This window comes from Streptomyces sp. WM6386 (assembly GCF_000972385.1).
GTDB lineage: Bacteria > Actinomycetota > Actinomycetes > Streptomycetales > Streptomycetaceae > Streptomyces.
The window spans coordinates 1-57,317 of sequence record NZ_JXTE01000039.1 but is presented as its reverse complement, the minus strand read 5'-3'; the positions used below and the strand labels follow the sequence as shown (position 1 = coordinate 57,317).

The following is a 57,317-nucleotide window of genomic DNA, read 5'->3' as shown; positions in this document are numbered from 1 at the left end:
GCCGAGTTCCGCACGGCTGGTGCGGATGCAGTCGTCGGCCATGACGAGCGACGCCTGTGCCTGTGCGTCGAGTTCACCGGCGGACGGTGTCCATGGGGCGACGAGGGTGCCGCCGGGAGTGGTGCGGGTCCGGGCCCGCCGCGTGCGCCGTACGTAGGTGTATCCCGCGACCGCACCCGCGGCGCCCGCCACGAGGAGGGGGAGGACGAGGTCGGCGGCCGAGGACTCGTCCTCCTGGGCCTGAACCTGCTGCGCGGCCCCCGCCCGGGCCCCCGCAACCGAGGCACCGTCGTCGAACGCCATCCCCGGCAACACCAGCCACACCACTCCGGCCAGCCCGCCCAGCAGGGTGTGCGCCACCCGCACGGATATGTGCGAGGTCGCGCGCCGCGGCCGGCCCCGGAACAAGGATGACATCACATTTCGGAGCGTATGAGCAGGAATGCGGCGGCGCGACCGGGGTGGGGCAGGGGTGGGGTGCCGTGAGAAAAACGGCGGCGGTCCGTCCCGCACGGCTGCGACGATCTGCCGGATGGCTGCGACCCGGAAGTTCCTCACGCGCGACGACGTCGCACCGCTCGCCCGCACCGCCCTGGGCCCCCACCGCGCCCTGGCCGCTGTGACCCGGCTGCGCGGCGGCTCAAAGAAGGGCGTCTACCGGCTCGCCCTCGACGACGGGAGCACGGCGGTCGCCTACGTCTGGTCGGCCGACGAGGACTACTGGGACTCCGGCCCCTCCGACCTGCGCGACCCCTTCTCTGCGGGCTCGAGCCTCGACGTGTTCACGGCCGCGCACGACCGCCTCGTCGCGGCCGGCGTCCGCACGCCCCGCCTCCTGCACGCCGACGCCACGCACACCCTCGTCCACGCGGACGTGGCGATCATGGAGGACATCACGGGCGGCAGCCTGGAGGAGGCCCTGGAGAGTGACCCGACCGCGGCCCGCGCCTCCCTGGAGCGGCTGGCCGGCGAACTCGCGCTCCTGCACGCGCACGAGGGCCCGGACTTCGGGAAGGTCGTGGTCGTCGACAACGGCGGTGCTGCGTCGACGAGTTCCTGCGCGCGGCGGATCACCGAGGGCGCGCTGCGCGACATCGCCGCCACCGCCGTACGAGATGCCCGGATCGCCGCCGTGGCGGACCGACTGGCCGCCAGGATCGAGGAGTTGGCCGCCGCCGTCCGCCCGCGCGCCCGCCACACCCTGATCCACGGTGAACTCGGCCCCGACCACGTCCTGCTGGACACCGACGGCCGGCCCGCCCTCATCGACATCGAGGGCCTCATGTACTTCGACGTGGAATGGGAGCACGTCTTCCTGCGGATCCGCTTCGGGCCGCGCTACGACGCGCTGCGCGTCCCCGGCCTGGACGAGGACCGGCTCGCGCTCTACCGTCTGGCGATGCACCTCGGCCTGGTGGCCGGACCGCTGCGGCTCCTCGACGGGGATTTCCCAAGGCCCGGCCCTATGAGGGCCATCGCCGAGTCAAATCTCTTGCGTGTGCTGGAGCTCGTGGAAGCATGATCGGTATGAACGAGGTACTGGGGATCGTGGGCGCCGTGGTGATCACGGCCGGCCTGGCGATCGGTACGGCCGCCGTCACCAAGGGCTGGCTGCTCCCGGGGCGGGGAAGCGCGAAGATACTCCGGCCCAGGGTGTGGGGATACGGCACGCTGCTGAATCAGGCCGGGACGGGCGCGTTCCTCTTCCTGGGCCCGCTCGACGCGTCGCGCCACCCCGGCTTCTTCCCGTACGCGCTGGCCGGCGTGACCGTGGCCGTGCTCGGCCTGTATGTGCAGCGTCGGGCCCAGTTCCCGGCGGGCACCGGCGCTACGAGGACCTCCTCCTGATCTTCGATCCCAGCCACACCAGCGGGTCGTACTTGCGGTCCACCGCCCGCTCCTTCAGCGGGATCAGCGCGTTGTCCGTGATCTTGATGCCCTCGGGGCAGACCTCCGTGCAGCACTTGGTGATGTTGCAGTAGCCGAGGCCGTGTTCGTCCTGGGCCGTCTTCTTGCGGTCCAGGCCGCTCTCGTCCGCCGCGTCCAGCGGATGCATGTCCAGCTCGGCGACCCGCATCAGGAAGCGGGGTCCGGCGAACGCCGGTTTGTTCTCCTCGTGGTCACGGACCACATGGCAGGTGTCCTGGCACAGGAAGCACTCGATGCACTTGCGGAACTCCTGTGAGCGGTCCACGTCCTCCTGCATCATGCGGTACTCGCCGGGACCCAGATCGGCCGGTGGCACGAAGGCCGGGACCTCGCGCGCCTTCTCGTAGTTGAAGCCGACGTCCGTGACCAGGTCGCGGACGACCGGGAAGGCACGCAGGGGAGTGACGGTGATCGTCTCCTCCCGGGTGAAGACCGACATCCGGGTCATGCACAGCAGTCGCGGCCGGCCGTTGATCTCCGCCGAGCACGAACCGCACTTGCCCGCCTTGCAGTTCCAGCGGACGGCGAGGTCGGGGGCCTGGGTGGCCTGGAGGCGGTGGATGATGTCCAGGACCACTTCGCCGTCGTTGACCTCGACCGCGAAGTCCTTGAGGCCGCCGCCCTTCACATCGCCGCGCCACACCTTGAAGCGGGCCTTGTAGCTGCTCACTCGTACAGCTCCTCTTCGGCGAGGTACTTGACCAGCTCCTCCTTGTCGAAGAGGGCGAGCAGGTCGGAACGGATGGGGTCGGTGGTCTCGCGGGTGAGCTCGATCTGGCCGCGGACCGGGTCCGTGGCCGCCAGTCCGCCGGTGGGATCGGTGAGTTGGCACAGCAGGTTGATACGGCGCCACTTGCGGTCCATCACCGGATGGTCCTCGCGGGTGTGGCCGCCGCGCGACTCCGTGCGCTCCAGCGCGGCCCGCGCCACGCATTCGCTGACCAGCAGCATGTTCCGGAGGTCCAGGGCGAGATGCCAGCCGGGGTTGAACTGGCGGTGGCCCTCGACGCCGGCCCGCCGGGCCCGTACCCGCAGCTCGGCGAGCTTCTCCAGGGCCTGCTTCATCTCGGGCTCGCGGCGGATGATGCCGACGAGGTCGTTCATGGCCTGCTGGAGCTCCTGGTGGAGGGTGTACGGGTTCTCCGGCGGACGCGCGTCCTGCGCGCCCGTCTCCGGGTACTCCGCCGAGTAGGGGCGCAGCGCCTCCGCGGCCGCCGCGTCGATCTGGATCTCGTCCACCGCGGGCCGTTCGAACGCCTGGGCCGCTGCGTACTCCGCCGCGTGCAGGCCCGCCCTGCGGCCGAACACCAGCAGATCGGACAGGGAGTTGCCGCCCAGCCGGTTCGAGCCGTGCATGCCGCCCGCGACCTCGCCGGCCGCGTACAGCCCCGGCACCCCGCGTGCGGCGGCCGTGTCGGAGTCGACCGCGATGCCGCCCATCACGTAGTGACAGGTGGGCCCGACCTCCATCGCCTCCGCGGTGATGTCGACGTCCGCCAGCTCCTTGAACTGGTGGTACATGGACGGCAGCCGGCGCTTGATGACCTCGGCGGGCATCCGCGTCGACACGTCCAGGAAGACCCCGCCGTGCGGGGAGCCGCGGCCCGCCTTCACCTCGGAGTTGATGGCCCTGGCGACCTCGTCGCGGGGGAGGAGTTCGGGGGGACGCCGGTTGTTGTCCGGGTCCTCGTACCAGCGGTCGCCCTCGGCCTCCGACTCGGCGTACTTCTCCTTGAACACGTCGGGGACGTAGTCGAACATGAACCGCTTGCCCTCGGAGTTGCGCAGCACGCCGCCGTCGCCGCGGACGGATTCCGTGACGAGGATGCCCTTCACCGACGGTGGCCAGACCATGCCCGTCGGGTGGAACTGCACGAACTCCATGTTCAGCAGGGGCGCGCCCGCCAGCAGCGCCAGCGCGTGGCCGTCGCCGGTGTACTCCCACGAGTTCGACGTCACCTTGAAGGACTTGCCGATACCGCCCGTCGCGATGACCACGGACGGGGCTTCCAGGACGAAGAAGCGGCCGGATTCCCGCTCGTAGGCGAAGACTCCGGAGATCCGGTTTCCGTCCTTGAGGACGCGGGTGACCGTGCACTCCTGGAAGACCTTCAGACGGGACTCGTAGTCGCCGGTCTCCTTCTTGTCCTGCTGCTGCAGTGAGACGATCTTCTGCTGGAGGGTCCGGATGAGTTCGAGCCCCGTGCGGTCGCCGACGTGGGCGAGGCGCGGGTACTCGTGGCCGCCGAAGTTGCGCTGGGATATCCGGCCGTCCTTGGTGCGGTCGAACAGGGCACCCCAGGTCTCCAGCTCCCACACCCGGTCCGGGGCCTCCTGCGCGTGCAGTTCGGCCATCCGCCACTGGTTGAGGAACTTGCCACCGCGCATGGTGTCGCGGAAGTGGACCTGCCAGCTGTCGTGCTCGTTGGCGTTGGCCATCGCCGCCGCGATGCCGCCCTCGGCCATCACCGTGTGCGCCTTGCCGAACAGCGACTTGCAGATCACGGCCGTACGGGCGCCGCGCTCGCGAGCCTCGATGGCGGCGCGGAGGCCCGCGCCCCCGGCGCCCACCACGACGACGTCCCACTCCTGGTGGTCGACCACGGACATCAGAACGCCCCATCCATTTAAAAGAACCTCGGATCGTCGAAGACACCGGACGCGACGAGATACACGTAGACGTCGGCGAGCGTCACGCTCGCAAGCGACGCCCAGGCCAGCTGCATGTGACGGGCGGTCAGCTTGCCCACCCACCGCCACATCCGGTAGCGCGCCGGGTGCTTGGAGAAGTGTTTGAGCTGGCCGCCGATGATGTGCCGGCAGGAGTGGCAGGAGATGGTGTACGCCCAGATCAGCACGATGTTGAGCAGGAACACGAGGGTGCCCAGACCCATGTGGCCCCACTCGTAGTGCTCGTCACGGAAGGCGAGCACGGTGTCGTACGTGAGGACGCCGGCGACCAGGAACGCGGCGTAGAAGAAGTACCGGTGGATGTTCTGCAGGATCAGCGGGAAGCGGGTCTCGCCGGTGTACTTCTTGTGCGGCTCGGCCACCGCGCAGGCCGGCGGGGACGCCCAGAAGCCCCGGTAGTAGGTCTTGCGGTAGTAGTAGCAGGTCAGGCGGAAGCCGAGCGGGAAGATCAGGATGAGGATCGCGGGGGACAGGCCCCACCAGCTGCCGAAGATCTCCCAGTTGGGGCCGCCGCGCATGGGCTCGCAGCGCTCCGCCAGACAGGGTGAGTAGAACGGCGAGACGTAGGGGGCCGCGTAGTAGTTCGTGTCGACGAAGGCCCGCCACGTCGTGTACACGATGAACGCGAGCAGCCCGGCGGTGGTGGTGGCGGGCGCCAGCCACCAGCGGTCGGTCCGCAGATGCGGGGCGTCGATCGCGGCGCGCGTACCCGTTCGTACACCGCCGCTGTTCGGATGGGGTTCCGTACCAGTGGCCAACGCATGACTCCGGTCGGGTTCAGGGGGCGTGGCGGTCGCGGGCGCCGAGTCCCTCGTCGTCCGAGTCCGTCCAGAGGGTGTTGTCGTACGGGGTGTCGGGGATGGAGACCAGATCGGGACGCTTGGCTTTCGCGAGCGCCGGGTCGGCGTCCTTCAGCAGTACGAGGCTCTCCCGGAGACGGTCGGCGTCCATGCGGACGCGGCGCATCTCGAGACCACCGCTGCCCAACTGCTGTTCCAGGCGTTTCACATACCGGAGCAGCTCGTCGAGACAGCGCTGGGCCGATGCCAGTTCATCGTGCAGGGCCATGACGTGACCTCACTTAGGGCGGCAACGTTCATGTGCGCCTGCGAGTGTTGCGCGTCACACCTGCCGATGTGAAGGGACGTGCACGGATTGGCGGATCGTGAGCCTCCGTGCGCGCCCCCGGTACGCCCTGGATTGCGCCGCATGGGTGGGCTTCGGCGCCGTCTTCGCCGTGTCGCCGCCCCCTGCCGAACCCTTTCCTCTTCAGTGGCCGCATACATCTGATCAACTCCATATACCGCCAAACGTGATCCAAACCGGCGGTGCACCCCCGGAGGTATGTGGCATGTCCCACGACGGCGTCGGCCTGCGCGCGGTCATGCGCTCGGTCGCCTTCCTCACCGCGGGTGCGCTGGCCGTGCCCGCGCTCGCCGGCTGCAGCGCGAAGGATCCGGCCGGAAAGCCCCTCGCCGAGCCGGACGTCGCGCCCGTCACCCGGGCGATGGTCGCCGACGGCGGCACTCTGAGCTGGGCCGTGGACTCGGTGCCGGAGACGCTGAACACGTTCCAGGCGGACGCCGACGGCACCACCACCCGGGTCGCCCAGGCCGTGCTGCCCTCGATGTACCGACTCGACGCCAACGGGCGTCCGCAGGTCAACCCCGACTACCTGGAGAAGGCCGAGGTCGTCGAGACCGAGCCCAAGCAGGTCGTGCTGTACAAGCTCAACCAGCAGGCGGTGTGGAGCGACGGCCGGGAGATCGGCGCCGCCGACTTCGCCGCGCAGTGGCGTGCCCTGTCCGGCAAGGACACCGCGTACTGGACGGCCCGCAACGCCGGCTACGACCGCATCGAGAGGATCGAGCGCGGGAAGAACGACCTGGAGGTCAAGGTCACCTTCGAGCGGCCCTACGCCGACTGGAAGTCGCTGTTCTCGCCGCTGTACCCGAAGGACGTCATGGGCACCCCGGACTCCTTCAACGACGGGGCACGCAAGAAGCTCAAGGTCAGCGCGGGGCCGTACCGGCTGAAGGAGGTCGACCGCAAGGACGACGAGGTCACCCTCGACCGCAACCCGCGCTGGTGGGGCCACCCCGCCAAGCTGGACGAGATCGTGCTGCGGGCCGTGCCGCGCGAAGAGCGCGCCGCCGCACTGGCCGAGGGCAAGCTCGACCTGGCCGAGATCGACCCGGAGTCCGTCAAGCGGATCACCGTCGCCGCCGGTCCCAGACGCGGCGCGAGCAGCACCCCGCTGATGGGCCCCGGCAGCGACCTCGGCGCCGCCGACTCCCTGCGCTCCTGGGCCGTCGCCAACGGCTCCGACGAGGAGGCCGCCGACGACGAGATCAGCGCCCGCGAGCAGCAGCGGAGGGCGGTCACGACATACGCCCGGCAGCAGCGGGCGCTGCGCGGATTCGAGGTACGCCGCTCCCTGGAGCCCGCCTACACCCAGCTCGCCCTCAACGGCGCCGACGGCCCGCTCGCCGACGAGCGGGTGCGCCGTGCCGTGGCCCGCGCCCTGGACCGGGAGGCCCTCGCCTCGGTGGTCCTCACGCCGCTCGGCCTGCCCGCCGAACCGGTCGGCAGCCATCTCGCGCTCTCCGGCCAGGCCGCGTACGCCGACAACAGCGGCGCGCTCGGCGGTCAGGACACCGCGGAGGCACAGGCCCTGCTCACGGACGCCGGATGGGTGCGGGGCGGTCCGCTCAAGGAGAAGAAGAAGGAGGAGAAGGCGGCCGGCGCCGAGGGCGAGAAGGCCGGGAAGAAGGCGAAGGACGGCGACGACGACACGTACATCGTCGGCGAGGACGACAAGGCGCGCCGCGAGGCCGACCGGGAGAAGAAGAAGGACCCCAAGCACCTCGCGCAGGACGGCAAGCAGTACGCCGACAAACTGAAGCAGGGCGGGGCGCCGGGCGCCTACGCCCCGCGGGGCACCGCCGCGCCGGCGGGCACCGCGGCGGGCGCGCTGGCCAAGGACGGCAAGCCGCTCACGCTCCGCTTCGTGCTGCCGTCGGGCCCGGGCTCGCAGACCCTGGGCACGGTGGCCGACCGGATCTCGGGGATGCTGCGCAAGGTCGGTATCCGCACCGAGATCTCCAAGGTCGAGGACGAGAGCTACTTCAAGGACCACATCGCGTCGGGCCAGTACGACCTCGCGCTGTACTCCTGGCCCGCCTCCGCCTTCCCCGCCACCGACGGCCGCCCGATCTACGCCAAGCCGGTGCCGGCGGCCGACGGCTCCCTGAACGTCGAGCAGAACTACACGCGGGTCGGCACCGACCAGGTGGACCAGCTCTTCGACCAGGCGATGGCGACGCTGGACGAGCGCGAGAGCCGGGGCCTGATCCGCAAGGCCGACTCCCGCATCTGGGCGGCGGCGGGGTCCATCCCGCTGTACCAGCGGCCCCAGCTGACGGCCGCGAGGAAGAACGTGGTGAACGCGGGGGCCTTCGGCTTCCGGACTCCGCTCTACGAGGACATGGGCTTCCTGAAGAAGGGCGCGAGGCCGGTGGCGAGCCCCACGGCGAAGTAGGGGATCATTCCCTTCAGCACACGATCGGCCGCCACCTCGCAACGAGCGGGGTGGCGGCCGTCGTACGGCCAGGGAGAGGGACGACGGGGATGCGTACGTGGGTGGTGGGGGCGACGCTGGTGGCCCTCGGGGCGGGGCTGACGGGCTGCAGCGGTGACACGGAGGACCGGGCCGGAGACTGTGCGGACGGGACGTACACGTGGTCGGGTGTCACCCGCACGGAGAAGCTGATCCGGCTGGCCGACCCCATCGTGATCAAGAAGAGGACGGCGTCCTACAAGGCTCGGCTCAAGTCCTACGACACCCTGAGGTACGAGCCCACGGTGAGTCCCGTGCCGGACGGTACGAACGCCGGGGCGGTGATCCTCGCGCTGGGCGCACACCTGAAGGTCCAGGAGCCGCTCGCCGACCCCTCCGACGACGAGGACACACGGTACGACAGCTACTACGACGTGGAGACGGAACTCACGAAGGGCACGTACTACTCCTGGGACGCCCTCAAAATGGTCGACGCCGACTTCACGTACGCCTGCGACCACGGCGAGCCGGTCAAAGGGCACGTACGCAGCTGGGACACCCTCGGCATCGGCTTCCTCTCCTGCGCCGACGACCCCCGCGAGGACACCGCGGCGCACGAGGCCGCGGTGCGGAGCTGCCCGCCCGGATCCCGGGCCGTCGGGGAGGCCTGAGCCCCTGCGGAGGCCGTCCCCGTCAACGCCACGTACCATGGGGTGAGGCCGTGGCATGTACAGCCCGGCAGGGTCCGCGTAACACCAGACGTACGCGACGCCCCTTCCTAAGACTCCGGGAGTACGCCGCAATATGGCCACGCGCCACGACATTCGCAATGTCGCCATCGTCGCCCACGTCGACCACGGCAAGACGACTCTGGTCGACGCCATGCTCAAGCAGGCCGGTGCCTTCGCCGCGCACGCCGCCGAGTCGCTCGACGACCGCATGATGGACTCGAACGACCTGGAGCGTGAGAAGGGCATCACGATCCTCGCCAAGAACACGGCGGTGAAGTACCACCCCAAGGACGGGGGGGACGTCATCACCATCAACATCATCGACACCCCCGGTCACGCCGACTTCGGCGGCGAGGTGGAGCGCGGCCTGTCGATGGTCGACGCCGTCGTGCTGCTGGTGGACGCCTCCGAGGGCCCGCTGCCGCAGACCCGCTTCGTGCTGCGCAAGGCGCTCCAGCAGCGTCTGCCCGTCATCCTGTGCATCAACAAGACCGACCGGGCGGACTCCAGGATCGACGAGGTCGTCAACGAGACCTACGACCTCTTCCTGGACCTGGACGCCGACGAGGACCAGATCGAGTTCCCGATCGTCTACGCGTGTGCGCGTGACGGTGTCGCCTCGCTGACCAAGCCGGAGGACGGCACGGTTCCGCAGGACAGCGACAGCCTGGAGCCGTTCTTCTCCACGATCCTCTCGCACGTCCCGGCCCCGCAGTTCGACACCGAGGCCCCGCTCCAGGCGCACGTCACCAACCTGGACGCCGACAACTTCCTCGGCCGTATCGCGCTGCTGCGCGTCGAGCAGGGCGAGCTGCGCAAGGGTCAGACCGTCACGTGGATCAAGCGCGACGGCACGATGTCCAACGTGCGCATCACCGAGCTGCTGATGACCGAGGCGCTCACCCGCAGGCCGGCCGAGATGGCCGGGCCCGGTGACATCTGTGCCGTGGCCGGTATCCCGGACATCATGATCGGTGAGACCCTCGCCGACCCCGAGAACCCGATCGCGCTCCCGCTGATCACGGTCGACGAGCCGGCGATCTCCATGACCATCGGCACGAACACCTCACCGCTGGTCGGTCGCGGCGGCACCGGCAAGGGTGCCTCGGCCAAGGCCGCGGTCAAGGACCGCAAGGTCACCGCCCGTCAGGTCAAGGACCGCCTGGACCGCGAGCTGATCGGTAACGTCTCGCTCCGCGTGCTCGACACCGAGCGCCCGGACGCGTGGGAGGTCCAGGGCCGTGGTGAGCTCGCGCTCGCCATCCTGGTCGAGCAGATGCGCCGTGAGGGCTTCGAGCTGACCATCGGCAAGCCCCAGGTGGTCACCCAGGAGATCGACGGCAAGGTCCACGAGCCGGTCGAGCGCATGACGATCGACGTCCCCGAGGAGCACATGGGCGCGGTCACGCAGCTCATGGGCGTCCGCAAGGGCCGGATGGACAACATGTCCAACCACGGTTCGGGCTGGGTCCGCCTGGAGTTCGTCGTCCCCTCCCGCGGCCTCATCGGCTTCCGGACCGAGTTCCTGACCGGTACGCGCGGCACGGGCATCGCCCACTCCATCCACGAGGGCCACGAGCCGTGGTTCGGCCCGCTGACGACCCGTAACAACGGTTCGCTGGTCGCCGACCGCGCCGGTGCCGTCACCGCGTTCGCGATGACGAACCTCCAGGAGCGCGGTGTGCTCTTCACCGAGCCCGGCACCGAGGTGTACGAGGGCATGATCGTCGGCGAGAACTCCCGCGCCGACGACATGGACGTGAACATCACCAAGGAGAAGAAGCTCACCAACATGCGCTCCGCCGCGGCCGACTCGTTCGAGGCGATCGTGCCGCCGCGCAAGCTGTCGCTCGAGCAGTCGCTGGAGTTCTGCCGCGACGACGAGTGCGTCGAGGTGACCCCGGAGGCGGTTCGCATCCGCAAGGTCGTGCTCGACCAGCGTGACCGCGCCCGTACCGCGAGCCGCGCCAAGCACGGCTGACAATCGGTCGCTTGAAGCCCGGGTGCCCCATCTTGGGGGTGCCCGGGCTTTTTGCAACTGGTTTTCAGTCGGCTTCCTGGGCGCCGCCGGTGACTGATGTCCGTAATGCGGAGATCCACGCCCGATACACATGTAACACGTCCGTTTCGCGGCCTTATCCCGCCAGACGGTTTGTCCAAATTTCGGAAGATGTACGCGCCAGCTGTGACTGAATCGAGATTTAAAGACAGTGGTCGCCGGTTGGCTCATGGCAGATAGTTAGCCGCGTAGAGCTCGGGTCAATGGGTCTCGCGCCGTGGGGACGGCGCCGACTCACGAGCACCAGGGGGTGCCTGACCCTCCGTCAGGGGTGTCGGAGGAAAGGCGTGTACCCCCTCCTGTTGGTGAACACGTGGAGTCATGAGGAGGAGTCCCATGCGCGGTGTCACAAGCACCAGGTGGGTCACAGCGTCCGTAGTGGTCGGCAACTGCGCCCCGGCGCACGGCGATCGGCTCTGAAGGGCCACGCCCTTACCACTACGCGCGTCCGGCTGCGGGTTCTCCCGTGGGCCGTGCGTCGCCGCTGACGCTTCTTCATGATCCGAACCGCGATCGCGCAACTCTCGCGCCGGTCGCCGGTCCGGCACACCCACACCTGTGAAATGGGCGAACTGTGACAAGTCCTATCGACATAGAGGGCGGCGGTACGTCGGTTGTCGTCGACGGCGAGAAAGAGCCGAAGACGAAACCGGAGGAGGCCAAGCAGCTCGAGGGCCGCTCTCCGGGTCAGTTGATGTGGATCCGCTTCAAGCGCGACCGCACCGGAGTGATCTCGGCGTACGTCGTGATCTTCTTCTTCGTGGTCGGCCTCGCGGCCCCGCTGATCGCCAAGCTGTACGGCAAGGACCCGTACACGGTGTTCGCGGACGAACGGCCCGAACTCTTCGACAGCGCCGGTGTGCCGATCCAGCCCAACGGCGGCATCAGCGGCGAGTTCTGGTTCGGCCTGGAGCCCGGCAACGGCTACGACGTCTTCACCAAGCTGATCTACGGCATCCGCAACTCCCTGATGATCTCGCTGGCGGTCACCGTCGCGACGGTGCTGACCGGCATCCTCCTCGGGGTCGCGGCCGGCTATCTCGGCGGCCGGACGGACTACTGGATCAGCCGGGTCATCGACTTCCTTCTCGCCTTCCCGTCCCAGCTGTTCTTCATCGCGAGCATGCCGGTCGTGGTCTCCCTCTTCGTGAGCCCCCGGGACGAGACACCGGTGTACGTCCGAGTGGTCGCCCTCATCGCGGTGCAGTGGTTCCTGGGCTGGATGAGCCTCGGCCGCATTCTGCGCGGCACCACACTCGCCCTGCGAGAACGGGAGTTCATCGAGGCCGCCAAGGTCAGCGGGGCGTCTCCGTCGCGGATCATCCGCAGGGAGATCCTGCCCAACGTGGTCACACCGATCCTGGTGCAGTCGACGTACATGCTCCCCAACTTCGTGACCGCCGAGGCCGGTCTGTCCTTCCTCGGAGTCGGAATCGTCGAACCGACGCCGGACTGGGGACAGATGTTCTCCAAGGCGTCGACCGAACTCGTGATGCAGAACGACATCACCTACATGTTCTTCCCGGGCATCTCGATGATCATCTTCATCGTGGCGTTCAACCTGCTCGGGGACTCGGTCAGGGACGCCTTCGATCCCAAGACGGCGCGCTGACCGCCGAGTTGTGGGCATCCTCGCCCGACAACGACCGGATGGCACCTCTGATGCCGGTCCGCACTTCAATTCGCACTGGTGACAGGCACACCGGTGACACAAGATGGGTGGAATCTGAGTGATGGGTAAGGGTGGACGCCGCGCGTACGCCGCGCTCTCACTGCTCGCGGCGGGGGCTCTCGTGCTCACCGGCTGCAGCGAGGGTGGCAGCAAAGGCAGTGACAACGACAAGCAGGACAAGGAGAACGCCGAGCGGCAGCAGTCCGGCATCACCTTCGGCGACGAGAAGGCCTCGACCGGCCCGGCCGCCGAGATCAGTGGCGCCAAGCCTGGCGGCACGATCACGGTGCTCCAGCGCGACAGCTTCGCGCACCTGGACCCCGGACAGATCTACGTCTCGGACGAGATGGCCCTGTCGCAGCTGATACACCGCGGTCTGACCAGCTACAAGGCGACCAGCGACGACGGTGAGAAGCACGAGGTCGTCGGTGACCTGGCCACCGACAGCGGTACGACCACGGACGGCGGCAAGACCTGGAAGTTCACGCTCAAGGACGGGGTCAAGTGGGCCGACGGCTCCGCGATCACCGCCAAGGACGTGCGCCAGACCTTCGAGCGGCTCTTCGCCCCGTTCGTCTCCAACGGCCCCACGTTCATCCAGCAGTGGATGGCCGACACCCCGGGCGCGGAATACCGCAAGCTCCTCCCGGACGGTCCGTACAAGGGCAAGCACCTGCCGGACAGCGTCCTTGAGACGCCGGACGACAAGACGATCGTCTTCAAGTTCGCGAAGGCCAAGCCCGACCTGCCGTACGCGCTCGCCATGGCGGGCTACTCCATCGTGTCGCAGGCGAAGGACACCAAGGCGAAGTACGACAAGGCCCCGATGACCTCGGGCCCGTACAAGATCTCCGAGTTCAAGTCCGGCAAGTCGATGACGCTGGTCAAGAACACCAACTGGGACCCGAAGACCGACGCGGTCCGCCACCAGTACGCCGACCAGTTCAGCTTCGAGTTCAACAAGCAGTACGAGGACTCCACCAAGGCGATCCTCGACGACTCGGGCACGAACGCGACCGCGATCAGCTTCAGCAACCAGGTCGACGCGGGCAACCTGACCAAGGTCCTGAACGACGCGGCGCTGAAGTCCCGCACGGTCTCCGGCTACCAGCCGTACGTGGGCCAGATGAACATCAACCTGTCCCAGCCGGAGATGCAGTCGAAGGAGGTCCGCGAGGCCATCGCCTACGCCCTGCCGGTCACGCCGTTCGTGCGTGCCTTCGGCGGCACCGACGCGATGGAGGTCGCCGGCGGTCTGATCAGCCCGACCGTGACCGGCTACGACCCGAAGTTCGACCCCTTCGGCAAGAAGGCCAAGCCCGCGGGCGACCCGGCCAAGGCCAAGCAGCTGCTTGAGAAGGCCGGCAAGGTCGGTCTGAAGCTGACCTTCGGCTACATCAACACCCCTGAGGGCCAGCAGTACTCCACCGCCATGGCGGCGGGCCTGGAGAAGGCCGGCTTCGACGTCCAGCGCCAGGAGATCCCGGCCGAGACGTACTACGACCAGGTCAGCAAGGTCAAGAACAACTACGACATCTACCACACCGCGTGGGGTGCCGACTGGCCGAGCGCGTCCACCGTGATCCCGCCGCTGTACGACGGCCGCCAGATCCAGGACGGCGCGTCCAACTACTCGCACATCAACGACCCGAAGGTGAACGCCGACATCGACGCGGCCGCAGCCCTCACCGACCCGGTCAAGGCGGCCGCGGCCTGGAACAAGATCAACGAGTACATCGTGAAGGACGTCGTCTCCAACATCCCGACGGCGTACTACAAGCAGACCCAGATCGCCGGGTCCAAGATCGGCGGCCTTGTGTACGACGACGTCATCGGCGGCGTCGACCCGCGCAGGCTGTACGTGAAGTAACCCGTCCAAGCGGCGCCGGTCGCGCCCCCTCCCGTGACGGGACGCGACCGGCGACGCCAGGCCTGAAGCCCGAAAGCTGCCACTGAGATGCTGCGCTTCCTCTTCCGCCGGATCCTCGGCTCACTCGTGATCCTGGTCCTGCTGACCGTGGTCGCCTTCCTGCTCTTCTTCGGCATGCCCCGCGACCCGGCGCTGCTGATGTGCGGCAAGACGTGCACACCCGACGCCCTGGCGAACATCCACCAGACGCTCGGGCTCGACAAGTCGATCCCGGAGCAGTTCTGGATCTTCCTGTCGGGACTCGTGGCCGGCCGCGACGACTTCGTCCAAGGCCCCTGCCCCGCCCCGTGTTTCGGGTACTCGTACCACACCAACGAGTCGGTCTGGTCGACCCTGTTGGACCGGCTGCCGCTCACGCTCTCGCTGGCCTTCGGCGCCACGATCGTGTTCCTGTTCGTCGGACTCGGCACCGGACTGCTCGCCGCCTGGAAGCGCGGCACCCTCGTGGACAAGTCGTTCACCGCGGGCTCCATGGTGCTCAGCTCGATGCAGATCTACTTCCTGGGCCCACTGGTACTCGCCATCCTCGTGTACCAGACGCACGCCTTCGAGGAGCCCAAGTACACCGCCCTCACCGACAATCCGGCCGCCTGGTTCACCGGGCTGATGATCCCCTGGGTCGTGCTGTCGACGATCTTCGCCGCGCAGTACACCCGTATGGCGCGCTCCGCGATGATCGAGCAGCTCCAGGAGGAGCATGTCCGCACCGCCCGGGCCAAGGGCATGAGCGGCCGCTACGTCTTCTTCCGGTACGCCTGGCGCGGCTCCCTCATCCCGATCATCACCATCCTCGGCATCGACCTCAGCTCGCTGCTCGGCGGCGCGATCATCACCGAGTACACCTTCGGACTGCCCGGCCTCGGCCGGCTCGCGGTGGAGTCGGTGCAGTTCAGCGATCTGCCGCTGCTGCTCGGCGTGATGCTGTTCGCGGCCGCCGTGATCCTGCTGTGCAACATCGTCGTCGACGCCTGCTACGCCCTCATCGACCCGCGCGTGCGGCTGTCCTAGGAGTTCTGTCGTGACCACTCTGACCAAGGAGGCCGGGGCACCCGTCCCGTCCGACGCGGGCGCCTTCCTCTCGGTGCGGGACCTGCACGTCAGCTTCCGTACCGAGGACGGCATCGTCCGGGCCGTCGACGGACTCTCCTTCGACCTGGAGCGCGGCAGGACACTGGGCATCGTCGGTGAGTCGGGCTCCGGCAAGTCCGTGACCAACCTGACCATCCTGGGGCTGCACAACCCGAAGTTCACCACCGTCGAGGGCGAGATCCTGCTGGAGGGGCAGGAGTTGACCACCGCCCGCGAGTCCGAGCTGGAGAAGCTGCGCGGCAACAAGGTCGCCATGATCTTCCAGGACCCGCTGACCGCGCTGTCGCCGTACTACACGGTGGGCCGGCAGATCGCCGAGCCCTACATGAAGCACACCGGTGCCTCCAAGAAGGTGGCCTGGGCGCGTGCGGTGGAGATGCTCGGCAAGGTCGGCATCCCCAACCCCAAGGAGCGGGCGAAGGACTACCCGCACCAGTTCTCCGGCGGTATGCGCCAGCGCGCGATGATCGCGATGGCGCTGGTGTGCGACCCGGACCTCTTGATCGCCGACGAGCCGACGACCGCGCTGGACGTGACGGTCCAGGCGCAGATCCTGGACCTTCTGAAGGACCTCCAGCAGGAGTTCGGTTCGGCGATCATCTTCATCACCCACGACCTCGGTGTCATCGCCGACATGGCCGACGACATCATGGTGATGTACGCGGGCGGCGCCATCGAGCGCGGCACCACGAACGAGGTACTGCGCTCGCCGCAACACCCGTACACCTGGGGCCTGTTGAACTCGATGCCGCGCATCGACTCCGACCTCGACGCCCCGCTCGCGCCGATCCCGGGCGCCCCGCCCTCACTGCTCAACCCGCCGTCGGGCTGCCGTTTCCACCCACGCTGCACCTTCCAGGACCGGGTCGGCGGCAGCCGCTGCGTCGACGAACGCCCCCTGCTGGCCCCGGACCGCGCCTCCGCCTGTCATCTCACGGCGGACCAGAAGCGGACCATCTTCGTCGAAGAGATCAAGCCCAGCCTGGGCTAGGAGGACCCGTCATGAAAGAGGACCTCGTCCTCCCCGCCCCGCGAGGGGCAACCACCGACTCGGCCGGAGATCCCTTGCTGGTCGTCGAGGGGCTCACCAAGCACTTCCCGGTCAAGGGCGGCTTCCCGATCCGCCGCACGGTCGGTGCCGTGCAGGCCGTCGACGGCATCGACCTGACCGTGAACGTCGGCGAGAGCTTCGGCCTGGTCGGCGAGTCCGGCTGCGGCAAGTCGACCACGGGCCGGCTGATCACCCGGCTCATGGAGCCGACGGCCGGCACGATCTCGTACCGCGGCAAGGACATCACGCACGCCAGCCGCAGAGAACTGGCGCCGATCCGCTCCGAGATCCAGATGATCTTCCAGGACCCGTACTCCTCGCTGAACCCGAGGCAGACGGTCGGCAAGATCATCTCTGGGCCCATGGAGATCAACGAGATCGAACCCGAGGGCGGCCGCGAGAAGCGCGTACGCGAACTGCTCGAGATCGTCGGTCTCAACCCCGAGCACTACAACCGCTTCCCGCACGAGTTCTCCGGCGGACAGCGCCAGCGCATCGGCGTGGCAAGGGCGTTGGCCCTGGAGCCGAAGCTGATCGTCGCCGACGAGCCGGTCTCGGCCCTCGACGTCTCGATCCAGGCCCAGGTGGTGAACCTGCTGAAGCAGGTGCAGCAGGAGCTGGGCATCGCGTTCCTGTTCATCGCCCATGACCTCGCCGTCGTACGGCACTTCTCGCATCGTGTGGCGGTCATGTACCTCGGCAAGATCATCGAGGTCGGCGACCGCGACTCCATCTACACCCGGCCTCGCCACCCCTACACCCACGCCCTGCTGTCCGCGGTGCCCGAGGTGAACCTGTCGGACGAGAGCGCGCCCGACCGTGAGCGGATCCGCCTCGCCGGTGATGTGCCGTCGCCGATCTCGCCGCCGTCCGGGTGCCGGTTCCGTACGCGGTGCTGGAAGGCGCAGGACAAGTGTGCGGCCGAGGAGCCGCCGTTGGTCCAGATCTCCGGTAACCGGGACGGGCATCTGACGGCGTGCCACTTTCCGGAGGATCCGACGATCGAGGGGCGGGACGAGGACATCGTGCTGGACCCGGCGTTGGCCGCGCTGGAGGAGGAGCTGGGCGACTAAGGGGGTGGTGGGGGCTGTTGTGTGCCGGCTGCGGGTGCGTGGTGGCTGGTCGCGCAGTTCCCCGCGCCCCTCATCAGGTGGCGCTTCGCGCCACCGTGATGATCTCCGGGCTTGCCTGCGTCACCGGGGCCCTGCCCCAGTCGCCGTACTGCTCCTCCACCACCAGGCCTGCCTCCGCCAGGAACTTCTCCAGGCCCAGTGTGTCGAGGAAGCGCAGTGTGGTGGTGCTGACCTGGGGGCGGTCCCAGCGGACGCCCTCGTAGGTCTCGGTGAAGGTGACTCGGTCCCCGACGACGGGGCCGACGACCTCCTGCCACATCCACGCGACGGAGCCGTTCTCGTCGGCGCCCTCGCGCACCCGGTCCGGTGTCCAGTGCTCCCAGACGCGGACCGCCGGGTTCAGTGTCTCGAACACGAACCGTCCGCCGTCCGCGAGGGTGGCCCGGACGGCGCGCAGGGCGATGCGCAGTTCCTCGTCGCCGATGAGGCTCTGGAAGGCGTGCCCGGCCATCGTGACGAGGTCGAACTCCCCGTACCAGGCACGTGAGCGCAGATCCCCGAGCACCCACTCCACGCCGGGCTCCCGGCGCCGTGCCTGGACCAGCATCGCGGCGGCCGGGTCGAGCCCCGTGAGCTGCCCCGGGTGTCCGGCCCGGCGGGCCGCGGCGAGCAGGCGTCCGGTGCCGCAGCCGACGTCCAGCACGGTGGGTGCGGACATCACGAGACCGAGGTAGAAGTCGTCGCCCGGCCCCCACGGGTTGAGGGAGTCGTACAGCGCGGCGAGCGAGAGATCCGCGAACGAGCGATCGACCATCGCGGCAGTCTGTCACAGGTGCCGGAGCCATATGACGGGATCCCCGTATGACGAAAGCCCGTACCTGGGGAGGTACGGGCCTTCGTTCCCCTGGAGCGGACGTTCATGGGCTCGGGTCAATGGGCCGAGAAAGTCCGTTCCGCAAAGGGCGGCGGCTGACGGAAAAGGGGTGTTGTCAGACCGCTGCCTCGGGGTCCTTGGAGAGACGAGGGGCCGGAACGGTTCCCTCCGTCTCGGGGTAGTGGCACGCGGTCAGATGGCCGGGCTTGTTGCCCTCGACCTGGACCAGCGGGGGTGCCTCGGTCGCGCACTTCTCCGTCGCCTTCCAGCAACGGGTCCGGAAGCGGCAGCCCGAGGGCGGGTTCAGAGGAGACGGTACATCGCCGGTGAGACGGATGCGCTCGCGGGTCGGTGTATCGTCCACCGTTGCTTCCGGCACGGCGGACAGCAGGGCCCGCGTGTAGGGGTGGCGGGGGTTGCCGTACAGGTCGTCGCGGTCCGCGATCTCGACGATCTTGCCGAGGTACATGACCGCCACGCGCTGCGAGAAGTGGCGTACGACGGCGAGGTCGTGGGCGATGAAGACGAACGCGATGCCCAGCTCCTGCTGCACCTTCTGCAGCAGGTTCACGACCTGCGCCTGGATCGAGACGTCGAGGGCCGAGACCGGCTCGTCGGCGACGATCAGCTTCGGCTCCAGGGCCAGGGCGCGGGCGACACCGATGCGCTGGCGCTGGCCGCCGGAGAACTCGTGCGGGAAGCGGTTGTAATGCTCGGGGTTGAGACCGACGATCTCCAGGAGCTCGCGGACCCGCTTCTCGCGGCCGCCCTCCGGGATGGTGTCGTTGATCTCCATCGGACCTGAGATGATCTTGCCGACCGTCTGGCGCGGGTTCAGCGACGCATAGGGGTCCTGGAAGATCATCTGGATCTCGGAGCGGATCGGCGCGAGTTCCCTGCGGGAGGCGTGCGTGATGTCCTTGCCGCGGTACGAGATGCTGCCGGCCGTCGGCTCCATGAGCCGGGTGATCAGCCGGCCCGTGGTCGACTTGCCGCAGCCCGACTCGCCGACCAGGCCGAGGGCTTCGCCCTCGTTCACGTGGAAGTCCAGGCCGTCGACGGCCTGCACGGCACCGACCGTGCGGCGGATCGGGAAGCCGCCCTTGACCGGGAAGTGCTTGGTCAGGCCCGAGACGTCCAGGAGGGGGGTGGTGTTGCTCATGGTGGTGAATCCCGTCTTGTACGTCAGTGGGTCCGGGCCGCGACGTGCTCGGTGAAGAGCTCGCGCTTCTGGTCCGCCGTCAGGTGGCACGCCGAGCCCCGCCCGTCGAGGACCTTCAGACCCGGCCGCTCACTGGAGCAGAGCCCGCCGGCGACCTTCTCCGCGAAGGCGCACCGGGGGTGGAAGCGGCAGCCCGACGGCGGGTTGAGCAGCGAGGGCGGCGAGCCCGGGATCGGGGAGAGCGGCACGTCGACCGGCCCGGTCAGGCTCGGCATCGAACCCAGCAGCCCCAGCGTGTAGGGGTGGTCGGGGGCGCGCAGCACCTCCTCCTTGGTGCCCCGCTCCACACAGCGCCCGCCGTACATCACCAGCACGTCGTCCGCGATGTCGGCGATGACACCGAGGTCGTGCGTGATGAAGATGATGGCCGTGCCGAACTCCTGCTGGAGGTCCTTGAGGAGGTCCATGATCTGGGCCTGGACCGTCACGTCGAGAGCCGTGGTCGGTTCGTCGGCGATCAGCAGCTCGGGGTCGCAGACCAGGGCCATCGCGATCATCGCGCGCTGGCGCATACCGCCGGAGAACTGGTGCGGGTAGTCGTCCACCCGCATGTCCGGCTGCGGGATGCCGACCCGGCGCAGCATCTCGACCGACCGCGCCCGGGCCGCCCCGCGGGAGGCGCCGGTGTGCTTGCGGTACGTCTCGCCGATCTGTGCGCCGATGGTGTGGTACGGCGACAGGGAGGCGAGCGCGTCCTGGAAGATCATGGACATCTTGTTGCCGCGCAGCTTCTCCAGCTCGCGCTCGGAGGCGGTGATCAGCTCTTTGCCGTCGAGCAGGATCTCGCCGTCGAGCCTGGTGTTGCGCGGGTCGTGCAGGCCCAGGACCGCCATGTTGGTGACGGACTTGCCGGAGCCCGACTCACCGACGATGCCGAGGGTCTGGCCCTTCTCCACGTCGAAGGAGAGCCCGTCGACGGCCTTGACGACACCGTCCTCGGTGGAGAAGTGGACTTTGAGGTCGCGGACGGAGAGGAAGGGGGTGCTCATGGTCTCTCCTTAAGCGAGGCGCACGCGCGGGTCGATGAGGGCGTACAGGGCATCGACGACGATGTTGAAGACGACGATCGCGCCGGCGGCGACCAGCACGACACCGAGCAGCATCGGCAGGTCGTTGGTGCTGACCGCCTTGACGGAGAGCATGCCGAGGCCTTGGAGGCTGAACGTCGACTCGGTGATGATCGCACCGCCGAGCAGCACACCGAGGTCGAGGCCGAAGATGGTGACGATCGGCCCCATCGCGCCGCGCCAGGCGAAGCGGAAGAAGACCGTGCGGCGGGACATGCCCTTGGCGCGGGCCGTACGGACGTAGTCCTCGCTGAGCGCCTCCACCATCTGGGAGCGCGTCATACGGGTGTAGTTGGCGGTCCAGATCAGGGACAGCACGATCCAGGGCACCAGCAGACCCTTGGCCCAGGCCGCCGGGTCGTCCGTGAAGGGGGTGTAGCTGGCCCGGTCCAGTACCTGCCACTGGTCGACCAGCAGATAGGTGGCGAGGACGCCGACGACGTAGATCTGCATCGAGGACGCGACCAGCGAGGCGGAGCTCGCGATCTTGTCCAGGGCCTTGCCCTGCTTCACGGCGGCCAGCATGCCCGCGCCGATGCCGAAGGTGAGGTAGATGACCGAGCTGCCGAGCGACAGCGACAGGGTGGTCGGGAAGCGGTCCATGATGGTGCCGAGGACCGGCTCGCGGTTCTGGAACGAGTAGCCGAGGCAGGGCGCGTTGCAGTTGCCGAACGACGTGTAGTCGCGGCCGACGAAGATGCCCTTGAGCCAGTCCCAGTACTGCACAGGCAACGGATCGGCGATCCCCAGGTTCTTCCGCACCAGCTCCAGGGTCTCGGGGGTGCAGGCCTTGCCGCAGGCGATGCGGGCGGGGTCGCGCGGGGCGGCGTAGAACAGGACGAACACGATGGCGCTGATGATCAGCAGGATCACCGCGGCGCCGAGAATTCGTCGGACAAGGAAGCGGAGCATGGCAGTTGGGATTTCCTGACGGATGCCGAAGGGGGGAAGGAGGCGGGGCGGCCGGGGGCCGCCCCGCCACGAGGGCCGGTCGTCAGGCCTTCACGAACGTCTTGTAGAGCAGGGTCGCGGAGAAGTTCGGGTCGAACATCGCTCCGCCGACCTTGTTGCCGTAGACGTAGTAACGGCGCTGGTACATCTCGGGGATGATCGGCGCCACTTCTTCCATGATCCGCTTGTCGAGCGCGGCCCAGGCCTCACCGGCCTTCTTCTGGTCGGTGAGGACCATGTTCTTCTGGATGGACTCGTCGATCCAGGAGATCTTCGTCTGCGAGACGTTGTAGAGACCGTCACCGACGCTGGCACTGTCGAACAGCGGCTGGATCATCGTGTAGGCGGTCGGCCAGTCCGGGGACCAGCCGAACCACATCACGTCGTAGCTGTTGTCGAGCTTCTGGACCTGGTCGTAGTACGAGGTGGAGTCGAGCGGCTTGATGACCGGGGTGAAGCCGGCCTCCTTCAGCGCGTTCTCGATGACGACCTTGGTCTTGTTGTAGGTCGGGTCCTGCGGGAAGGCGTAGACGATCTTCACGCCCTCCTTGCCGGCTTCCTTCAGCAGCTTCTTCGCGGCGGCCGGGTCGCCCTGCGGCTTCTTCAGCTTGCCGTAGACGTCGAACTTCTCGCGGCCCAGGATGTCGGGGCTGAGGACCGTGGTCGCGAAGTCGCCGGAGGTCGGGCCGCCGTAGATCTGGCGGATCTGCTGCAGCGGCCAGGCCATGTTGAGGGCCTGGCGGACCTTCAGGTCGGTGACGCGCTTGGTGTTGATCGCGTAGTAGTACGTGCCGGTGAGCAGGCCGTTGAAGGTGCGCTTCTTCAGCTCCGGGTCGGTGAGGACCTTCTGGATGCGCTCGGCGGGCACGCCCTTGTAGATGGAGACCGCGAAGGCGTCGTTGCCCTGGGAGGCGATGAGACGGTCCGTGGAGTCCAGGGTCTCGATGCCGAAGGTGAACTCGAAGCCGTCCGGGTAGTTGTTGCGGATGGCGTCGGTCGCCGGGTCCCAGTTCTTGTTGCGGACCAGCGTCATCGACTTGTCGGTCGTGTGGTTCTTGATCTTGTACGGACCACAGGCGGCCGGGTTCTTGTCGTACTTCTCCTTGGTGTCCAGCTTCGGGGACACCGCGGCGTACGAGTGCATCGCCATCGTGAAGTTGAAGTCGGGGCGGGCCTCGGCCAGGTTGAACGTGATGGTCCGCTTGGCCTTGTCCGTCACGATCTCCGAGAGGTGCTTGCCCTTGTAGGGGCCCTCGTAGGCGTCACGCCACTTGCCGCCCTTGCCGGTCAGCGCGATCTGGACGTAGCTGGCGGACTCGATGATGTACGGGGCCCACAGCCGCTCGATGCCGTGGCGCACGTCCTCGACGGTCAGCTCGCTGCCGTCCTCCCACTTCAGACCCTCCTTCAGCGTGAAGGTCCAGGTCTTGCCCGCGTTGGACATCGTGCCGGTGTCCGTGGCCAGGTCGCCGACGAGCTTCTGCGAGCCGTCCGCGGCGACCTTGTAGCCGGTCAGGCAGCGGTGCAGGAGCAGCGCGGCGGTCGAGTTGTACGCGTAGTAGATGCGACCCGGGTCCAGGTGCGAGAAGTCGTCCGGGGCCAGACCGTAGATCGTCCCGCCCTTCTTCGCCCCGGCGATCTCCGGCGCGGGGCCGGTCGAGTCCGCCGCGGTGCCGATGGTGACCTTGGAGTACGTCTTGGCACCCTCGGTCGCGCTGCCGCCGCTGCCGCCCGCGTCGCCGCTGCTGCACGCGGACAGCAGCGTCGAGCCCGCGGCCGCGACGCTTGTGGCTATGACGAAGTTTCTGCGGGAAAGAGACATGGCTGACCCGATTTCTTGTGGATAGGGATGGTGCTTGGTGTACTCCGGCCGGGCCCCGTCGCTCGGCGGAGTGGGGTGCCTCAGCGCTTCGTCTTGGGGTCCAGCGCGTCGCGGACCGAGTCGCCGAGCAGGTTGAAGGCGACGACGAAGATCACCATGGAGAGACCGGGGAAGAGCATGAAGGTGATGTCGTCCTGGTAGTACTTGGCGCCGAACTGGAGCATGACGCCCCAGTCGGGCGTGGGGTCGGTGAGTCCCACGCCGAGGAAGGCGAGCCCCGCCTCCGCCGTCACATAGGCGGGCAGCAGGAGCGTCGACTGGATCAGGATCGGCGTCCACAGATTGGGCAGCAGTTCCTTGAAGATGATCCGGGCCGGCGAGGCCCCGGTGACCTTGGCGGCCTCCACGAACTCCCGCTCGCGCAGGGCGAGGACCTCGCCGCGCAGCAGACGGGCGATGGAGGCCCAGCCGAAGGCGGTCATCACGGTGATGAGGCTGGTGACCGTGAGCCAGATCGGGGTGTTCTCCTCCGGCGACACGAAGATCGCCAGCACGACCGGCCAGAAGGCGATGAAGAACAGCGTCTGCGGGAAGGCCAGCAGGATGTCGATGACCCGGCCGACGAAGTAGTCGGTGCGGCCGCCCAGGTAGCCGGCGGTGATGCCGATGACGACACCGAGCAGGGTCGTCAGGAGCGTGGCCGCGGTGGCGATGAGCAGCGAGTTGCGCATGCCGTAGAGCAGGAAGGTGAGGACGTCCCGGCCGAGCTGCGGCTCGACGCCGAACCAGAAGTCACCGCTGATGCCGCCGTTGGCCTTGACCGGGAAACCGAACTCGTTGAGCAGCCCCGGAGTGTTGATGCCGTACGTCGTGTACGGGTTCTTGCCGTAGAGCTTGGAGATCAGCGGAGCGCCGATCGCCACGACGAAGAAGAAGAGGACCACGTACCCGGATATGACGCCTGCGCGGTCCCGTTTGAAACGGCTCCAGGCGAGCCGTCCCGGCGAGCGGCTCTCGTTGCCCTTGAGAGGCGAGGACTTCGCCGGTGCCGCGCTGTCTTCGTCGGTCACCTCGAGTGAAGTGACCGGGGAAGGGGTTGGGGGGGTCATGATGCTCCGTGCCCTGTGGATCAAGGACTCCGCAGGGCGGTCCCTACGGGCTACGCCGGACTTTTTCAACGCAATTCATTCAAGGTCAATAAATTCTCGGTCGGCTTGGGTGGCTCTTTACTTTCTTTGCCTTTCCTTGACTGATCTGTAGCTACGCGTGTAGCGTGCCGTGATCGGCCTGTGTCTTACATCGGGCCAACTGCCCCAATCGGGCAATGAGTTCGATATGCGGACGTCGGAGTGTCGAAATCCGTACATAGGAGGGTCGCAATCCAACGGTTCGGCATCGGATCGTGAAGATCCATTGCGCACTTTGGGCCGTTCCCCTGAAGGGGTGAGTGCATGTGCGGTCTGCCTGTTTTACGCCGATATTGACCGGTAACGGAACAGTGCAGTCACACAGGAGGAACTCCATGCGCGGAGCCACGCACGCCAAATGGGCCGCATGCGCGGTCGCGGTCGCCGTCGCCGCCGCGGCCTGCGGGGGCGGGGACAGCGACAGCGGCGGCGGCAGTGGCGACGGCGGCGCGGTGCTGAGCTCCTCCTGGGGCGACCCGCAGAACCCGCTGGAGCCCGCCAACACCAACGAGGTGCAGGGCGGCAAGGTCCTCGACATGATCTTCCGGTCCCTGAAGAAGTACGACCCGGAGACCGGCAAGGCCGAGGACATGCTCGCCGAGAAGATCGAGACGAGCGACTCCCAGAACTTCACCGTCACCGTCAAGGACGGCTGGACCTTCAGCAACGGGGAGAAGGTCACGGCGAAGTCGTTCGTGGACGCCTGGAACTACGGGGCCAGCCTCAAGAACAACCAGAAGAACGCGTACTTCTTCAGCTACATCGACGGCTACGACAAGGCGCACCCCGAGGACGGCAGCAAGCAGAGCGCCCAGACGCTCTCCGGACTGAAGGTCACCGGCGCCAACACCTTCACCGTCAAGCTCAGCCAGAAGTTCTCGACCTTCCCCGACACCCTCGGCTACCCGGCCTACGCCCCGCTCCCGCAGGCGTTCTTCACCGACCACGCGGCCTGGGTCAAGAAGCCGGTCGGCAACGGCCCGTACACGATCGACTCGTACACCAAGGGCTCGCAGATGTCCCTGAAGAAGTGGGACGGCTACCCCGGTGACGACAAGGCGCAGAACGGCGGTGTGACCCTCAAGGTCTACACCGACAACAACACCGCCTACACCGACCTCATGGCCGGCAACCTCGACCTGGTCGACGATGTCCCGGCCGCCCAGCTCAAGAACGTCTCCAGCGACCTCGGCGACCGGTACATCAACACCCCGGCCGGCATCATCCAGACCCTCGCGTTCCCGTACTACGACAAGAACTGGAACAAGAGCGGGATGGACAAGGTCCGCACCGGCCTGTCCCGCGCGATCGACCGCAAGCAGATCACCGAGACGATCTTCCAGAAGACCCGCACCCCCGCCACCGACTGGACCTCCCCGGTCCTCGGCGAGGCGGGCGGCTTCCAGGACGGCCTGTGCGGTGACGCCTGCGACTACGACCCCGACGAGGCCAAGAAGCTCATCGCGGAGGGCGGCGGGCTGCCCGGCGGGAAGTTCAAGATCACGTACAACGCGGACACCGGCTCCCACAAGCTGTGGGTCGACGCGGTCTGCAACTCCATCAACAACGCGCTCGACAACGACAGGGCCTGCGTCGGCAACCCGATCGGCACCTTCGCCGACTTCCGCACCCAGATCACCGACAAGAAGATGTCGGGCCCGTTCCGCGCCGGCTGGCAGATGGACTACCCGCTCATCCAGAACTTCCTGCAGCCGCTCTACTACACCAACGCCTCCTCCAACGACGGCAAGTGGTCCAACGAGGACTTCGACAAGCTCGTCGACGAGGCCAACGCCGAGACCGACACCGGCAAGGCGATCGAGACGTTCCAGAAGGCCGAGGGGGTCGTCCGGGACAACATGGCCGCCATCCCGCTCTGGTACCAGAACGGCAGCGCGGGCTACTCGGAGCGGCTGTCCAACGTGAAGCTCAACCCGTTCAGCGTCCCCGTCTACAACGAGATCAAGGTCAGCTGACCCGCCATGGGACGCTACGTCGTCCGGCGTCTGCTCCAGATGATCCCGGTGTTCATCGGCGCCACCCTCCTGATCTTCCTCATGGTCAACGTGATGGGCGACCCCATCGCGGGCCTGTGCGGCGACCGGCAGTGCGACCCCGCCACGGCCGCCCAGCTGAAGAAGGAGTTCGGCCTCGACAAGCCGGTCTGGCAGCAGTACCTGACCTACATGGGGAACGTCTTCACCGGCGACTTCGGCACCGCGTTCAACGGGCAGGAGGTCACCGAGCTGATGGCGACGGCGTTCCCCGTGACGATCCGGCTGACGATCGTCGCGATCCTCTTCGAGGTCGTCATCGGCATCACGCTGGGTGTCGTCACGGGCCTGCGGCGCGGCCGGCCCGTCGACACCTCGGTCCTGATGTTCACGCTCGTGGTGATCTCGGTCCCGACGTTCGTCACCGGTCTGCTGCTCCAGCTCCTCCTCGGCGTCGAGTGGGGCTGGATCAAACCGTCGGTGTCGACGGACGCCACCTTCAGCGAGCTGATCGTGCCGGGCCTCGTCCTCGCGTCCGTGTCCCTCGCCTACGTGACCCGGCTGACCCGTACCTCCATCGCCGAGAACAGACGCTCCGACTACGTCCGTACGGCGGTGGCGAAGGGTCTGCCGAGGCGTCGGGTCATCACTCGCCACCTGCTCCGCAACTCACTGATCCCCGTTGTCACCTTCATCGGCACCGACATCGGCGCCCTGATGGGCGGCGCGATCGTCACCGAGCGCATCTTCAACATCCACGGCGTCGGCTACCAGCTCTACCAGGGCATCCTCCGCCAGAACACCCAGACCGTCGTCGGGTTCGTGACGGTCCTGGTCCTGGTGTTCCTGGTCGCCAACCTGCTCGTCGACCTCCTGTACGCCGTCCTCGACCCCAGGATCCGCTATGCCTGAGCAGCCGTACGACGACGGAGCGATCGCCGCGACCGGTATGGGCGGCGCGATGGATCTGGCGGTGAGCGAGGGCGAGACGTTGGAGAAGGTTCCTGGCGGACCCCAGGGAACAGGCCCCGCGGACAAGCCCCGCAGCCTCTGGTCGGACGCCTGGCGAGACCTTCGCCGCAACCCGGTCTTCATCATCTCCGCCCTGGTCATCCTCTTCCTGATCTTCATCTCGCTCTGGCCGTCCCTGATCGCCTCCGGCAACCCCCTCAAGTGCGACCTGGCCAAGGCACAGGAAGGCTCACAGCCCGGACACCCCTTCGGCTTCGACGGTCAGGGCTGCGACGTCTACACGCGCACGGTGTACGGCGCCCGTACATCGGTGACGGTCGGCGTCTGCGCCACGCTCGGGGTCGCGATCCTGGGCTCGGTCCTCGGCGGGATGGCCGGCTTCTTCGGCGGGTTCTGGGACTCGATCCTGTCCCGCATCACGGACGTGTTCTTCGCGATCCCGGTGGTCCTGGGCGGCCTGGTGCTGCTCTCGGTCGTCACCAGCAACTCAGTCTGGCCGGTCATCGGCTTCATGGTGCTGCTGGGCTGGCCGCAGATCTCCCGTATCGCCCGGGGCTCGGTCATCACCGTCAAGCAGAACGACTTCGTGCAGGCCGCGCGAGCCCTGGGCGCCTCCAACTCCCGGATGCTGCTGCGGCACATCACACCCAACGCGGTCGCGCCGGTGATCGTCGTGGCGACCATCGCGCTCGGCACGTACATCTCGCTGGAGGCGACCCTGTCGTACCTCGGCGTGGGCCTGAAGCCGCCGACGGTCAGCTGGGGCATCGACATCTCCTCGGCCTCCGCCTACATCCGCCAGGCCCCGCACATGCTCCTCTGGCCGGCCGGCGCCCTCGCCCTCACCGTCCTCGCGTTCATCATGCTCGGCGACGCGGTCCGCGACGCCCTCGACCCGAAGCTGAGGTGAGCCGGCGTCATGCTGCTCGAAGTGCGTGATCTGCATGTGGAGTTCCGGACGCGGGACGGGGTGGCCAAGGCGGTCAACGGGGTCGACTACTCGGTGGACGCGGGCGAGACGCTCGCCGTGCTCGGTGAGTCGGGGTCCGGAAAGTCGGTGACGGCGCAGGCGGTGATGGGGATCCTCGACATTCCGCCAGGGCGGATCACCGGTGGCGAGATCCTCTTCCAGGGCAAGGACCTGCTGAAGCTGAAGGAGGAGGAGCGGCGGAAGGTCCGGGGCGCCGAGATGGCGATGATCTTCCAGGACGCGCTGTCCTCGCTGAACCCGGTGCTGAGCGTCGGCGACCAGCTCGGCGAGATGTTCGTCGTCCACCGGGGCATGTCGAGGAAGGACGCGCGGGCCAGATCGATCGAGCTGATGGACCGCGTCCGCATCCCGGGGGCGAGAGAGCGGGTCAAGCAGTACCCGCACCAGTTCTCCGGCGGTATGCGCCAGCGCATCATGATCGCGATGGCGATGGCCCTGGAACCCGCCCTGATCATCGCCGACGAACCGACGACCGCGCTGGACGTGACGGTCCAGGCCCAGGTCATGGACCTGCTCGCGGAGTTGCAGCGCGAGCTCAACATGGGGCTCATCCTCATCACCCACGACCTCGGCGTGGTCGCGGACGTCGCCGACCGGATCGCGGTGATGTACGCGGGCCGCATCGTCGAGTCGGCCCCCGTCCACGACATCTACAAGGCGCCGGCCCACCCCTACACCAGGGGCCTCCTCGACTCCATCCCGCGCCTGGACCAGAAGGGCCAGGAGCTCTATGCCATCAAGGGCCTGCCCCCCAACCTCATGAACATCCCGCCGGGCTGCGCCTTCAACCCCCGCTGTCCCATGGCCCAGGACGTGTGCCGGACGGACGTACCCCCGCTGTACGACGTCTCCGAAGACCGCACGAGTGCCTGCCACTTCTGGAGGGAGTGCCTGAATGGCTGAGCCGATTCTGGAGGTCAGCGGGTTGGTCAAGCACTATCCGCTCACCACGGGCATCCTCTTCAAGAAGCAGGTCGGCGCGGTGAAGGCGGTGGACGGCGTCGACTTCGCCCTCGACCGCGGCGAAACCCTGGGCATCGTGGGCGAGTCGGGCTGCGGCAAGTCCACGGTCGCCAAGATGCTGGTCAACCTGGAACGTCCGACCGCCGGCACGATCAGGTACAAGGGCGAGGACCTCACCAAGCTCTCCGGCAAGGCCCTCAAGTCGGTGCGCCGCAACATCCAGATGGTGTTCCAGGACCCGTACACCTCCCTCAACCCCCGTATGACGGTGGGCGACATCATCGGGGAGCCGTACGAGATCCACCCGGAGGTGGCGCCGAAGGGCGACCGCAGGAAGAAGGTCCAGGACCTCCTGGACGTGGTCGGCCTGAACCCGGAGTACATCAACCGCTACCCCCACCAGTTCTCCGGCGGCCAGCGCCAACGCATCGGTATCGCACGCGGGTTGGCGCTCCGCCCGGAGGTGATCGTCGCGGACGAGCCGGTCTCGGCGCTCGATGTCTCCGTCCAGGCCCAGGTCATCAACCTGATGGACCGGCTGCAGAACGAGTTCGACCTCTCGTACGTCTTCATCGCCCACGACCTCTCGATCGTCCGCCACATCTCGGACCGCGTGGGTGTGATGTACCTGGGCCGCATCGTGGAGATCGGCAAGGACGCGGAGATCTACGACCACCCCACGCACCCGTACACCCAGGCCCTGCTCTCCGCGGTCCCGGTCCCCGACCCGGAGGCCCGTGAACACCGCGAACGCATCATCCTGTCCGGAGACGTCCCCTCCCCGACCAACATCCCCTCCGGCTGCCGCTTCCGCACCCGCTGCTGGAAGGCCCGGGAACGCTGCGCCCTGGAGGTACCGGCATTGGCGGTCCCGAGCGAGTTCCGCCTGCTGCCGGGTCCGGCCGCGCATGACTCGGCGTGCCATTTCGCGGAGGAGAAACAGGTGGTGCCGGTGGAGGGGGACGAGGCCGGGGGCTGACACCGGACCCCGGGCGGCCATGCGGCCGGTGCCTGCGAAAACCGCACAAACAGCCACCAACTGCGTTAACACGCAGGCAACTCGGCTGACCCGGTCCCGATATACGGACGCGTCAGTCTGAACGACGTACGGCCGTGCGGGTGCCGTAAACGGACCGGGGTGCGCCATGTCACCCCGGTCCGTTGCTTTGCTACGACAGCCCCAACGACCGCTTCAGGAAGTCGACCTGGAGCAGGAGCAGGTTCTCCGCGACCTGTTCCTGCGGGGTCATGTGGGTCACCCCGGACAGGGGGAGGACCTCGTGCGGGCGGCCTGCCGAGAGCAGGGCCGAGGACAGACGCAGGGTGTGGGCCGCGACGACGTTGTCGTCCGCCAGGCCGTGGACGATCATCAGGGGCCGGTGCGGCTCGGCGGGGGAGGAGAGGCCCTCGTCGGTCAGCAGGGAGCTCTTGGCGTACGACTCCGGTGACGCCGTCGGATCACCCAGATACCGCTCCGTGTAGTGCGTGTCGTACAGCCGCCAGTCCGTCACCGGTGCCCCCGCGATCCCGGCGTGGAAGACGTCGGGGCGGCGCAGCACCGCGAGCCCCGCCAGCCAGCCGCCGTAGGACCAGCCCCGGATCGCCACCCGGGAGAGGTCGAGCGGATACGACTTCGCCAGTGACTCCAGCGCCTCGACCTGGTCGTCCAGGGACACCGTGAGGTCGTGGTGGATCGCCTTCTCCCAGGCCGGCGAGCGACCGGGCGTACCCCGGCCGTCCGCGACGACCACCGCGAAACCCTGGTCGGCGAACCACTGCGAGGTGAGGTGCGCGTTGTGGGCGGCCAGGACGCGGGGACCGTGCGGACCACCGTAGGGATCCATCAAAACCGGCAACGGGGTCGCACCGTCGTGATCTTGAGGCAGCAGCACGGCGCATGGGATCCGCCGTGCGCCCCCCTCGGTGAGCGTCATGCGCGGGGACATACCGGGATCTTCGGCGTACGAGGTGACGGTCGCCGCTGTCTTGCCGTCCCGCAGTACCCGCGCCCGGGACCCCGCCCGGTCCGGCGTCGCGGACACCAGCACCGTCACGCCCCCGGCGCGCACCGCCGTGTGCACGCCCGGCTCCAGGGACACACGTTCCGTACCGAGTTCGTTCACCCGGTACACATGTACCTCGCCGGTCTGCGGGTCCGCCGCGCCCTCACCCGCCGACCCCGACACCAGGATGTCGTCGTCGGAGACATCCAGCACCGCGCGGACGTGCAACTTCGGTCCTGTCAGCAGGCGTTCGCCGACTGCGAGGACCCGCGCGCCACCCTCGTCCACGATGCGGACGAGCTGCCCGGAAGGGCTCCAACAGGGCACCCCTGGGAAAAGATCAAGCCAAGTTGGATCTTCGTCGGCGTGCACCATCCGCGTCGCCCCCGACCCCGGGTCCACGGCCAGGAACAGCTGGCTGCGCTGGTCCCGAGCCTGCACAAGCAACAGTGGCGCACCCGCCGCTGACCAGTGCACATGCGCCAGATACGGGTAGCGCTTCCGGTCCCAGGACACCTCCGTGCGCGCCCCGTCGAGGTCGATCACGAAGAGCCGGACCGCCGCGTTCGCCGTACCCGCCGCCGGGTAGGCGACGTGCTGTGGATCACGTTCGGGACGGGCCGGGTCGGAGATCCACCAGCGCCGTACGGGAGTGTCGTCCGCGCGCGCGACCAGCAGCAGGTCCGACTCCGGCGACCACCAGAACCCCCGCGACCGTCCCATCTCCTCGGCCGCGATGAACTCCGCGAGCCCGTAGGTGACTTGTTCCGACTCCGGCTCGGCCAGCGCCCGGTCCCCCTCGCCCTCGGCGCCCGTGACGCGCAGGGCGCCCTGCGTGACGTAGGCGACGAACCGGCCGTCGGGGGAGGGGCGTGGGTCGATCACCGGCCCCGGGACGGGGAGTTCACGTGCCGTGCCGGCCCGGAGCTCCGCCGCGAAAAGCCGTCCTGACAACGCGAAAGAGGCCAACTCGACCGCCGTGTCGGTGGCATAGCCGACGATCCCGGCCCCGCCCTCACGGCTCCGCTCGCGCCGCGCCCGCTCCTCGGGCGACAGGTCCTCCGAGGCCCCGCCCAGCAGGGCGCGCGGGTCGGCCGCCACGCGCTCCCCGCCGTCCGCGGGGTCGAGCACCCACAGCGAACTCGCCCGGTCCGTACCGGAGGACGAGCGCAGGAACACGACACGGGAACCGTCGGGAGCCACCGCGAACGCGCGTGGCGCGCCGAGTGTGAACCGCTGGGTCCGGGCATGCCGGCGAGGGAAGGAGTCGGACGTCGTCGTCATGCTCCGACCATATTGGCCATGCGCCCCCTTGTGCGGCAGTGCGCCGACGGATGCGCGCGCACGGATAGTTATGATCACTAGCGCATAGTGGGTATGAACCTGCTGGCGCCTGTATGGATTTATCTGCCCCCCTGGTCCGACCCCGCGCTCTTGGGATCTTTGGAGGTGAGCCGCCGTGGCACTTTCGATTTCGGCGGTGGTGCTGCTGGCGATCGTCGTCTTCCTGCTGGTCAAGAAGTCAGGGCTGAAGGCCGGACATGCGGTCGTCTGCATGTTGCTCGGCTTCTACCTGGCCTCTTCGACCATGGCGCCGACGATCAGCGAGCTGACGACGAACATCGCGGGGATGATCGGCAGCATCAAGTTCTGACGCCGCGCCCGCCCGGCCTGTTGTCTCCCTCGGGTGTCTCTGGCTCCGTAGGCTTTGATGACGGATGCAGGCCAGGCGAGGGCTGAGGCGGGGGCGCGTGGACAGGCGCAGTGGTGACGACCGGCTCCGGGAGCCGGCGAAGGCTTCGCCTAATTGTGCCCGTCTGTACGGATATCGGCCTCTCCTTGCCATCTACGGCTCGCAGGCGGAACTCACCGTCTTCACCAACCCGAACGCGGCCTAGGTCAGCGCGGGCCAGTTCGGCGAGGTGCTGGCCGAGGAGTTCGTCACCCGCACGGGCACGCGCGTCACGGGCACGACCCAGTTCGACCGCCTCAACGCGCTCACGCGGGCGGGCGTGCTGGTCGGCTGGAGCCGTGAGGCGTTCGACAAGCTGCGCCGGGGGGCCGCAACGATGCCGCGCACAACCATCTCTTCGACACGACGAGGGCACTCGAAGCACTGAAGCTGTGTTGGCAGTTGGGCAATCTCTTAGACCGTGGCACGGGCGGGACGCGGACCGTGGCGGCCTTCGTCCCGCCGACGCTCCCAGCCGATACGCAATCCGTCGACCCAGAGGAGATCGCGGAGTTTCAGGAGGCGCTGGAGGGCCATCGTCGATCACTGGCCGAGTCGCGCGTCAAGCTGTCCGAGACCAGCAATCGACTGGAGGCCGAGCGTCGGGCCCGTGCCGAGGCCGAGGCCCTGATCGAGAGCGCGCGGCAGCAGAAGTCGGCGTACGCCGCGGAGATCGAGGACCTGAGGGCACAGGTCGCCGAACTGCGAACGGTCCACGAGCGGCAGTACGAACGTGAGCGCCTCCAACCGCGCAAGGTCGCCTCCGCGGCCCGGGACGCCATCGTCGAACGCGCCCAGCGCCCAGCCCCTCTCAACGAGGTCCAGGCACGCAAGAAGATCGACGCGATGCTGCTCAAGGCGGGCTGGCTGATCCAGAGCAAGGCGGAGGCCAATCCGCTCGCGGGCCGGGGCGTGGCCATCGAGGAGTTCACCTTGGCCACCGGCCGGGCCGATTACGTCCTGTACGTCGACGGGAAGATCGCCGGGGTCATCGAGGCCAAGCGTGAGGGAACACCACTCGCCAGTGCCCTCGCCCAGAACGAGCGATACGCGGCCGGTGTGCTCAAGGAACACGCGATGGCCGTGTGGCGCCGGGAGGAACCCTTCGCGTTCCGTTACGTCAGCACGGGCGCGGAGACGTACTTCCTGAACCGTGTCGATCCCGACGCGCGTTCCCGCGAGGTCTTCGCCTTCCACCGTCCCGAGACCGTAGCGGCGTGGATGAAGCGGGCCGACGAGGAACCGGGCACACCCACCTTCCGCGCCGCCCTCCGCACAAGCCTCCCCCTCCTGGAGACCCACGGCTTGCGCATGGCCCGGGGGAGCCGGCCAGCACTTCACCCCCCGCGCCCTCATCGACGCCATGATCGACGTCACCCAGCCTGGCCCGGACGACACGATCACCGACCCTGCCTGTGACACGGGCGGCAGCCCCGACATGCCGTACCAGCTGAGGGTCTACGAGTTGCCGCTGCACACGGTCGAGGCGGTGAGGCGAGGCGACATCACGGTTCTCGACGCCGTCGTGGAGCACCTGCGCGACAAACTCGCCGCACAGTCGCTCCAGCACCCCGGGAAGATCTCCGAGGTGCTCAAGCTGGTTACAGAGAAGAAGGTCTGGTACGAGTCCGCCGGGTGGATCAACCAGTCGTTCTTTCAGGGCCGCACCTCGCTGAATGAAAAGAAGCTTCGCAGTCGCTATCTGGAGATCACCCAGAGGCGCAACAAGATCGCACACGACGCTGACCTGATCGATGGTGATCTGGAGCAGCGCCGCTCCATTGACGAGGCAAGTGTGAACGACGCCATCGACTGGATCGAACGCACAGCACTCGCCATCGCCCACGTCCTCGACGACCAGGGGTGACGCAGAGGACGCGGAGGTAGCGGGTGGGCGGGGGAGGAGGCCGGAGGCCTCGTAGGGTGGGGTCCATGACGGAACCTCCCGCCCGGCGTCTGCTGCTGGTGCACGCGCACCCGGACGACGAGTCGATCAACAACGGCGCGACGATGGCCCGCTATGCGGCCGAGGGTGCCCTCGTGACCCTGGTCACCTGCACGCTCGGTGAGCGCGGCGAGGTCATCCCGGCCGAGCTCCAGCACCTCACCGGCACCGCCCTCGGCGAGTACCGGCTGGGCGAGCTCTCCGCCGCGATGCGTGAACTCGGCGTCCAGGACTTCCGTCTGCTCGGCGGCCCCGGCCATTACCGGGACTCCGGGATGATGGGCCTCGCCGACAACGACGACCCCGCGTGCTTCTGGCGGGCGGACGTCGACGAGGCCGCCGCCCGGCTGGTCGAGGTGATCCTGGAGGTACGCCCCCACGTGCTCGTCACCTACGACGAGAACGGCGGCTACGGCCACCCCGACCACATCCAGGCCCACCGCGTCGCCGTGCGCGCCGCCGACCTGGCGGTCGAAGCGGGCTGGACCATCCCCAAGATCTACTGGAACCGCGTACCGCGCTCGGTCGGCGAGCAGGCCTTCGAGCGGCTGGCCGAGGTGCTGCCGGGGCTTCCCTTCGACAAGCCGGGCGTCCTCGACGACGTCCCCGGTGTCGTGGCCGACGAGCGGATCACCACCGAGATCGACGGCACCGCGTACGCCGCCGCCAAGGCCGCCGCGATGGCCGCGCACGCCACCCAGGTCACCGTGGCCGAGCCGTACTTCGTGCTGTCCAACGACCTCGCGCAGCCCGTCTTCACCACCGAGTACTACGAGTTGGTACGGGGAGAAAGGGCACTCGGAGCGCGCGAGACCGATCTTTTCGCCGGTACGGAGGCGACCTCATGAACGAGCCCGGGTCCCTGCTCGCCCAGCCCCTGAAGGCGCCTCCCGCCGGGCGGGCGCTGGTGTACGTCGGTCTCTTCGTGCTCGGCGCGGTCGTCGGCGCCGCCGGGTCGCTGGTGCAGGCCGGCTGGTTCCCGGGCGGGCTGCTGCTCGCGCTCGCCGGTGAGGCCGGGCTCTGTCTGGGCGGCGCGCGTGCCGTCGGCAGCCGGGGCGGGGCCGTCGCACCCGCCGCCGGCTGGATGCTCGCCGTCATCCTGCTCACCGCGAGCCGACCGGAGGGCGACTTCCTCTTCGGCGCGGGCACCGGCTCGTACCTCTTTCTGCTCGGCGGCATGGCCACAGCTGTGATCTGCGCCACGCTTGGGCAGAGACGGCAACCAGACGGCGATGCCGTCCGACTTGCCAAGTGACGTACCACTTCGCCGCGACTGGGACGTGCGAGTCCGGTGTGGGTTTCCCCAGCGGTCGTGGGATACGCGCCAGAAGTGGCCAGTATGGTGGTGCGCGCCGCCGAGCCGCCCGCGCAGTTGAGGTCGACACGGCCGGTGGAGCCAACCGGGAGAACCTGCCTTGAGTCGTGAAACTGACAGTCCGTCCTCCGGGCCCAACGGGCGCGGCGGAGCCGCCTACCCTTCGGGCACCCCGCCCTACGGGACGCCCATGGCTTCCGACGACGGTACGGACGCGGTCCGTTCGGGCACGCAGTCCGAGGACCGCAAGACCGAGACCACGCTGACGACCCGGATCCGGATCAACATCCCCGGGTCGCGGCCCATCCCGCCGGTCGTCGTGCGCACACCGGTCGCGGATACCGAGCCCGCCGCGCCCGCAGTGGCCGAGACACCGGCCCCCGGCGCCCCCACGGGCACCGTCGCGCCTGTGGCCGAGCCCGCGCCGCCCGCCGACGAGAAGGCGAGCAACTGGTTCGCGCCGCGCAAGTCCGGCCCGCCCAAGGGCGGTCAGGGCGGCGGCGCGACCAACGGGGCGGGTGCGCCCGGTGGTTCGGGCGCTACGCCGGCCGGTTCCGGTGCCGCTCCCGGCGGCGCGCGTCCCGGCCCCGCTGCCGGACGCCCCGGTGGTGTGGTCGGCGCCATGAGCGTGCCGGGAGGTTCCCGTCCCGGTGGCGGTGGTACGAACGGTGCGGGGCTCCCCGGTGCGACCGGCGGCCCCGTGGCGCCCGGGCACGGCGGCGGCACCGGCTCCTTCGACGTGACCGAGGCGCTGGGCAACGGCTCGCGGCCGGGTGGCGAGCCGCGACGCGACGAACTGCCGTACTTCGCGGAGAACGGCGGCGGCGCGCAGAACGGGCAGTACGGGCAAGGCGGACCGGGCGGACAGGGCGGTTACGGAGCCCAGGGCGGCCCGGGCGGCGCGAACGGCTACGACGCCTCCGACGACTTCAACAGCTCGACGGGCTCGCACAGCCTCGACGGCCTGAACGACTTCAACAGCTCCACCGGTTCGCACCGCTTCGACGCCTCCAACGACTTCAACGGCCCGAACGACTTCGCCGGCCCGAACGGCCGTGGCGGCCCCCAGGGCCCCGCGGGTCCGACGGGCGGCCCGGTCACCGGTGACGGTCCGGTCGTACCGCCGATCAGCGGCGGTCCTGGTGGCCCGGGTGCGTACGGCGGCCCCGGCGCCCCGGGTCCTGGCGGTCACCGTCGGCCTGGTGGACCTGGTGGACCTGGTGGACCTGGCGCTCCAGGCGGACCGGCTGGTCCCGGTGGATCTGGCATCCCCGGCATCCCCGGCGGTTCCGGCATCCCCGGTGCCCCTGGCGGCCCGGGCGGTCAGCCGCGTCCCGGCGCTCCGGGCGGACCCGGCGCGCTCGGCGGCCCCGCAGGACCCGGCGGTCCCGGTGCCCCGGGCGGCTTCGGCGGACCCGGTGCTCCCGGCGCCCCGGGCGGAATGACCGGCCTCGCAGGGCCGGGCGCGGGCAACCTCCCCGGTGCCGGTCCCCACGGCGGCCCCGGCGGCCCCGGTCGCGGCCCCGGCGGCGGTCTGAGCGACGACACCGCGATCCTCACCCCGCAGAAGCCGGCCCCCGAACCCGGTACCCCCGGCTACGGCACCCCCGGCGGTCCGCCGGACAACGTCTCCGGGCACACCGTCACCAGCGGTATCCCGGTCGTGCCGCCCGGCACCCAGAACGCCCCCTTCGGGCCGGGCGCCCCGTCCGACGGACCGATGCAGCACACGGCGCCGAAGCTCCCCGAGCCGGTGGCGCAGAACGTGCCGGCCTCGTCGAAGAAGGCCAAGAAGAAGGGCCGCAACAAGCTGGTCCTGATCGGCAGCGGTCTGTTCGTCATCGCGGCCGGTGCCTACGGCGCCGGGCTGCTGATGAACCACTCCGACGTGCCCAAGGGCACCACGGTGCTCGGCGTCGACATCGGCGGCGGCACCCGCGACGACGCCGTCAAGAAGCTCGACGACGCGTTCGGCGACCGGGTGAACAAGCCGCTGAAGCTCTCCGTCGGCGGCAAGACCGTCGAGCTCAAGCCGGACCAGGCGGGCCTCCAGTTCGACGAGACGAGCACCGTCGCCGCGGCGGCGCAGAGCGACTACAACCCGATGTCCGTCATCGGCTCCCTCTTCGGCAACCACCGGGTCGTCGATCCGGCCATGCCGGTGGACGAGGAGAAGCTGACCGCCGCCCTGAAGGAGGCGGCCGGCAGCTCCGGCTCGGTCACCGACGGCACGATCGAGTTCAAGTCCGGCAAGGCCGTCGCCGTCTACGGCAAGGCGGGCAAGGGAATCGACGTCGCAAAGTCGACCGATGGGGTCACGGCGGCGTACCGCACCCAGGTGGAGACCGGCACGGTCCCCCCGGTCACGGTCGCGACGACCGCCCAGCAGCCGTCGATCACCGACGCCGAGGTCGACCGCGAGATGAAGGCCTTCGCGAAGCCCGCGATGTCGGCCAACGTCATCGTGCGCACGGACGCCACCCACTTCATCGAGTTCAGCCCGGAGAACTCGCTGTGGAAGTTCCTCCGCGTCAAGGCGGTGGACGGCAAGCTCGTCGACAGCCCCGACCTGGACGCGCTCACGGAGCTCTACGGCCAGTCCTTCGACGGCGTACTGATCACCCGGGGCACCGGCAAGAAGACGGCCGTCACCCCCGAGGACGTCTACGTCGCCCTGCGCCAGGCCCTGCTGAGCACGACCGACCGTGACGTCACCATCGAGACGAACCCGAGCTAGCCGAGCACGACCGAAGAGGGGGCACCCGGCACACGCCGGGTGCCCCCTCGTCGTATGACATCTGTCATCCGGCAGTCAGGATCGCCGACACTGCCGGGCGAGGGGTCCCGAGCGCCACTCTGGATCACATGACAACGACAGCGGTCGCATTCGACCAGGTGAGCAAGGCGTACGGCGAGGTCCGGGCCGTGGACGGTCTGACCCTGGCCCTGCATCCGGGTGAGACCGTGGCCCTGCTGGGCCCCAACGGGGCCGGTAAGTCGACCACGCTCGATCTGCTGCTCGGACTCAAGAACCCCGACAGCGGCAGCGTGCGGCTCTTCGGCGGCGGACCGCGTGAGGCGATCGTCGCCGGGCGGGTCGGCGCGATGCTGCAGAGCGGCGGGCTGATGGACGAGGTGACGGTCGCCGAACTGGTGCGGCTCGCCTGTGATCTGCACCCGCGGCCCTACCGCCCCTCCGACGTCCTGGCCCGCGCCGGGATCTCCCAGCTCGCCGACCGCAAGGTCGACAAGCTCTCCGGCGGCCAGGCCCAGCGGGTCCGCTTCGCCCTCGCGACCGCCGGCGACAGCGACCTGATCGTCCTCGACGAGCCCACCACCGGCATGGACGTCACCACCCGCCAGGGCTTCTGGGCCACCATGCGCGAACAGGCCGACCAGGGGCGGACCGTGCTGTTCGCCACCCACTACCTGGAGGAGGCCGACGCGATCGCCGACCGCGTGCTGGTCCTGCACCGCGGCCGGCTCCTCGCGGACGGCACCGCGGCCGAGATCAAGGCGAAGGCGGGCGTCCGGCGGATCTCCTTCGACCTGGAGGGCCGGATCGACGAACAGGCCCTGCGCGGCCTGCCGTTCCTGACCACGCTCACCGTCTCCGGACCGACCGTCCGCATCCAGTCCGGCGACGCCGACGCCACCGTCCACGCCCTCTACGGCCTGGGCGCCTACCCCCGCAACCTCGAGGTCGCCGGGCTGGGTCTGGAGCAGGCCTTCGTCGCCATCACCGCCGCCGAGGAGGCGAAGCAGTCGTGAACAGCCTCATCAAGCTGGAACTCACCCGCGCCCTGCGCAACCGCAAGTTCCTGTTCTTCTCGGTGATCTACCCGTCGGTCCTGTTCCTGCTCATCGGCGGCAGCGCCGACAGCACCTCGAAGGTCGACGGGACGGGCCTGACCCTGGCGACCTACATGATGGTCTCGATGGCCTCCTTCGGCGCCCTCACCGCCGTCCTGATGGGCAACAGCGAGCGCATCGCCAAGGAGCGGGAGAGCGGCTGGGTGCGGCAGCTGCGGCTGACCGCGCTGCCGGGCCGGGGCTACGTCCTCGCGAAGACCGCGAGCGCCGCGGTCGTCAGTCTGCCGTCCATCGTCGTGGTCTTCGCCGTCGCCGCGGTCGTGAAGGACGTACGACTGGACGCCTGGCAGTGGCTCGCCCTCACCGGCGCGATCTGGGCCGGCAGCCTCGTCTTCGCCGCGCTCGGCGTGGCCATCGGCTACCTCGCGAGCGGGGACGCGGTCCGTCCGATCACGATGATCACCTACTTCGGGCTGTCCATCCTCGGCGGTCTGTGGATGCCGACGACGACCTTCCCCACCTGGCTGCAGGACATCGCCCAGTGGGTGCCCACCCACGCGTACGCTGCCCTGGGGCAGGCGATCGAGCAGAGTCAGGCCCCGCATGCCAAGGACATCGCCGTGCTCGCCGTCTTCTTCGCCCTGTTCACCGGCGGCGCGGCCTGGCTGTACCGGAAGGACACGCTGAAGGCGTGAGGACGATGACCGACGACGGGCTGCCCGCGGAGCTCCGGGCGGAGAACTCGATCCGGGTGGGCCAGGCGCCCCGCAACCGGGCGGACGCGGTGCGCAAGCTGGTCTGGATACTGCCCTGGCTGGTCTTCCTCGGTTCACCGGTGCAGGACCTCAATTCGGGCGACCATTCGACGGCCGCGACCACGGCCGGCTGGGTGGCCCTGCTCTCCTTCACCGGCGTCTATCTGACCCTGGTCTTCCGGAACATGGGCCGGCCGTTCTCCGGACCGGCGGTCGGCGCCCTGGTCGTCCTGCTCGGCACGCTCGCGGTGGTCCTGTGCCTCAGCCTCGGCGGCGCCTGGCTCGGTCTGTTCGTGTACGTCTCCGTCACGTGCGGCGCCACTCTGCCGCAGCGGATCGCGTACTGGGCGGTCGGAGCGAACACCCTCGCGATGGTCCTGGTCGGCCTGCACGTGGGCTCGGACGACTGGAGCCTGATCCTGGTGGTGCTGCTCCTGGGCTTCGCGATGATGGGCGTGAAGCAACTGGTGCGGACGACCGTAGAGTTGCGCAAGGCCCGCGCGACGGTGGCCCAACTGGCCGCGAACGAGGAGCGGTTGCGCCTGGCCAGGGACCTGCACGACCTCCTCGGCCACTCGCTCTCGCTGATCACCCTCAAGAGCGAGCTCGCGGGCCGGATGCTCCCCGCCCACCCCGACAAGGCGGCCCAGCAGGTCGCCGACATCGAACAGGTCAGCCGCCAGGCCCTGGTCGACGTCCGCGCGGCCGTCTCCGGCTACCGGCGCGCCCGCCTGTCAGACGAACTCGCCGGCGCACAGGTCGCCTTGACCGCGGCCGACGTCACCGCGGAAGTGCCCGCCGAACCCGACCTCGACGGCGTCCCCGAGGACAGCGAGGCCGCCCTCGCCTGGGCGCTGCGCGAGGCGGTCACCAACGTCGTACGGCACAGCGGCGCGACCCGCTGCACGATCGAGGTCCTGCGGCGCCAGACCCTCGACGGACCGGTGCTGGAACTCTCCGTCGAGGACAACGGCTCGGGAGGCTCGGGCAAGGGCCCCGGCAACGGTCTGACGGGCCTGACCGAACGCCTGGAGAAGGCGGGCGGCACCCTGGAGGCGGGCCGTACGAAGCACGGGTTCCGCCTGGTCGCCCGAGTCCTCGCCGCCGCGTCGGCGCCCGTAGGATCCGGCGCATGAGCCCTACGATCAAGGTCCTCCTCGCCGAGGACCAGTCGATGGTCCGCGAGGCACTCGCCGCCCTCCTCGGTCTGGAGGACGACATCGAGGTCGTCGCCCAGGTGGCCCGCGGCGACGAGGTGCTGGCCGCGGTCCGCGCCCACGACGTCGACGTGGCCCTCCTGGACATCGAGATGCCGGGCGCCACGGGCATCGAGGCGGCGGCCCAGGTCCACAAGGAATTCCCGGCGGTCAAGCTGGTCGTCCTCACCACCTTCGGCCGCCCCGGCTACCTCCGCAGCGCGATGGAGGCCGGCGCCGACGCGTTCCTGGTCAAGGACGCCCCCGCGGCCCAACTCGCGCAGGCGGTACGGAAGGTCCTGGCGGGGGAGAGGGTCATCGACGCGACGCTGGCGGCAGCGGCTCTGGCGGACGGCGCGAACCCGTTGACCGATCGCGAGCGTGAGGTTCTGAGGGCGGCGGAGGACGGCTCGACGAACGCCGAGTTGGCGACCAAGCTCCACCTGTCCCAGGGGACGGTCCGCAACTACCTCTCGACGGCGATCCAGAAACTGGCGGTACGCAACAGGGCGGAAGCAGCACGCCTGGCAAGAGAAAAAGGCTGGCTGTAGCGCCCCTTCAGGGGCGCGGGGAACTGCGCGACAAGCCACGAAGCACCCGCAGCCGCTTCACGACCATCAGTTCAACATTGCTCGCGCGGCATGCGCCTGCTGTCGAACACGATGCGCAGCGGACTCATCCACGGCCTCCACCACATCCGCGTACGCGTCCAACTCCGTGGCCCCGGTGAGAAAATCCCCGCGCTGTACCAACAACTGAGCCCGCTCATACCGAAGCCGTGCCGGATGCGAAGGCAACAGCAGCCCCAACTCCACCGCCCACAACGCCACATCCGACCGCTCCGGCCGAGCCACCGCCCACGCCCGCACGTTGTTCAGAATCCGCAGCACCACATCGAGAGGATCAGCCGGCGTCAACATCGACGGCTGCAGCGGAGCCCCCGTCGCCCCCGCCACCAACAACTCCGCGTCGGGCCCGCTCAACACCCGCCCCCCGTCGAACGGATCGGCGAGCACCTGCTCCTCCTCCGCCCCGAACCCGACGACGAAATGCCCCGGCAGCGCGACCCCGTACACATGAGCCCCCGCCCGCCGAGCCACCTCCATCCACACCACGGACAGCAGGATGGGCAGCCCCCGCCTCCGCAGCAGCACCGAGTGCAGCAGCGAGGACTCCAGCCGCTGATAGTCGCCGGGGGAGCCACGGAAACCGAACCGCTCCCCGAGCAGCTCCCGCAGGGACACCGCCCAGGACCGCGGCCCGCCGGGCCGGAAGGGCAGCTGCCCCGCCAGCCGGTCCAGTTCGATCTGCGCCGCGTCCATGCCCGCCTCGTCCAGCGTCCCGTCCGCCTCCGCGCCCACCAGCAGACACAGCAACGACAGATCGGGCCGCTCGGACCGCGCCTCTTCGGCGAACCGCCGGCGCAGTTCGGCGGAGCGTTCCGGGGGTGGGGGGTAGAGGGGACGCATAGCTGGCTCGTGCCCGGTCACGATGATCCGTACCGGCCGCTGCCGGGACCCGCCGGTTCCCGGTAGTGGTGGTACGCGTGATGCGCCGCGAAGCCCATCCCGGCGTACAGCGCCCGCGCGCCCGTGTTGTCCGACTCGACCTGGAGCCATGCGGCGGACGCGCCCTCGTCGAGCGCCCGCCGGGCCAGCGCGGCCATCACCGTGGTGGCCAGCCCGCGCCGCCGCTGTTCGGGATCCACCTCGACGGCGGAGAAGGAGGCCCACCGCCCGTCGACGACACACCGCCCGATGGCGGCGGGAGCCGCCCCGTCGGAGGAACCCGGCACAGTGGCGAACCACACCGAAGGACCGCTCCCCAGCACCTTCAGCGCCACCTCGCTCACCCCCTTGCGCTGATACCGGGCGAGCCAGGCCTCGTCCGCGTCGCGGGCCAGCAGAACCTCGTCCGCCTCGGCCCGGTCGGCGACCGGGGCCAGCGCGCCGATCCACAGCTCGGCGGTCACCTCGCGCTCCCACCCCCGCCGCTCCAGCTCCGCGCACAGCAGCTCCTGCGTGCCCTCGGCGCCGGTGGCGGTCTGGATGTACGCCGGCAGCCCACGCTCGCCGTACCAGCGCCGTACGGCCTCCAGCGCCCCGTCCAGCGGTATCCCCGGGTCGCCGATCGGAAGCACCGAGTTGGCCCGCCGGGTGAACCCCGACGCGGCCCGCAGCTCCCACTCGCCCAGCCGCTCGCTCTCCACCGGCCGCCACGCGCGCGTGGAGACATGCGCGAGTTCCTGGTAGGAGGCGGAGGGTCCCCGGCGGCGGGCCGGGGCGCTCGGCACCACCTTGCCCGCGACCAGCGAGGATTCCGCGATGTGGACGGTCTCGCCACTCTTCCGTGTGATCAGCAGCACACCGTTGTCCCAGGATGCGAGAACACCCACCGTGTCGGTGAACTTCTCACCCGGAACCGCAGGATCGTTCATGCGGCGTACCGAGACCCGTTTACCCACGTCAGCAGCGGTGATACGGACCTCAAGGCGCCCCGTCGCAGAGATTTCCACAGGTCAGTTCACCCCTCCTGTTCGGATCATGCCCAAGAACGGAGATACTAGGGGCGGGCATCGACGACGCCGCGCTCCCGCGCGCCAGGCGGCAGGGCCTGAGGAGGCCCGCCAGCGCCCTATCGAGGAGGAACGACAGCGTGACCTACGTCATCGCGCAGCCTTGTGTCGACGTGAAGGACAAGGCGTGCATCGAAGAGTGCCCGGTCGACTGCATCTACGAGGGCTCCAGGTCCTTGTACATCCACCCGGACGAATGCGTCGACTGTGGTGCCTGTGAGCCGGTCTGCCCGGTCGAGGCGATCTTCTACGAAGACGACACTCCGGAGGAGTGGAAGGACTACTACAAGGCGAACGTCGAGTTCTTCGACGAGCTCGGCTCCCCGGGCGGTGCCAGCAAGCTGGGCCTGATCGAGCGCGACCACCCCTTCGTGGCCGGACTGCCGCCGCAGAACCAGTAAGAGCGGCCCGCACCCGCGCGCCGCCTCGGTCCCGTACGGCTCGATCACCTCTGATCGCTGTGCGGGACCGAGGCGTTTGCCGTACGAGTGCTGTACCAGAAAGTGAGCCAGACACCGTGTCCGCAGTCTCCGACCGTCTCCCCACCTTCCCCTGGGACAAGCTCGAGCCGTACAAGAAGACGGCTCTCGCGCACCCCGGCGGCATCGTCGACCTGTCCGTCGGCACCCCGGTCGACCCGGTTCCCGACCTGATCCAGAAGGCGCTCGTCGACGCGGCGGACTCACCGGGCTATCCGACGGTCTGGGGCACGCCGGCGCTGCGTGACGCGATCACGGGCTGGGTGGAGCGTCGCCTGGGCGCCCGCGAGGTGACGCACAAGCACGTCCTGCCCATCGTCGGCTCCAAGGAACTGGTCGCCTGGCTCCCCACGCAGCTGGGCCTCGGCCCCGGCGACCGTGTCGCCTATCCGCGCCTGGCCTACCCGACGTACGAGGTCGGCGCCCGTCTGGCGCGCGCCGAGTACGAGGTCTACGACGACCCGACACAGCTGGACCCCGAGGGCCTGAAGCTCCTGTGGCTCAACTCCCCGTCGAATCCGACGGGCAAGGTGCTGGGCAAGGAAGAGCTCACCCGGATCGTGGCCTGGGCCCGCGAGCACGGGGTGCTCGTCTTCTCCGACGAGTGCTACCTGGAGCTCGGCTGGGAGGCCGACCCGGTCTCGGTCCTGCACCCGGACGTCAACGGCGGCTCCTACGACGGCATCGTCGCGGTCCACTCCCTGTCGAAGCGCTCGAACCTGGCGGGTTACCGCGCCGCGTTCCTGGCCGGCGACCCGGCGGTCCTGGGCCCCCTCCTGGAGATCCGCAAGCACGGCGGCATGATGACGGCGGCGCCGACCCAGGCGGCGGTGGTGGCGGCCCTCGGCGACGACGAACACGTCCGCGTCCAGCGCGAGCGCTACACGGCCCGTCGCAAGGCCCTGCGCGGGGCCCTGGAGGCCCACGGCTTCCGCATCGAGCACAGCGAGGCCAGCCTCTACCTCTGGGCCACCCGTGGCGAGTCCTGCTGGACCACGGTCGCCCACCTGGCCGACCTGGGCATCCTCGTGGCCCCGGGTGACTTCTACGGCGCGGCTGGCGAGCAGTTCGTCCGCGTGGCCCTCACGGCGACGGACGAACGGGTGCGGGCGGCCGTGGAGCGGCTCGCGTAACCGTTGCGCATACGGCGATGGGGCCCAGGGAGACAACCCTGGGCCCCATCGCCGTATCAGCCGGACGTCAGCCGAGCGGGAGGCTCTTCACCGGAAGGGACTCGGTCGGCAGGCCACCCTTGGTGAGGGAGTCCGTCGGCAGACCGCCCTTCGTCGCGGTGGACGTCGTGTCACCCAGGATGTCCCCGGCGGAGCCCGCCGCGTCGCCTGCCGTCTGCTGCGCGGCCGGGGCCGCCTTCTTCGCGACCTTGCCACTGGTCTTGCCGGCGGTCGGAACCGCCTTCTTGACCGCGTTGCCACCGGTGTTGCCCGCGAGCCCGGTGGCGTTCTGCGCCGCGCCGTCGACGGTGTTGCCGACGCTCGCCCCGTCCAGGGCGGTCAGCCCGCCGAGGTTCGAGGTGGGCAGTTCGGCGGGGGCCGCACTGGCGGAGCCGGCCGCACCGACCCCGGCTGCCGCTCCCGCAGCGACGAGCAGCGCGGCACGGGCGATCCTGCGGGTCAGGGGGAGGGACATGATGCTCCTTTGACGGGAGAGAACATGGAAGTGTCCGACCGTGTCCGGCAGTTGATCACCGGGCTCGGACGCAGTGACTACCGCTCGAAGCCCGCGAAGGTTGCGGCGGCCCAACGTAAAGAGTTGGCAATGCGTCGCATTATCGGCTGCGGATAAAAACGGTCAAAAGGTGTCCGGTCGGAAAGTGTGCCGAATCCTTACAGCCCTTTGTTCTCAAGGGTTTTGGCGAATGCGAGGGTGACTGCGCGAAAACCTGCGCACACCGCCGTCCGTGGCGGCCATGCGTAACCCCTGCGGGTGATCGTCCGTACTACTGAGCAGTCAGGATCCGCACGGCTCCCGTGCCCTTCTCCGCCCCGCCGGTTCCCTCCGACGACATCGCCCGCCACTCGCTCCGGGTGTTCCCCGCGGTCCACTCCCGCCCGGCGTACGTGACCCGCTCGATGTGCAGCGCGGAAGCGTTGGCCACCGCCCAGTGCGCGAGCTGCCAGCCGCGCTCCTGGCCGCTGCGGCCCTTGCCGGCGCCGGTCACGGGCACGGTCACGGTCCGTCCGGACACCGTGGCCTGCGGAGCGGGCGTCGCCTCGGCGGCCCCCACCTCCTTGGCGGTGGTGTCCAGCGCGTCCCCGCCGAAGTCCCGTACGAGCGCCTCGCGCACCCCTTCCGGACCCGCCGCGAGGGCCTCCCCCGAGCGGCCGTCGCAGGTCAGCGCGGCCGCCGAGGCCCCGGTGAGGGCGGCGGCGAGCACCGTCGCGTCCGGCTCGTGCTTGGCGTACGCCTCCGGGTAGCCGCTGCGCTGCACACGCTGGGCTGCCTCGGTGAGCGGCAGCTTCGTGTAGCCGTCCACCTTGACCAGATGCTCGTAGAACTCCCCGGCCGCGTACGTCGGGTCCATGATCTGCTTCTCCGTGCCCCAGCCCTGCGAGGGCCGCTGCTGGAAGAGGCCGAGAGAGTCCCGGTCGCCATGGGTGATGTTGCGCAGGCCCGACTCCTGGAGCGCGGTCGCCAGCGCGATCGCCACCGCCCGCTCGGGCAGCCCGCGCCCGGTGCCGACGGCCGTGATCGTCGCCGCGTTCACCGCCTGCTCCGGCGTGAACTCGTACGCCACCCCGTCATCTCTGCCCGAGACGACCTTGCAGCCCGGCGCACCCGTGCCCGCGGTGATGTACTGAACCACCAGATATCCGGCGACGGCACACAAAATCACGAAGGCCGCCAGACCACGGAAGAAGCGGCCACGACGACGCTGTTGAGGGCGGGACTGCGCTGGCATCCGTACAAGGTAGCGGAGGCCCCTGTGGTGTCCGAGCCGGGTGTGGACAGAGCGGGCGGAGCCCGGCGCGTTAGGGTCGACGGCATGGCCGATACCCCGCTTGACCTCACGCTGGATGCCGCGCAGCTCACCGCGCGGCTCGTCGACTTCCCCTCCGTCAGCGGCACCGAGAAGCCGCTCGCGGACGCGATCGAGACCGCGCTGCGCGCGCTTCCGCACCTGACGGTCGACCGGTACGGCAACAACGTCGTGGCCCGTACGAACCTGGGCCGCGCGGAGCGGGTGATCCTCGCCGGCCACATCGACACGGTCCCGATCGCGGACAACGTGCCCTCGCGCCTCGACGAGGACGGCTACCTGTGGGGCTGCGGCACCTGTGACATGAAGTCCGGGGTGGCGGTCCAGCTCCGTATCGCGGCGACGGTCCCGGCCCCCAACCGCGACCTCACCTTCGTCTTCTACGACAACGAGGAGATCGCCGCCGAGTTCAACGGCCTCAAGCACGTCTCCGAGGCCCACCCGGAGTGGCTGGCCGGCGACTTCGCCGTGCTGCTGGAGCCGACGAACGGCCAGGTCGAGGGCGGCTGCCAGGGCACGCTCCGGGTACTGCTCAAGTTCAAGGGGGAACGGGCGCACTCCGCGCGCGCGTGGATGGGCTCGAACGCGATCCACGCCGCGGCGCCGGTGCTGGCGAAGCTGGCGGCGTACGAGCCGCGCAAGCCGATGGTGGACGGTCTGGAGTACCACGAAGGCCTCAACGCGGTCCGTATCGAGGGCGGGGTGGCCACCAACGTCATCCCCGACACCTGCACGGTCACCGTCAACTTCCGCTACGCGCCCGACCGCAGCGAGGAGGAGGCGGAGGCGTTCGTCCGTGAGTACTTCGCCGACTGCGGGGTGGACGAGTTCGTGGTGGACGACCACACGGGCGGTGCGCGTCCCGGCCTGAACCACCCGTCGGCGGCGGCCTTCGTGGAGGCCGTCGGCGGCGAGGTCCACCCCAAGTTCGGCTGGACGGACGTGGCCCGCTTCAGCGCGCTCGGTGTGCCCGCGGTGAACTACAGCCCGGGCAACCCCCTCCTGGCCCACAAGGTGGACGAGCGGGTCAAGGTGTCGCTGATCCCCGAGGCGGAGGAGCAGCTGAAGTCCTGGCTGGCGGCGTGAGGTGAGCCTCGTGCCGGTCGGACATCCGCATGTCCCCCCTCTGTAACCCGCGTAGATCTACGCTGAGGTGGAAACACCCGCAAGTGGAGGGAGCGCACATGGCTACCGGCAACCCCGAGGGGAAGAAGCAGCCACCGTCGGAGCAGCGCCTGGGACCGGTCCTCCGAAGGCGGGGCCAGGTGACGGCGAGCACGACCGACCAGCGCCTCCTGGACGCGGGCGGCCCGTCCGACTGGGTCCACACCGACCCCTGGCGGGTCCTGCGCATCCAGTCGGAGTTCATCGAGGGCTTCGGCACGCTCGCCGAACTCCCGCCCGCGATCAGTGTGTTCGGGTCGGCGCGGACGGCGGCGGACTCACCGGAGTACGAGGCGGGCGTGCAGCTCGGGCGGGGCCTGGTGGAGGCCGGTTTCGCCGTCATCACCGGTGGCGGTCCCGGGGCCATGGAGGCGGCCAACAAGGGTGCCTGCGAGGCGAAGGGCATCTCCGTCGGCCTCGGCATCGAGCTCCCCTTCGAGCAGGGGCTCAACCCCTACGTCGACATCGGCCTCAACTTCCGGTACTTCTTCGTCCGCAAGATGATGTTCGTGAAGTACGCGCAAGGCTTCGTGGTCCTGCCCGGCGGCCTGGGCACCCTGGACGAGCTTTTCGAGGCGTTGACCCTGGTCCAGACCCAGAAGGTCACCCGCTTCCCGATCGTCCTCTTCGGCACCGAGTACTGGGGCGGCCTGGTGGACTGGATCACCAACACCCTCATCGCCCAGGGCAAGGCGTCGGAAAAGGACCTGCTCCTCTTCCACGTGACGGACGACGTGGACGAGGCGGTTGCCCTGGTCTCGAAGGAGGCGGGCCGCTAGAAGCCCCCGCGGACGCCGGGCAGGCTGGTTTCTCAGCCCGTCCGGCGTTTGAGGACGAGGCCCGTTCAGGGCCGAAGCGGGGGTCTGGGGGCGCAGCCCCCAGGGACGGGACGGGTAGGGGCGGCGGGGGCGACTGCATCCATCAGCGGCTTCGCCGCGGGGCCCTACGCCAGCCCCCGCCTGGCGACCGCCGGAGGCCGGTGGCCCGCGATGGACGCCACCATGTCCAGCACCTGCCGGGTCTCCGCGACCTCGTGCACGCGGTACACCTGCGCCCCCAGCCACGCCGACACCGCGGTGGTCGCCAACGTCCCCACCACCCGCTCCTTCACCGGCTTGTCCAACGTCTCCCCGACGAAGTCCTTGTTGGACAGCGACACCAGCACGGGCCACCCGCTGGACACCATCTCCCCCAACCGCCGCGTCGCCTCAAGACTGTGCCGCGTGTTCTTCCCGAAGTCGTGCCCCGGATCGATCAGCACCGACTCCCGAGGCACCCCCAGCGAAACCGCCCGCTCGGCCAGCCCCAGGGTCACCCGCAGGATGTCGGCCATGACGTCGTCGTAGGAAACCCGATGCGGCCGCGTACGAGGCTCCGATTCCCCCGCATGCGTACACACCAGCCCGACCCCGTACCGCGCAGCGACCTCCGCGAGCCCCGGATCGACCCCGCCCCACGCATCGTTCAGCAGATCCGCCCCCGCCTCGCACACGGCCGCACCGACCGACGCCCGCCAGGTGTCCACGCTGATCACGACATCCGGGAACCGCCGCCGCACCTCCGCCACGAACCCGACCGTCCGCCGCGCCTCCTCCTCGGCGGAGACTTCCTCACCCGGCCCGGCCTTGACCCCGCCGATATCGATGATCGCGGCGCCCTCGGCCACCGCCTGCTCCACGCGCGCGAGGGCCGGTTCGTCACGGAAGGTCGCGCCCTGGTCGTAGAAGGAGTCCGGGGTCCGGTTCACGATCGCCATGATCACCGGCTCGTGCGGTCCGAATTCCCGCCTGCCCAGCCTGAGCATCCGCTGTGACCTCTCGTAGTACGACCTGGGTACGGCCGCTTCCTCGGCCGCCTGCGACCCTAACTGTCAGACTCGCATGGCACGATCGGACTCTGACACATTCGACTCCGAGCACCTTCACCGAGCATGGGGACCTTCAGCGATGGTTATGTTCTTGTTCCTCGTCGTCGCGCTCGCCGTCGTGGTCGCCGCGGTGACGCTCGCCGTGGTGGGCGGCGGCGAGACGGGACCCCTGCCCGAGGCCGCCCCGGAGCGGCTCCAGGACCCCCTCCCGCTGGAGCGCCCGGTCAACCGCGCCGATGTCGAGGCCCTCCGCTTCCCGCTCGCCGCCCGCGGCTACCGCATGGGCGACGTGGACGACGCCCTCAGCCGCCTCGGCGCCGAACTCGCCGAGCGCGACGCCCGTATCGCCGACCTGGAGTCCGCCCTGGCCGGCGCCCAGGCCGTCACACACGGCGCGCCCGTCTCGCATGTGTCCATGGAGAAGCCCGCCGAGGGTCCGGGGGAGCAGCAGTGACCGACGGCGCCGCCCTCGCCGGCCCGGACGGCGTCCTGCGCTGCCCCTGGGCGCTGTCCACCGAGGACTACGTCGCGTACCACGACGAGGAGTGGGGCCGCCCGGTCCACGGCGACGACGCCCTGTACGAGCGCCTGAGCCTGGAGGCCTTCCAGTCCGGCCTCTCCTGGATCACGATCCTGCGTCGCCGAGAAGGCTTCCGCGCGGCTTTCGCGGGCTTCGAGATCGCCAAGGTCGCCCTGTTCACGGACGCCGACCGGGACCGCCTTCTCCTCGACGAGGGCATCATCCGCAACAGGGCCAAGATCGAGGCGACGCTCGCCAACGCACGCGTGCTGGCCGAGTGGGCGCCGGGTGAGCTCGATGACTTCATCTGGTCCCACGCCCCGAGGACACCGGGCCCGGCCCCCAAGGTGTTGGGGGACGTCCCGGCGATCACTCCCGAGTCCACGGCCCTGTCGAAGGCCCTGAAGAAGAAGGGCCTCCGCTTCGTCGGCCCGACCACGGCGTACGCGCTGATGCAGGCGTGCGGCCTGGTGGACGATCATCTGGCCGCGTGCGTGGTCAGGCAGAGCTGAGGCTCAGCGACCCAGGTACTTGGGCTCCGCCTTGTTCACGAAGGCCTGCACGGCGATCGCATGGTCCTGTGAGGATCCCGCCCGCGTCTGCAGCTCGTCCTCCTTGTCCAGCGTCTCGGCCAGGGAGTGCGAGAACCCGTACGCGACGGCTTCCTTGATCGCCGCGTAGGCCACCGTCGGCCCCTCGGCCAATGCCCGCGCGATCTTCTCGGCCTCGCCCGGCAGCTCGGTGGACGGCACGAGACGGTTCGCGATACCCAGCTCGTACGCCTCCTGAGCCTTGATCGTCCGCGGGAAGAGCAGCAGATCGGCGGCGCGCCCCGGCCCGACCACGCGCGGGAGGGTCCACGAGACCCCGGAGTCCGCCGTCAGCGCGACCCCCGCGAACGACGTGTTGAACCCCGCCGTGTCCGCCACCACTCGGTAGTCCGCCGCCAGGGCCAGTCCGAACCCGGCGCCGGCCGCGACGCCGTTCACCCCGGCCACCACCGGCTTCGGCATCTGCGTCAGCGCCCGCACGATCGGGTTGTAGTGCTCCGCGACCGTGCTCATGACCTTCGTCGAGCCCTCGGCCAGCAGCCCGATGTGTTCTTTGAGGTCCTGTCCCACACAGAACGCCCGCTCCCCGGTGGAGGTCAGCAGTACCGCCCGTACGGCTCCGTCACCGGCCGCGGATTCCACCGCCTCCCGCAGCTCGACCTTCGTCGCGATGTCGAGCGCGTTCATCGCCTCGGGACGGTTGATCGTGATTGTCGCGAGCCCGTCGCTCACCTCGTAGAGCACGGTGTCGGCCATGGTCTGTCCCCTCCTGCGTCCCAGCGGGTTACTTGCGGGTTTCGAAGGACAGCATGGCGGAGATCACCGTCGAACGACCGGAACGGACGTGTGACCTGCGTCAAAGAATGTGCGACCGAAAGAGGTCGCCGGATACGTGTGCGGCCGCGCAGTATCGCAGTCACATCGCCGAATTGAGTGGTTTTGCTCGCGCGCGTTGCCCAAGCGATGCCGACTGATGTTGGTCATCGGGTCCTGAGATGCGGGATAATGGCCTGGAAGCAATGTGTTCGATGCCGGTGTCGCGTGCCCACGCACGACACGCGTGCCCTCCCAGGGCCGTCGGCTTTGACGATGAGCTGGTTTCAGGAAGGGGAACGAGCATGGCGGCCATGAAGCCGCGGACGGGCGATGGCCCGCTCGAGGTGACAAAGGAGGGGCGGGGCATTGTCATGCGCGTTCCGCTCGAAGGCGGCGGTCGGCTCGTCGTCGAGCTGACCCCTGACGAGGCCGACGCGCTCGGTGACGCCCTCAAGAAGGTCGTCGGCTGACGCGGAAGCGACCATACCCCTTCAGCTGCCCCGGCATCGTTATCGGTGCCGGGGCAGGTGTTTGCCCAGGTCCGGGCGGTGCGAGGGTCAGCGCTTGACCGCGCACAGCAGCCCGTCGCCCACCGGCAGCAGCGACGGCACGAGCTCCTGGCTCTCCCGCACCGCGCGCAGCAACTCGCGCAGCCGCAGCACCTCGGTGGGCTGCGGACCGGAGTCCATTGTCCGGCCGTGCGCGAAGACACCCTCGAAGACGACCAGGCCCCCCTGTCGCAGCAGGCGCAACGATTCAGCGAGGTAGTCCATGACCTCCTGCCGGTCGCCGTCGCAGAAGACGAGGTCGTAGCCGGCGTCGGTGAGGCGGGGCAGGACGTCCAGGGCACGGCCCGGGATGAAGCGGGCCCGGTTGCTGGCGAACCCGGAGGCGCGGAAGGCCTGCCGGGCGAACTGCTGGTGCTCCGGCTCGGGGTCGACCGTGGTGAGCACGCCGTCAGGCCGCATGCCGTGCAGCAGATGGATACCGGAGACACCGGTGCCGGTGCCGATCTCGGCGACCGCCTTCGCGTCGACGGAGGCCGCCAGCAACCGCAGGGCTGCGCCCGCGCCGGGCGACACCGAGCGCAGGCCCGCTTCACGGGCCCGGTCACGGGCCCAGCGCAGCACTTCGTCCTCGGCGACGTAGGCGTCGGCGAACGCCCAGCTCGTCTGCCGGTTGGCGGTAATGACCCTCTCCTGTCCCCGTGGTTGCCTGGGCGTGACTGTATCCGTTGGGCCCGGGAACCCGCAGATGGGACCGGGCGTTTAGAGGGGTGGAGACGCACCCGGGGGGACACAGTTGGATCACGATGCCGAGCAGGGGCCCGAGCGGGCGGTGACGCAGCCGCACGAGCGGTATCAGCCCAGATCAAATTCTCGTAAAACCGCTTATCCGGAGCTAACGGGCGAGGTGGCTATGGTAGGGGCTCCACTGGGGTAGGGGCTCCACTGGACACCACCAGAGCCGACAGGGGAGGTGCGGCCGCACCTGTGGATCGGGGAGGAGTGCTGCGGCGCTTCCTCGGATCGGCGGGTAGGCCGAAATCCGTGAACGACACCGCTGCTGACCACAGCCACGGCGACTACGCCACCGCGACCTTCTCCACCGACGCGGACGGGCAGGCCTGGACTCCTCCGACGTGGGAGGAGATCGTCAGCACGCACAGCGGCCGGGTCTACCGGCTCGCCTACCGCCTGACGGGCAACCAGCACGACGCCGAGGACCTCACTCAGGAAGTCTTCGTCCGCGTCTTCCGCTCCTTGTCGACCTACACGCCCGGCACCTTCGAGGGCTGGCTCCACCGCATCACCACCAACCTGTTCCTGGACATGGTCCGGCGCAAGCAGCGCATCCGCTTCGACGCCCTCGGCGAGGACGCGGCGGAGCGCCTGCCCAGCCGTGAGCCATCGCCGCAACAGGTCTTCAACGACGCGCACTTCGACGCCGACGTCCAGCAGGCTCTCGACACTCTGGCGCCCGAGTTCCGCGCCGCGGTCGTCCTGTGCGACATCGAAGGACTGTCGTACGAGGAGATCGCCGCGACCCTGGGCGTCAAGCTCGGCACGGTCCGCTCGCGTATCCACCGCGGCCGTTCCCAGCTGCGCAAGGCACTCGCGCACCGGTCGCCGGAGGCGCGGGCCGAGCGTCGCTCCTTCGTGCCCCGCGTCGCCGCTCTGGGGGGAGGGGGCGCGACCGCGTGAGTGGATCACGGCCCAATCCCGCCGAAGGGCGGTTTGCGGAGCAGCACCTGGGAGACCGACTCGCCGCGCTGGTCGATGGCGAGCTCGGTCATGAGACGCGCGAGCGTGTCCTCGCTCACCTTGCCACCTGCGCCAGATGCAAGGCCGAGGCCGACGCCCAGCGCCGACTGAAGAACGTGTTCGCGGAGGCCGCGCCCCCGCCCCCCTCCGAGAGCTTCCTGGCCCGCCTCCAGGGGCTGCCCGGCGGAGGTGACTCGGACGGCGGCTCGCCGTTCGGGGGAGGATTCCCCGACGGCTTCTCCGGACGACCCGGCACCGCCGGAGTCTTCGGCGTGAAGCGCGGCGAGCGTTTCGAGTTCGACTACGCCCCCGCGACACCGCACACCTCCGCGCTCACCCCCTCCAACGGCGGTTTTCGCATCCATGACGTCAGCCGGCACGAGGCCGAGCGGTCGGCGTCGCGCGGTATGCGGTTCGCGTTCGTCGTGGGCGGGGCGGTGTCGCTGGCCGCCATCGCACTGGGCGGCGTCACCACGATCGCGCCGACCGACACGGACGCCCGTGGCGGCTCGGGAGGCAGCAATGTCACCCCGGCCCGCACACAGGGCGGCACGGGCGCCGCGACACCCGACAGCCAGCGTCGCCGTGCGATGGGTCCGCTGTTCGCCCAGGACCAGTCCCGGATCGACGGCCCGGTCGCCCCGACCGAGGCGTCCGCGCCCCTGGTTCCCGGCACACAGGCGCAGGAGGCCACGCTGACGGCACCCGTGGTGGCAGGCGCGGCAGCCATGTCCCCGTTGATACGTCCGCTCAGCTCGACCCCGCCGCTCACCCTGACCTCCTGGTCCACGGCCGCGGACCTCACCCCGCCGGACCTGCTCGCCGCACCCGTCCCCCACGCGACCTCCTCCCCCTCCGGCACCACCCGCTGACCCGGCCTCTGCGCGTCGGCGCCCGAACCTGGTTGAATCCAGGGAGAGCCGTGCCCGTGCCTGTCCGGCAGACCAGGCCGTGATGGCGGCAGCGTGCCTGACAGGCGCAGGTGAGCGGGGCCGACGTGCCGGCCAGGCCCCGGCTGTGGGGAGAGCATGAACGAGGGGAAGCCCACGAAGGCGAAGTGGTGGAGCCGACCGCGTCCGCAGGGCACTGCGGACCAGGCGGAGGGGGCTCCGGCCGCGCCCGGCGAGTACAGCATGGGGACCGAGGGGGCACCTCCGGTGCCGGGTCCCACCGCCGACGGTGACTACGAGCTGAGGCAGCCTCAGGGTGCGGCCGACATGGCTGATGCCGGGGGCGACTTCGAGCTGAGGTCGCCGCGGGATGCCGTCCGCGAGGACGGTCCGTCCGGGCTTGGACCCGAGCCAGGGTCCAGGCCCGAGGACCGGGTTCCCGCCGGGGCCCAGGGTGAGGGTGACTTCGAGCTGAGCCTGCCCCTCGCGCGCACCGCCCCGGCGGTGGAGGAGGGCACGGCAGATCCTTCTCCCAAGCCTCTGCACGATCCCGACCCGTACAGCACCCCGCCGTACGGCGAGCCCGGCCCCTGGGCCCCGGCGGGAA

54 protein-coding genes and 1 pseudogene (1 of these 55 running past the window's edge) are annotated in these 57,317 nt (G+C 69.2%); 36 read left to right on the top strand and 19 right to left on the bottom strand.

Annotated elements, in window-relative coordinates:
* Positions 1-417, bottom strand: partial view of a hypothetical protein gene (locus TN53_RS23715; RefSeq protein ID WP_234441685.1) — the 5' end (the start) only. The gene continues 1,128 nt to the left of window position 1, outside the view; only the first 417 of its 1,545 coding nucleotides appear in the window; its start codon is at positions 415-417; its stop codon lies off the left edge, out of view.
* A 115-nt stretch (positions 418-532) separates the two neighbouring features.
* Between TN53_RS23715 and TN53_RS23710 the strand changes: the two genes are divergently transcribed.
* Positions 533-1,522 carry a phosphotransferase family protein gene (locus TN53_RS23710; RefSeq protein WP_046260632.1) on the top strand — a complete coding sequence of 330 codons (990 nt, stop codon included), beginning with the start codon at positions 533-535 and terminating at the stop codon, positions 1,520-1,522.
* A 5-nt stretch (positions 1,523-1,527) separates the two neighbouring features.
* Entirely contained in the window at positions 1,528-1,848 is a 321-nt protein-coding gene (locus TN53_RS23705; protein WP_159038185.1) for a hypothetical protein, read from the top strand.
* Here TN53_RS23705 and TN53_RS23700 read toward each other — a convergent pair.
* Genes TN53_RS23700 through TN53_RS23685 form a run of 4 tightly spaced genes read right to left on the bottom strand, consistent with a single transcriptional unit; the run spans position 1,829 to position 5,688 of the window.
* On the bottom strand, positions 1,829-2,599 hold the full coding sequence (locus TN53_RS23700) for a succinate dehydrogenase/fumarate reductase iron-sulfur subunit (protein ID WP_046260630.1): 771 nt from the start codon (positions 2,597-2,599) through the stop codon (positions 1,829-1,831). The two genes, TN53_RS23705 and TN53_RS23700, sit on opposite strands and share 20 nt — an antisense overlap.
* On the bottom strand, positions 2,596-4,539 hold the full coding sequence (locus tag TN53_RS23695) for a fumarate reductase/succinate dehydrogenase flavoprotein subunit (RefSeq protein WP_046260629.1): 1,944 nt from the start codon (positions 4,537-4,539) through the stop codon (positions 2,596-2,598). Before TN53_RS23695 ends, TN53_RS23700 begins: the two co-directional genes overlap by 4 nt.
* 17 nt (positions 4,540-4,556) lie before the next feature.
* Positions 4,557-5,378, bottom strand: a complete 822-nt coding sequence (locus tag TN53_RS23690) for a hypothetical protein (RefSeq protein ID WP_046260628.1) — start codon at positions 5,376-5,378, stop codon at positions 4,557-4,559.
* Positions 5,379-5,397: 19 nt separating this feature from the next.
* Entirely contained in the window at positions 5,398-5,688 is a 291-nt protein-coding gene (locus tag TN53_RS23685) for a hypothetical protein (RefSeq protein ID WP_046260627.1), read from the bottom strand.
* A gap of 283 nt (positions 5,689-5,971) precedes the next feature.
* Here TN53_RS23685 and TN53_RS23680 point away from each other — a divergent pair, with 283 nt between their 5' ends.
* From TN53_RS23680 to TN53_RS23645, 8 genes are all read left to right on the top strand, one after another.
* The gene (locus TN53_RS23680) at positions 5,972-8,161 is read left to right on the top strand and encodes an ABC transporter family substrate-binding protein (protein WP_046260626.1); all 2,190 of its coding nucleotides are present in this window, start codon (positions 5,972-5,974) and stop codon (positions 8,159-8,161) included.
* A gap of 89 nt (positions 8,162-8,250) precedes the next feature.
* Positions 8,251-8,850, top strand: coding sequence for a hypothetical protein (locus tag TN53_RS23675; RefSeq protein WP_052745291.1), 600 nt, complete (start codon positions 8,251-8,253; stop codon positions 8,848-8,850).
* A 133-nt stretch (positions 8,851-8,983) separates the two neighbouring features.
* Positions 8,984-10,891, top strand: a complete 1,908-nt coding sequence (gene typA, locus TN53_RS23670) for a translational GTPase TypA (RefSeq protein ID WP_046260625.1) — start codon at positions 8,984-8,986, stop codon at positions 10,889-10,891.
* 652 nt (positions 10,892-11,543) lie between these two features.
* Complete coding sequence (locus TN53_RS23665; RefSeq protein WP_046260624.1) at positions 11,544-12,581, top strand: ABC transporter permease; 1,038 nt, start codon at positions 11,544-11,546, stop codon at positions 12,579-12,581.
* A 121-nt stretch (positions 12,582-12,702) separates the two neighbouring features.
* Positions 12,703-14,511, top strand: coding sequence for an ABC transporter substrate-binding protein (locus TN53_RS23660; RefSeq protein ID WP_046260623.1), 1,809 nt, complete (start codon positions 12,703-12,705; stop codon positions 14,509-14,511).
* 87 nt (positions 14,512-14,598) lie between these two features.
* Positions 14,599-15,579, top strand: a complete 981-nt coding sequence (locus tag TN53_RS23655; RefSeq protein WP_046260622.1) for an ABC transporter permease — start codon at positions 14,599-14,601, stop codon at positions 15,577-15,579.
* A gap of 10 nt (positions 15,580-15,589) precedes the next feature.
* Complete coding sequence (locus tag TN53_RS23650; RefSeq protein ID WP_046260621.1) at positions 15,590-16,651, top strand: ABC transporter ATP-binding protein; 1,062 nt, start codon at positions 15,590-15,592, stop codon at positions 16,649-16,651.
* Positions 16,652-16,662: 11 nt separating this feature from the next.
* Positions 16,663-17,784, top strand: a complete 1,122-nt coding sequence (locus tag TN53_RS23645) for an ABC transporter ATP-binding protein (protein WP_046260620.1) — start codon at positions 16,663-16,665, stop codon at positions 17,782-17,784.
* Between the two features lie 73 nt (positions 17,785-17,857).
* Here the strand turns inward: TN53_RS23645 and TN53_RS23640 are convergent, their stop codons facing one another.
* From TN53_RS23640 to TN53_RS23615, 6 genes are all read right to left on the bottom strand, one after another.
* Positions 17,858-18,598 carry a class I SAM-dependent methyltransferase gene (locus TN53_RS23640; RefSeq protein WP_046260619.1) on the bottom strand — a complete coding sequence of 247 codons (741 nt, stop codon included), beginning with the start codon at positions 18,596-18,598 and terminating at the stop codon, positions 17,858-17,860.
* A 175-nt stretch (positions 18,599-18,773) separates the two neighbouring features.
* Positions 18,774-19,820, bottom strand: coding sequence for an ABC transporter ATP-binding protein (locus tag TN53_RS23635; RefSeq protein ID WP_046260618.1), 1,047 nt, complete (start codon positions 19,818-19,820; stop codon positions 18,774-18,776).
* 23 nt (positions 19,821-19,843) lie between these two features.
* Entirely contained in the window at positions 19,844-20,869 is a 1,026-nt protein-coding gene (locus tag TN53_RS23630; protein WP_046260617.1) for an ABC transporter ATP-binding protein, read from the bottom strand.
* Between the two features lie 9 nt (positions 20,870-20,878).
* Entirely contained in the window at positions 20,879-21,859 is a 981-nt protein-coding gene (locus tag TN53_RS23625) for an ABC transporter permease (RefSeq protein ID WP_046260616.1), read from the bottom strand.
* Between the two features lie 82 nt (positions 21,860-21,941).
* Positions 21,942-23,720, bottom strand: coding sequence for an ABC transporter substrate-binding protein (locus TN53_RS23620; RefSeq protein ID WP_046260615.1), 1,779 nt, complete (start codon positions 23,718-23,720; stop codon positions 21,942-21,944).
* A gap of 80 nt (positions 23,721-23,800) precedes the next feature.
* Positions 23,801-24,829: an ABC transporter permease gene (locus tag TN53_RS23615; protein ID WP_095046691.1), complete on the bottom strand. Its 1,029-nt coding sequence runs from the start codon at positions 24,827-24,829 to the stop codon at positions 23,801-23,803.
* 413 nt (positions 24,830-25,242) lie between these two features.
* Here TN53_RS23615 and TN53_RS23610 point away from each other — a divergent pair, with 413 nt between their 5' ends.
* Genes TN53_RS23610 through TN53_RS23590 form a run of 5 tightly spaced genes read left to right on the top strand, consistent with a single transcriptional unit; the run spans position 25,243 to position 30,806 of the window.
* Positions 25,243-26,883 carry a peptide ABC transporter substrate-binding protein gene (locus TN53_RS23610; RefSeq protein ID WP_046260613.1) on the top strand — a complete coding sequence of 547 codons (1,641 nt, stop codon included), beginning with the start codon at positions 25,243-25,245 and terminating at the stop codon, positions 26,881-26,883.
* 6 nt (positions 26,884-26,889) lie between these two features.
* The gene (locus tag TN53_RS23605) at positions 26,890-27,813 is read left to right on the top strand and encodes an ABC transporter permease (protein WP_046260612.1); all 924 of its coding nucleotides are present in this window, start codon (positions 26,890-26,892) and stop codon (positions 27,811-27,813) included.
* Positions 27,806-28,783 (top strand): ABC transporter permease, encoded by a 978-nt coding sequence (locus tag TN53_RS23600; RefSeq protein WP_046260611.1) that lies wholly within the window; start codon positions 27,806-27,808, stop codon positions 28,781-28,783. The genes TN53_RS23605 and TN53_RS23600 overlap by 8 nt, the downstream gene beginning before the upstream one ends.
* A gap of 9 nt (positions 28,784-28,792) precedes the next feature.
* Positions 28,793-29,767: an ABC transporter ATP-binding protein gene (locus tag TN53_RS23595; RefSeq protein ID WP_046260610.1), complete on the top strand. Its 975-nt coding sequence runs from the start codon at positions 28,793-28,795 to the stop codon at positions 29,765-29,767.
* A complete protein-coding gene (locus tag TN53_RS23590) occupies positions 29,760-30,806 on the top strand; it encodes an ABC transporter ATP-binding protein (RefSeq protein WP_046260609.1) in 1,047 nt (348 codons plus the stop codon). The genes TN53_RS23595 and TN53_RS23590 overlap by 8 nt, the downstream gene beginning before the upstream one ends.
* Before the next feature lie 190 nt (positions 30,807-30,996).
* Here the strand turns inward: TN53_RS23590 and TN53_RS23585 are convergent, their stop codons facing one another.
* Entirely contained in the window at positions 30,997-33,114 is a 2,118-nt protein-coding gene (locus TN53_RS23585; protein WP_046260608.1) for a S9 family peptidase, read from the bottom strand.
* A gap of 175 nt (positions 33,115-33,289) precedes the next feature.
* Here TN53_RS23585 and TN53_RS23580 point away from each other — a divergent pair, with 175 nt between their 5' ends.
* From TN53_RS23580 to TN53_RS23535, 11 genes are all read left to right on the top strand, one after another.
* Positions 33,290-33,484: a hypothetical protein gene (locus tag TN53_RS23580; protein WP_046260607.1), complete on the top strand. Its 195-nt coding sequence runs from the start codon at positions 33,290-33,292 to the stop codon at positions 33,482-33,484.
* Positions 33,485-33,752: 268 nt separating this feature from the next.
* Positions 33,753-33,950, top strand: coding sequence for a hypothetical protein (locus tag TN53_RS48440; RefSeq protein WP_052745290.1), 198 nt, complete (start codon positions 33,753-33,755; stop codon positions 33,948-33,950).
* 56 nt (positions 33,951-34,006) lie between these two features.
* Complete coding sequence (locus TN53_RS49600) at positions 34,007-34,981, top strand: type I restriction endonuclease (protein ID WP_052745289.1); 975 nt, start codon at positions 34,007-34,009, stop codon at positions 34,979-34,981.
* Positions 34,926-35,429, top strand: a complete 504-nt coding sequence (locus TN53_RS49595) for a hypothetical protein (RefSeq protein ID WP_052745288.1) — start codon at positions 34,926-34,928, stop codon at positions 35,427-35,429. The genes TN53_RS49600 and TN53_RS49595 overlap by 56 nt, the downstream gene beginning before the upstream one ends.
* Positions 35,430-35,494: 65 nt before the next feature.
* Positions 35,495-36,355, top strand: a complete 861-nt coding sequence (gene mshB / locus TN53_RS23565) for an N-acetyl-1-D-myo-inositol-2-amino-2-deoxy-alpha-D-glucopyranoside deacetylase (protein WP_046260606.1) — start codon at positions 35,495-35,497, stop codon at positions 36,353-36,355.
* Entirely contained in the window at positions 36,352-36,762 is a 411-nt protein-coding gene (locus TN53_RS23560) for a DUF6113 family protein (protein ID WP_046260605.1), read from the top strand. The genes mshB and TN53_RS23560 overlap by 4 nt, the downstream gene beginning before the upstream one ends.
* A gap of 160 nt (positions 36,763-36,922) precedes the next feature.
* Positions 36,923-39,559 carry a membrane protein gene (locus TN53_RS47380; RefSeq protein WP_046260604.1) on the top strand — a complete coding sequence of 879 codons (2,637 nt, stop codon included), beginning with the start codon at positions 36,923-36,925 and terminating at the stop codon, positions 39,557-39,559.
* A 128-nt stretch (positions 39,560-39,687) separates the two neighbouring features.
* Positions 39,688-40,593, top strand: coding sequence for an ABC transporter ATP-binding protein (locus TN53_RS23550; RefSeq protein ID WP_046260603.1), 906 nt, complete (start codon positions 39,688-39,690; stop codon positions 40,591-40,593).
* Positions 40,590-41,330, top strand: coding sequence for an ABC transporter permease (locus TN53_RS23545; protein WP_046260602.1), 741 nt, complete (start codon positions 40,590-40,592; stop codon positions 41,328-41,330). Before TN53_RS23550 ends, TN53_RS23545 begins: the two co-directional genes overlap by 4 nt.
* A gap of 5 nt (positions 41,331-41,335) precedes the next feature.
* Positions 41,336-42,526 (top strand): sensor histidine kinase, encoded by a 1,191-nt coding sequence (locus TN53_RS23540; RefSeq protein ID WP_046260601.1) that lies wholly within the window; start codon positions 41,336-41,338, stop codon positions 42,524-42,526.
* On the top strand, positions 42,523-43,137 hold the full coding sequence (locus TN53_RS23535; RefSeq protein ID WP_046260600.1) for a response regulator transcription factor: 615 nt from the start codon (positions 42,523-42,525) through the stop codon (positions 43,135-43,137). The genes TN53_RS23540 and TN53_RS23535 overlap by 4 nt, the downstream gene beginning before the upstream one ends.
* 66 nt (positions 43,138-43,203) lie before the next feature.
* Here the strand turns inward: TN53_RS23535 and TN53_RS23530 are convergent, their stop codons facing one another.
* Complete coding sequence (locus TN53_RS23530) at positions 43,204-44,055, bottom strand: transglutaminase-like domain-containing protein (RefSeq protein WP_046260599.1); 852 nt, start codon at positions 44,053-44,055, stop codon at positions 43,204-43,206.
* Between the two features lie 17 nt (positions 44,056-44,072).
* Positions 44,073-45,101, bottom strand: coding sequence for a GNAT family N-acetyltransferase (locus TN53_RS23525; protein WP_095046688.1), 1,029 nt, complete (start codon positions 45,099-45,101; stop codon positions 44,073-44,075).
* A gap of 140 nt (positions 45,102-45,241) precedes the next feature.
* Here TN53_RS23525 and fdxA point away from each other — a divergent pair, with 140 nt between their 5' ends.
* Together fdxA and TN53_RS23515 are read left to right on the top strand one after the other, a co-directional pair.
* A complete protein-coding gene (gene fdxA / locus TN53_RS23520; RefSeq protein WP_006346810.1) occupies positions 45,242-45,562 on the top strand; it encodes a ferredoxin in 321 nt (106 codons plus the stop codon).
* A gap of 116 nt (positions 45,563-45,678) precedes the next feature.
* Complete coding sequence (locus TN53_RS23515; protein ID WP_046260597.1) at positions 45,679-46,773, top strand: bifunctional succinyldiaminopimelate transaminase/glutamate-prephenate aminotransferase; 1,095 nt, start codon at positions 45,679-45,681, stop codon at positions 46,771-46,773.
* Positions 46,774-46,840: 67 nt separating this feature from the next.
* Here TN53_RS23515 and TN53_RS23510 read toward each other — a convergent pair whose 3' ends face one another.
* Both TN53_RS23510 and TN53_RS23505 read right to left on the bottom strand, forming a co-directional pair.
* Positions 46,841-47,287, bottom strand: a complete 447-nt coding sequence (locus TN53_RS23510; RefSeq protein ID WP_046260596.1) for a hypothetical protein — start codon at positions 47,285-47,287, stop codon at positions 46,841-46,843.
* Between the two features lie 310 nt (positions 47,288-47,597).
* Positions 47,598-48,560 carry a heavy metal transporter gene (locus TN53_RS23505; protein ID WP_095046687.1) on the bottom strand — a complete coding sequence of 321 codons (963 nt, stop codon included), beginning with the start codon at positions 48,558-48,560 and terminating at the stop codon, positions 47,598-47,600.
* 84 nt (positions 48,561-48,644) lie between these two features.
* Between TN53_RS23505 and dapE the strand changes: the two genes are divergently transcribed.
* Both dapE and TN53_RS23495 read left to right on the top strand, forming a co-directional pair.
* Positions 48,645-49,724, top strand: a complete 1,080-nt coding sequence (gene dapE / locus TN53_RS23500; protein ID WP_046260594.1) for a succinyl-diaminopimelate desuccinylase — start codon at positions 48,645-48,647, stop codon at positions 49,722-49,724.
* A 98-nt stretch (positions 49,725-49,822) separates the two neighbouring features.
* On the top strand, positions 49,823-50,581 hold the full coding sequence (locus TN53_RS23495; RefSeq protein ID WP_046260593.1) for a TIGR00730 family Rossman fold protein: 759 nt from the start codon (positions 49,823-49,825) through the stop codon (positions 50,579-50,581).
* Positions 50,582-50,745: 164 nt separating this feature from the next.
* Here TN53_RS23495 and folP read toward each other — a convergent pair whose 3' ends face one another.
* A complete protein-coding gene (gene folP, locus TN53_RS23490; RefSeq protein WP_046260592.1) occupies positions 50,746-51,606 on the bottom strand; it encodes a dihydropteroate synthase in 861 nt (286 codons plus the stop codon).
* 142 nt (positions 51,607-51,748) lie between these two features.
* Between folP and TN53_RS23485 the strand changes: the two genes are divergently transcribed.
* Entirely contained in the window at positions 51,749-52,123 is a 375-nt protein-coding gene (locus tag TN53_RS23485; protein WP_159038182.1) for a DivIVA domain-containing protein, read from the top strand.
* Positions 52,120-52,701 (top strand): DNA-3-methyladenine glycosylase I, encoded by a 582-nt coding sequence (locus TN53_RS23480; RefSeq protein WP_046260590.1) that lies wholly within the window; start codon positions 52,120-52,122, stop codon positions 52,699-52,701. The genes TN53_RS23485 and TN53_RS23480 overlap by 4 nt, the downstream gene beginning before the upstream one ends.
* A gap of 3 nt (positions 52,702-52,704) precedes the next feature.
* Here TN53_RS23480 and TN53_RS23475 read toward each other — a convergent pair whose 3' ends face one another.
* Positions 52,705-53,496, bottom strand: coding sequence for an enoyl-CoA hydratase/isomerase family protein (locus TN53_RS23475; protein WP_046260589.1), 792 nt, complete (start codon positions 53,494-53,496; stop codon positions 52,705-52,707).
* Between the two features lie 362 nt (positions 53,497-53,858).
* Here TN53_RS23475 and TN53_RS45460 point away from each other — a divergent pair, with 362 nt between their 5' ends.
* Positions 53,859-54,026, top strand: a complete 168-nt coding sequence (locus TN53_RS45460) for a DUF3117 domain-containing protein (RefSeq protein WP_003966491.1) — start codon at positions 53,859-53,861, stop codon at positions 54,024-54,026.
* 87 nt (positions 54,027-54,113) lie between these two features.
* Here TN53_RS45460 and TN53_RS23470 read toward each other — a convergent pair whose 3' ends face one another.
* The gene (locus TN53_RS23470) at positions 54,114-54,746 is read right to left on the bottom strand and encodes an O-methyltransferase (protein WP_095046686.1); all 633 of its coding nucleotides are present in this window, start codon (positions 54,744-54,746) and stop codon (positions 54,114-54,116) included.
* Between the two features lie 318 nt (positions 54,747-55,064).
* On the opposite strand from TN53_RS23470, the gene sigE reads away from it, so the two are divergent.
* The 3 genes and pseudogenes from sigE to TN53_RS23455 all read left to right on the top strand — a co-directional run.
* Complete coding sequence (sigE, locus tag TN53_RS23465; protein WP_046260588.1) at positions 55,065-55,760, top strand: RNA polymerase sigma factor SigE; 696 nt, start codon at positions 55,065-55,067, stop codon at positions 55,758-55,760.
* Positions 55,761-55,828: 68 nt separating this feature from the next.
* Positions 55,829-56,692: an anti-sigma factor family protein gene (locus TN53_RS23460; RefSeq protein ID WP_420719122.1), complete on the top strand. Its 864-nt coding sequence runs from the start codon at positions 55,829-55,831 to the stop codon at positions 56,690-56,692.
* Positions 56,693-56,848: 156 nt separating this feature from the next.
* Positions 56,849-57,317 (top strand): annotated as a pseudogene (locus TN53_RS23455) (protease); the annotation flags it as partial.

Bases quoted from the DNA above. Each gene is read 5' to 3' on its own strand.
- TN53_RS23640 (WP_046260619.1), bottom strand. From the start codon at position 18,598: ATGGTCGATCGCTCGTTCGCGGATCTCTCGCTCGCCGCGCTGTACGAC.
- TN53_RS23660 (WP_046260623.1), top strand. From the start codon at position 12,703: ATGGGTAAGGGTGGACGCCGCGCGTACGCCGCGCTCTCACTGCTCGCG.
- folP (WP_046260592.1), bottom strand. From the start codon at position 51,606: ATGCTCAGGCTGGGCAGGCGGGAATTCGGACCGCACGAGCCGGTGATC.
- TN53_RS23530 (WP_046260599.1), bottom strand. From the start codon at position 44,055: ATGCGTCCCCTCTACCCCCCACCCCCGGAACGCTCCGCCGAACTGCGC.
- TN53_RS49595 (WP_052745288.1), top strand. From the start codon at position 34,926: ATGATCGACGTCACCCAGCCTGGCCCGGACGACACGATCACCGACCCT.
- TN53_RS23605 (WP_046260612.1), top strand. From the start codon at position 26,890: ATGGGACGCTACGTCGTCCGGCGTCTGCTCCAGATGATCCCGGTGTTC.
- TN53_RS23675 (WP_052745291.1), top strand. From the start codon at position 8,251: ATGCGTACGTGGGTGGTGGGGGCGACGCTGGTGGCCCTCGGGGCGGGG.
- TN53_RS23510 (WP_046260596.1), bottom strand. From the start codon at position 47,287: ATGTCCCTCCCCCTGACCCGCAGGATCGCCCGTGCCGCGCTGCTCGTC.
- TN53_RS23625 (WP_046260616.1), bottom strand. From the start codon at position 21,859: ATGCTCCGCTTCCTTGTCCGACGAATTCTCGGCGCCGCGGTGATCCTG.
- TN53_RS23560 (WP_046260605.1), top strand. From the start codon at position 36,352: ATGAACGAGCCCGGGTCCCTGCTCGCCCAGCCCCTGAAGGCGCCTCCC.
- TN53_RS23585 (WP_046260608.1), bottom strand. From the start codon at position 33,114: ATGACGACGACGTCCGACTCCTTCCCTCGCCGGCATGCCCGGACCCAG.
- TN53_RS23710 (WP_046260632.1), top strand. From the start codon at position 533: ATGGCTGCGACCCGGAAGTTCCTCACGCGCGACGACGTCGCACCGCTC.
- TN53_RS23630 (WP_046260617.1), bottom strand. From the start codon at position 20,869: ATGAGCACCCCCTTCCTCTCCGTCCGCGACCTCAAAGTCCACTTCTCC.
- dapE (WP_046260594.1), top strand. From the start codon at position 48,645: ATGGCCGATACCCCGCTTGACCTCACGCTGGATGCCGCGCAGCTCACC.
- mshB (WP_046260606.1), top strand. From the start codon at position 35,495: ATGACGGAACCTCCCGCCCGGCGTCTGCTGCTGGTGCACGCGCACCCG.
- TN53_RS23540 (WP_046260601.1), top strand. From the start codon at position 41,336: ATGACCGACGACGGGCTGCCCGCGGAGCTCCGGGCGGAGAACTCGATC.
- TN53_RS23595 (WP_046260610.1), top strand. From the start codon at position 28,793: ATGCTGCTCGAAGTGCGTGATCTGCATGTGGAGTTCCGGACGCGGGAC.
- TN53_RS23705 (WP_159038185.1), top strand. From the start codon at position 1,528: ATGAACGAGGTACTGGGGATCGTGGGCGCCGTGGTGATCACGGCCGGC.
- TN53_RS23495 (WP_046260593.1), top strand. From the start codon at position 49,823: ATGGCTACCGGCAACCCCGAGGGGAAGAAGCAGCCACCGTCGGAGCAG.
- TN53_RS45460 (WP_003966491.1), top strand. From the start codon at position 53,859: ATGGCGGCCATGAAGCCGCGGACGGGCGATGGCCCGCTCGAGGTGACA.
- TN53_RS23600 (WP_046260611.1), top strand. From the start codon at position 27,806: ATGCCTGAGCAGCCGTACGACGACGGAGCGATCGCCGCGACCGGTATG.
- typA (WP_046260625.1), top strand. From the start codon at position 8,984: ATGGCCACGCGCCACGACATTCGCAATGTCGCCATCGTCGCCCACGTC.
- TN53_RS23475 (WP_046260589.1), bottom strand. From the start codon at position 53,496: ATGGCCGACACCGTGCTCTACGAGGTGAGCGACGGGCTCGCGACAATC.
- TN53_RS23615 (WP_095046691.1), bottom strand. From the start codon at position 24,829: ATGACCCCCCCAACCCCTTCCCCGGTCACTTCACTCGAGGTGACCGAC.
- TN53_RS23610 (WP_046260613.1), top strand. From the start codon at position 25,243: ATGCGCGGAGCCACGCACGCCAAATGGGCCGCATGCGCGGTCGCGGTC.
- TN53_RS23685 (WP_046260627.1), bottom strand. From the start codon at position 5,688: ATGGCCCTGCACGATGAACTGGCATCGGCCCAGCGCTGTCTCGACGAG.
- TN53_RS23645 (WP_046260620.1), top strand. From the start codon at position 16,663: ATGAAAGAGGACCTCGTCCTCCCCGCCCCGCGAGGGGCAACCACCGAC.
- TN53_RS23620 (WP_046260615.1), bottom strand. From the start codon at position 23,720: ATGTCTCTTTCCCGCAGAAACTTCGTCATAGCCACAAGCGTCGCGGCC.
- TN53_RS23590 (WP_046260609.1), top strand. From the start codon at position 29,760: ATGGCTGAGCCGATTCTGGAGGTCAGCGGGTTGGTCAAGCACTATCCG.
- TN53_RS23505 (WP_095046687.1), bottom strand. From the start codon at position 48,560: ATGCCAGCGCAGTCCCGCCCTCAACAGCGTCGTCGTGGCCGCTTCTTC.
- TN53_RS23655 (WP_046260622.1), top strand. From the start codon at position 14,599: ATGCTGCGCTTCCTCTTCCGCCGGATCCTCGGCTCACTCGTGATCCTG.
- TN53_RS23485 (WP_159038182.1), top strand. From the start codon at position 51,749: ATGGTTATGTTCTTGTTCCTCGTCGTCGCGCTCGCCGTCGTGGTCGCC.
- TN53_RS23635 (WP_046260618.1), bottom strand. From the start codon at position 19,820: ATGAGCAACACCACCCCCCTCCTGGACGTCTCGGGCCTGACCAAGCAC.
- TN53_RS23695 (WP_046260629.1), bottom strand. From the start codon at position 4,539: ATGTCCGTGGTCGACCACCAGGAGTGGGACGTCGTCGTGGTGGGCGCC.
- TN53_RS23535 (WP_046260600.1), top strand. From the start codon at position 42,523: ATGAGCCCTACGATCAAGGTCCTCCTCGCCGAGGACCAGTCGATGGTC.
- TN53_RS23680 (WP_046260626.1), top strand. From the start codon at position 5,972: ATGTCCCACGACGGCGTCGGCCTGCGCGCGGTCATGCGCTCGGTCGCC.
- TN53_RS23550 (WP_046260603.1), top strand. From the start codon at position 39,688: ATGACAACGACAGCGGTCGCATTCGACCAGGTGAGCAAGGCGTACGGC.